The following is a 46,629-nucleotide window of genomic DNA, read 5'->3' on the forward strand; positions in this document are numbered from 1 at the left end:
TTGATGTTACTGCAACTGTTACGAGAACAAGTAAAAACAGGAAAAACCCATCAATTATAAATTTTCGAGGCAATTTAAAAGAAACAATATCAAATACTCCCATCACTCTAGCAACCCTAAATAACTTCTAAACTTCCTCTTTCTCTATTCCTTCGCGCCCTTTGCGCCTTCGCGGTTCGTTAACTTATCTTAAAACAGTACCTTGCAAAAAACCTTCTAACTTTTCTGCATATTGCCGATTCGCGATCGCACTTGGATGAAGGTCATGAGGTAAATTATTATTTGCAGGTATTTTCAAATCAACCGAAATATCCGCCGTAACAATTCCCTCCTGACTTAACTCCTGCAGCATTTTAGCAGAACCGGCATTAATTCCCGCCACAACTAACTTAACACCATTAGCCTCAGCCACACGGTTAAACTCTTCAATAATTGCCTTAGAAACCTCGTGACTTTTGTACAATCCCTCTTCAAATTGATTGTAATTAACCTCTAAAAAATGGCTGAATGCAGAAACCCGCATCAGCGGGAACTCCTGATATTCAAGTTTTGCCATTTTGTAGGTAAAATTATTTTCTCCATTCAGCCTAGCATCGGGCTGGAATAAAATACCCAGTTTATTCCAAGCAGCCATTTGCTTTCTTCTCGCCCTTAACAAAGTATTGCGGCGGTCGTGAAATCCCGCATAAGCAATCACCGCAATTTTTGGTTTATTTCCTTGTTTGAGTGCTTCTTTGAATTGAATCAACGAGTGCAGCGTGCCGTAGCCGTTAACGCCAAAATTTACTATTTCATACTTGGGTAATTTCTCTTGCAGCAACCAAGAATAAGTTTCGCTATCATTCAATGACCAACCGTAGGTAAAAGAACAGCCAAATATCCAAATTTCTGGCTTTTTTGAAGATAAATTGTAAGTATTGAGGGGATGAGTTATTCTTAAACTATTATTGAGATGAGTTGCATTAAATGAGTAATTGCCGTTAAGTATCACCTTGAATTTTCCCGGCAAATGTTTGTAGCCGAGTTCCGAGTCTTTGGTAAAAAAGTTACCTTTTGGTTCGACGGCAACATCAACATTTTCTATTTGCCAGGGTTTGTATCCCGCAACTCGCAAGACAATTTCCGCCGTGGTGGTAGATAAAAAAATTGGAAAAATTAGATAGGTTATTAATCTGAAAGCAACATTTTTAGCAATTTTTTTTTCGCTCATTAACATAATATGAAACGTCAGCCAAAGTATAGTAAACTGCCATGCCAGTATTATCTACTTCATGGATCTAATTTAATTAGATTGAGCGCCTTCACTGCATCCCCCAACCTACCCCACTAGATTGTTTACCAGAATTAAATATTATTCGTAAAACCCGTGCCTACAAAATATTAGTTTAAACTCACATCTTGCACCAATATCAGCAACGGGCTAGAAGCCCGTTCCACAAAAAATAAACTTGATTGTGGAACGGGCATCTTGCCCGTTCTTAAGAAGAGTGCAAAATATTGGTTTGAGCTAATTGATTAATTTCTAATAACCAGGCTCCTCCTCGTACTCAGGAGTCTTAGTTTTCTCAGGGATATTCACGCGAGGAGCCTGGTAAGGCTTCGGTGCCTCATCGTCAGCCCAAGCATCAGCCTCCACATCATCCTCGTACTCCACCACCGGCTGCTTCGGGCGAGAAATCTCAGCGCGAGTGTACTGCGGCTTCTCCTCGTACTCCTCCTCGTAATCGTCCTCCTCACCGCCCCAATTATCCTCTTCGTAATCCTCGTAATCGTCGATTATTGGCTCAGGCTGCTGTGCCTGCACCGCGCGCATGGGCGGCTGGCGAACCGCAGGCCGATTCCACTCTAAATCCTCATCCCAAGGAACTTCCTCCACCGCAGGCGCAGCTACGCGGCTCCGCATTTCCGGTGCAGGTATCCGCACGCCCGGGCCCAATTGATTTCCCGTAGCCACGGGTTTCGGATAATAACCTGCCTCGTCCTCTTCTCGTTCCCAAGGTGCTTGACCCAAACCAACGCGCTCCAGCAAACCCACACTAAGCTGCCTGAGCCTTTCCTCGGAACCTTCAAACACAATCAAGCGATTCGGGCCACTGCTAACAATTTCCTCAATCCCCAACTCGTAAGTGCTGAGAACTTGGTCGGGGATTTGGGGGATGCCCAGGGAAGCGATAATTATAGAAACTAACTTACCGTCTTCGGGGTCGAACCTAAAGCCTCGCACCCTACCTAAAAGTTCGCCGGTTTCGGTAATAACTTCGCTGTTAATCAAAATGCTGTAGACTTCAACATCAACATCATCTTCGATCGCGCTCTCATCTTCCACCAACAGCACGTCGCCGATTTCGCTGACATTGCTGAGGAACATAAACTTCGGCATTCCAGCGACCGCAAATATATTATCACGCAGACCGATCGCCACAACTTCCCGTCTGTCAATGTCCACCCACAATTGACTAACCACCCCCAAGCGTTTACCTCTGTCGCGGGTGATGACTTGAGTGCCGAGAAGGTCGGAGCGTTGGCAAATTTGTTCGGATGTCATTCTAACTTTAATCCTGATTTATTAAGTACATATATCACTCAACACGAGCGTTAACATAAACTCCGGGACTACAACTTCAGTCCTATGACTTGAGTATAAGCTCCCCGCGCTTGAGTAACGCCAATTGTACGCTCAGCCGATTGAATCATAGGTCGCCGCAAACTCACAACAATAAACTGGGCTTGTTCCGACTGTCGTTTTATCATTCTAGCCAATCGCTCCACATTTGCCCCATCCAGAAACATATCCACTTCATCAAAAGCGTAAAACGTAGATGGGCGGTAGCGTTGCAGCGCAAAAATAAAACTCAGCGCCGTCAGCGACTTTTCGCCTCCAGACATGGAAGCCAGCCGCTGTACGGGTTTGCCCTTCGGGTGAGCAACCAAATTCAAGCCGCTGCTGAAGGGGTCTTCCTGGTCATCTAGCTGGAGATAGCCATCGCCTTCGGAAAGTTCCGCAAAAATAGTCTGGAAGTTCTCGTTAACCGCGTCGAAAGCTTCTTTAAAAGCGCGTCGCCTGAGTGTGGTAAAATTTTCGATTCTCAACAGCAGTTCTGTACGTTCTCCTTCCAATGTCGTCAATTTTTGACTCAATTCTTGAAGGCGTTCTTGAGTGCGGTTGTACTCTTCCAAGGCTAGCATATTGACTGGTTCTAAAGCTTGAATGCGTTTGGCGATCGCCTTTACTTCCTGCTGCAATTCCGTCAAATTGGCTTTCTCGACATTTTCAGGAATCGACGGCACGGGGTCGGGCATTTCCGCCCGCTGCGCTTCCAATAGAGTGCGGATTGCGCTCAATTGTTCCCGGCGTTCTTGCTGGGTTTCGTGGAGTTTTTGCAACTGCCATTGTAACTGCTGTTTGGCTAAATGCTTCTCTCGCAGTTGAGATTCCGCCCGATCGCGCTCTCCCTTCTGCACGCCCAATTTTTCCTCAATTTCCCCCAAAGCCGCCTTAGCTTCCGCAATTTGCCGATCTAGTTCTAACTGCTGCGAAACAATGCGATCGAGTGCATCCGCCCCCGCGTTTTGCTGCACTTGCCATTCCTGCAATTTCTCGCTGCCTTCCTTAATTTTGTCTTCCAAACGCCCGAATTGATTTTCCAAGTCTACAAGGCGCTGCTGGACGTTTCTCAGAGCCAATTCTCGCTCTTGGAGCTGCGCTTCTAGAGCGCGCAAACTCGATTGCATTTGCTGCCATTCGCTGTGACTGTTGGACTCTTCCAACTGCGCCAAAGTTTGGCGGTATTGCTGCAATTGAGTTTCCTGTGCGGGCAATTCTCGTTCCAGCAACTGCAATCTCGATCGCGAATTAGTTAATTCCTGTGTATTTTTGGCAATTTGCGATCGCACTTGTTCCTGTTGCGCTTGCAAATTCTTAATTTCTGAATCCAACTGTTCCAAGCGCAACTGATGTTCGCGCAAATTTTGTTTCGCTTCCATCAATTCTTGGCTGCGAGTTTTGACTGCAACAGCAGCGCGATCGATCGCCATTTTGCACCGTTCCAAAATCCGCTCAATTTCCTCCAACCTTTCTTGCAGAGATGCGATCGTCCGCGCTTCACTAGCAGCCTCACTAGCCTCAACCGTGCCAAAATGCAAGGTAGATCTGTTAGTAGAACTTCCCCCAGTCATCGCCCCGCTAGTTTCCAAAATTTCCCCGTCCAAAGTGACAATCCGGTACTGTCCCAAATAGCGGCGGGCATCGCTGAGGTTGCTAAACACAACCGTACTGCCAAAAACGTAAGCAAAAATTTCCTGATACCGCGAATCGCAATCAATTAAATTCACAGCCGCATCCACAAATCCAGCCGCGCGCCGCAAATTTTCATTCACCGAATACCTGCCGCCCCTAATCTTATTCAAAGGCAAAAACGTCATCCTTCCCGCCCGTTTTTGTTTCAGCAATTCGATCGCAGCAGCAGCCACGCTGTCATCTTCCACCACCATATTTCCCATGCGCCCGCCTGCGGCAATTTCCAGCGCCAATTGATAGCGCGGTTCTACCCTGCCGAGTTGAGCCACCAAGCCGCAAACTCCGCCAATTCCGCTTTGCGCGACAATTTTTGCAGTAAACGTTCCCGTCGCTTCTTGCAGTGCTTGAAACTGCACTTCTAGTTTGTCTAATTTGCGCTGTCTTTCGCGCTGTTCTTCCAACAAACGAGTTTGAGTTTCCTGTTGCAGTTGCAATTCTTGTTCGGCTTCGACTAAAATCTGAGTCAGCGATTCTACTTGCAAAGATGCAACGCCTTTGGTTTCCACAAGGCGAGATTGCTGCTCTTTTTTCGCGGCAATTTCCTGATCCAATACTTGCAGCGATTGGTTTTGTTCTTGAATTTGACTTTGCAGGCGATCGGCTCTTTCACCAATGGTAGCTTGTTCTGTACGCTGCGGTTCCAAAGTTTGTTGAATTGTTTCGATTTGGCGGTGCAATTCTGTTTGCTGCTGTACCCACACTTCTGCCGTCGAGGCTATCGCATTTGCAACTTCCCGACTTTCATCTAAACTTTGCTGGGCTGCATCCCGCTGTTCCTGCAAAGTTCCTATTTGAGACTTAACATAAGATATTTCAATCTCAATTTGCTCCAAACTTTGCCGGAATTGCCGAACTTCTTCCTCAGTTTGTGCTATATTAGCGGCCATTTGCCCAGCAGTTGTTTCCAAATCCTGTTTGCGGTTTTGCAGTTGCCGCCGTTCCGCTTCCTGAGTTGCAATCGTCGCTTGCAAAGCCAACAGTTCCGACTCTCCCAAAGCTTTAACGCGGGCATTCAGCGCGTCAAGTTCGGCGGTTGCTTCTTGAATTTGGGTGTTAATTGCTTGCAGTTGTTCTGTGAGAGATGCCGAAGTGCGATCGCCCGTTTCGATTTGTTCTCGCAGCTTCCATTCTTGCTGCTGCAATTGGCGGAATTTCAGCACAATTTCCCACTGCGATTTTTCTTGAAATTCAGCCCGCAATTTTTGATATTTTTCCGCTTTTGTGCGATCGGAAGCCAGCCTATCGCGTTGAGAAATCAGCTCTTTTTCTACAATGCGGCTGCGTTCTTCCACCTCCTTAACTTCATCCAACTTCTGCCTAGCTAAAGAGATTTTGCGATCGAACTGAGCCACACCAGCTAATTCGTCAATGATTTCTCTGCGTTCCTTAGAATTCATCGAAATAATGCTCGTAACGTCTCCTTGCAGCACGACGTTATAGCCTTCGGGATAAATTCGCAAGCGGTTGAGTTGTTCGTGAAGTTGAGTCAGGGTGCAAGGTTGGCCGTTAATGTAATAAGTTGAAGTGTAAGTACCTTGACGAGTTACCCGAAGTTTCCGCGTCACACTCCACTCATCCGATTTTGGATTTTCGATTTTGGATTTTCGATTGGTAGCGAGTAGTTGTCCGTTGTTGTCTTGAGTTGCTGCAATTTCTATCTCTTCTACGTCTTCAACAGATAACTCTTCCGATTTTGGATTTTGGATTTTGGATTTTCGATTGGCAGGTGATTGGCCGTTGTTGTCTTGAGTTTCGGCAATATCTATCTCTTCGACTTCCTCTGCTTCAACAGATAACTCATCTGCTGCATTTTCCTCCTCATCTTCATCCCGGGCGAACCATTCCTCCCCCACATCTTCCAGCGCAAAAGTCGCAGTCACGCTAGCTTCGATCGTACCGCGTTTGTTTTGGGCGCTGTTCACCAAATCCGGCAAACGTTCAGCCCGCATTCCCTTAGAACTCGAAAGGCCGAGACAAAACAGCAAAGCGTCGAGGATGTTGGACTTCCCAGAACCGTTGGGCCCGGAAACCACAGTAAAACCGGGCAGCACGGGAATGGCCGTCGTGCCGCCAAAAGATTTAAAGTTCGTCAGTTCGATCCGTTTAATGTGAACCATATGCTAGGAGTAGCTTTGGCTCTAGGTTGTTGTCACAGGGTAGCACAGGCAATGGGGCGATCGACAATGTGTTAACTTTCTGGCATTGTCGATCGAACCGATATCTTACACCTTTGTCAACAACCGAGCCTGCTTTTACTTAAAAAGATCGTTGACAAAGGTACAACTTCTGCGATCCGAGCGAGCGCTACAAATTAACGTAAATTTTGATACAGATAACTTCATGAGACTCGATCGACATTATTTGTGTGATTAAACATGAAAGCCTTGTCCCGAGGGAATTCCAGCAAATATAATTCCCGGAATTCCTCATGTTACCCCTAGACATATAAAAACTTTCCGGTAAAATCGAACCAAAATTAATAATGTATAAAGTAACGAAGCGAATTATGGAGGGCAAACCCATTACACCAGCTCAGAACTCATCTAACCTGCCAGCTTCACCTGAAAGCGACCAACAAGTATTGCAAATTTGGGGTCGCCAGCCCCTTAAAGGACACGTTAAAATTAGCGGCGCCAAAAACTCGGCCTTAGTCGTCATGGCAGGAGCCTTGCTCTGCCCAGAGGATTGCCGTCTCCGCAACGTTCCCGGTCTAGTCGATGTCGCCCGCATGGGACAAATTCTCTCGGCTGTAGGAGTCAAATTACAGCAGAACGGCGACGTTTTAGACATCAACGCCAGCAACCTCATAGACGCTCAAGCCCCCTACGAATTAGTCAGCCAACTGCGGGCGAGCTTCTTCATCATCGGTCCACTGCTAGCGCGTTTGGGATTTGCCAAAGTGCCCTTGCCCGGTGGGTGCGCCATCGGCGCCCGACCCGTTGAACTCCACGTTCGCGGTCTGCAAGCCCTCGGTGCCGAAGTCCACATCGACCACGGTACGGTTCACGCTTACGTCAAAGGGCCGAACCGCCGCCTGAAAGGAGCCAAAATTTATTTGGACTACCCCAGCGTCGGCGCAACTGAAACTTTGATGATGGCGGCGACTCTCGCGGAAGGAGAAACCATAATTGAAAATGCGGCTCAAGAGCCGGAAGTCGCAGATTTGGCGAATTTCTGCCGCGCTATGGGAGCAAAAATTCAAGGCGCCGGCACGAATACGATCGTCATTTCGGGAGTTCCCAAGCTGCACGCGGTAGACTATTCAATTATTCCCGATCGCATTGAAGCCGGAACATTTTTAGTAGCCGGAGCCATCACTCACTCGGAAATCAGTTTGTCGCCGGTAATTCCCGACCACCTGACCGCAGTCATTGCCAAATTGCAGACAATTGGGGCAAAAATTATTGCCGAATCCCCCGACATTTTGCGGATAGTTCCCGGCCAAACTCACTCGGCCACAGACATCGAAACTCTGCCTTATCCCGGTTTCCCCACAGATATGCAAGCTCAGTTTATGGCCTTGCTGACGCTGAGCGAAGGCGACAGCTTGATCAAAGAAACCGTGTTTGAGAATCGCTTGCGCCACGTAGCAGAACTCAACCGCATGGGCGCCGACATTCGCCTTAAAGGCAATGTAGCGATTGTGCGCGGAGTGTCGCGGCTGTCGGGTGCGCCTGTCGTGGCAACAGATTTGCGGGCTTCGGCGGCGTTAGTGTTAGCGGGACTTGCAGCCGATGGTGTCACCACCATCAGCAGCTTGCAGCACTTAGACCGCGGCTATGAGCAGTTAGAGGTGAAACTGCAAAAATTAGGAGCTAAGTTGCGGCGCGTCAAAGAGGGTACAGACCCGGCGACTGCTGAGGCTCCTGTCAATCCCGTGCGATCGGGTTTAAAGTAGTCAGAAGGAAGAAGGAAGAAGGAAGAAGGAAGAAGGAAGAGGAAAAAAGGAAGAAGCAAAATACTTCCCCATGCCCAATTCCCCATGCCCCATGCCCAATTCCCAATTCCCAATTCCCCATTCCCAACTGACTAAAATGTCGAACATACCGCTCATCGGTTTAAAAGCAGACCAGTTTCGCCACCCGCTAGACTTGGAAGCTACCAGCACTCTCAAACAACTGCCCGGCCTGGATTTGATCGTGCGGCAGTTGCTGGGACAACTTGGCGAACAGTTTTTTATGCTGGAAAATCTGGCTTCCAGCGTCCAAGTCGGGGAAAATCAATTGCCCCACCTGCATCAATTGCTTTTGGATGCCTGCAAAACTCTTGATTTGGAACCGCCGCAGCTTTATGTCCGCCAGCATCCGATGCCAAATGCTTACACCTTTGCGATGCGGGGAAAACAGCCTTTTGTGGTGATGCACACTTCTCTGATTGATTTGCTCACAGACGAGGAAGTTAAGGCAGTAATTGCTCACGAGTTGGGGCATTTGAAGTGCGAGCACGGAGTTTACCTGACTCTGGCTAATTTAATTGTGTTGGCCGCCGGCCAAATTTCCCCTGTGGGAACCGTGCTCGCTCAGGGTTTGCAGGCGCAAATGTTGGAATGGTTGCGGTGTGCGGAATTTACGTGCGATCGCGCCGCCTTGCTCGCGACTCAAGACCCAAGAGTGGTAGCATCACTGTTGATGAAACTGGCCGGAGGTTCGCCGACTTTAGCTCCCAAACTGAATGTCGATGCGTTTTTGGCGCAGGCGCGCTCCTACGACGACCTCAGCAGCACTCAACTGGGAGAAATGCTCAAACAAGCTCAGACAGCTCAGTTGTCCCATCCTGTACCAGTATTGCGTGCCAGAGAGATCGATCGGTGGGCAAGTTCAAAAGATTATGAATCTCTTGTGCAAAATCGATCGGTGTATTATGATGCTGAAACCAACAAAAAGGGCGGGTGGCGAAATTGGTAGACGCATCAGACTCAAAATCTGACACCGAAAGGTATGAGAGTTCGATTCTCTCCCCGCCCATTACTAGAAAAGATGGTGATGTATTAATAAAGAAGTCTGTGAGCACCACTCAACTGGGAGAAATGCTCAAACAAGCTCAGACGGCTCAGTTGTCCCATCCTGTACCAGTATTGCGGGCCAGAGAGATCGATCGCTGGGCAAGTTCAAAAGATTATGAATCTCTTGTGCAAAATCGATCGGTGTGTTATGATGGTGAAACCCAAAAGGGCGGGTGGCGAAATTGGTAGACGCATCAGACTCAAAATCTGACACCGAAAGGTATGAGAGTTCGATTCTCTCCCCGCCCACTGCTAGAAAAGCTTAATAAATCTAGGGTTCCAGATGATTAGTCTGGAACCCTAATTTATATGGCATGGGGAATTGGGCATCGGGCATCGGGGATGGCCAATTGCCAATTGCGAATTAGTAACTAATGACAACAGTCAACAGTCAACAGTCAACAAATTTTATGGGTGAATTAGCCGCTTTAGGGGCTGCATTTGTCTGGGCTCTATCTTCCACAATCTGGCAGCGAGTGGGACAGCAAATCCCCGCAGTGGTGCTCAACTTGCTCAAAGGCGTGATCGCCCTTTTCATGCTCCTTGCCACTGTACTAATTTTAGGAAAATCCTTACCCGCAATCAACCCTAATATTTTAGCAATGCTGCTGATTAGCGGCGGCCTAGGAATTGGCATCGGAGACACCGCTTTCTTTATCGTATTAAAATATTTAGGCGCGAGGCGAACGCTGCTTTTAGAAACCCTATCTCCCCCTTTAACAGCTTTATTGGGCTTAATCTTTTTGCAAGAAAAGTTATCGCCCATTGCTTGTACTGGCATTCTTTTAACAATCTGCGGGGTAGCGTGGGTAATTGCAGAACGAACAGCCGAAACAACCTTATCATCAAAACATATTTGGCAGGGATTAGGTATTAGTTTATTAGGACAAACAAGCCACGCCGCTGGAGCAATTTTATCCCGCGCCGCCTTCACTCAAATAGATATCGATCCCCTGTGGACGGCGGCATTGCGTTTGAGCGGTGGTATGGCAGTCATGCTGTGCTTTTTAAAGCCAACAAACCTTGACAGTTTCAAACAATTAAAATCCTCAAAAACATTAGGTGCCATAATTGTGGCAGCTTTTTTAGGAACCTATCTCGGAATTTCCCTGCAACAGACTTCGCTGAAATATGCACCCGCAGCAATCGCTCAAACACTCAGTTCTACCAGTCCCCTATTTATACTGCCTTTAGCGGTGCTGGCGGGCGAAAAAGTGAGCATTCGGGCTGTTTTGGGGGTAGTTGGTGCGATCGGCGGAATCGCCTTATTATTGGGTTTGAAGTGATTAGATTTGATATCAATTCCGGTGGCACCGAAATGATTGTTGACTGTTGACTGTTGACGGGCGGGTCGAAAAACTGAATGGTAGAGTGTTAACTGTTGACTCTATTAGGCGCGGCGCCGTGTCCTGGCAGTGGGTAATATTAATTCCGATGCTACTGGATTTGATATCACAACTCCGACGAGTGGAAACAAAACTCTACGGAGAGATTGAGAAGCAAATTGCAACCGCTCGCCAGAAGGAAGAGGAAGTTATTTATGCTTCTCATACTTGGGTAAAATAATTGGCAGAAGTACATTGCCGAATGTCCAGAAGTCCCCACAGTTGACCAAGGCGAAACCATAGAAGAAGCGATCGCCAATCTTAAACAAGCTACAAAACTCTATCTCGAAGAATGTCCATTATTAGAGCCCCGACTTCTTTAAGAAGTCGGGGCTCTAGCTACTCTTACAAATTGCAACTCATATCCCCAGATAATTGACTGAAACGCGCATTTTCCCGATAATCTACCGGACAATCAATCACGCAAGGGACATCTTGAGCCAGGGCTTCTTTGAGGATGGGAATAAAATCGGTTGCAGATTCCACACGATAGCCTTTTAAACCCATACTTTCCGCAAATTTCACAAAATCGGGATTGCCAAATTTGACGAAATCGGAATGACCAAAATAATCTTGCTGCTTCCATTCAATTAACCCGTAACCGCCATCATTAAAGATCAGCGTCACAAAATTAGTACCGACTCGCAAAGCAGTTTCTAACTCTTGGCAATTCATCATAAAACCGCCGTCGCCGGTGGCTGCTATTACTTTGCGATCGGGATAAACGAGTTTTGCAGCCACCGCACCCGGAATCGCAATTCCCATCGCCGCAAAGCCGTTGGAAATCAAACAGGTATTCGGGCGATCGCAATGATAGTGCCGCGCGATCCACATTTTGTGAGCTCCCACATCAGATATAAGAATATCTTCCGGGCCCAGGACTTGCCGCAAATCGTAAATGAGTTTTTGTGGCTTGATCGGGAAACCGTCGTCGGCTGCATATTGTTCGTACCCAGCGCGAATATCCGCCCGCAATTGCTTAGCAAAAGGGTCTACTTTCTCCATGCGATCGGCACGCTGCAAAATTTCATTGAGGGAATCAGAAATATCTCCCACAACTTCTATAAGAGGAATATAACTGCTGTCAATTTCTGCTGGCAAAGATCCAATGTGAATAATCGGAATTGTTCCTTCTGGATTCCACTTTTTCGGGGAATATTCAATCAAATCGTAGCCAACAGCAATCACTAAATCCGTTTCTTCAAAAGCACAGCTAATATAATCCCGTTTTTGCAATCCCGTCGTCCAAAGTGCCAAAGGATGAGTGTAAGGGATTACACCTTTGCCCATGAAAGTATTAGCTACAGGAATATTCAATCGAGTAGCAAATTGTGTCAAAGCATCGCTGGCGTTAGCGCGGATCGCGCCGTTTCCTACTAAAAGCAGAGGACTTTTTGCCTTGGAAATTGCCACAGCGGCTTTATTCAAGCTTTGGTAAGCGCCAAAAGTTTTTTCGCGGTTGTCTTTGGTAAGCGGATTTCCTTCAGCAGGCATTGCTGCGATGTTTTCAGGTAAGTCAATGTGAACTGCTCCCGGCTTTTCACTTTGAGCTACTTTAAAGGCTTTGCGGACAATTTCTGCCGTCGTGCTGGGGCGAACAATTTGAGCATTCCACTTAGTAACTGGCTCAAACATGGCAACCAAATCTAAATATTGGTGCGATTCTATGTGCATCCTGTCTGTGCCGACTTGTCCGGTAATTGCTATTAAAGGAGCGCCGTCTAAGTTGGCGTCAGCAACTCCTGTCATTAAGTTAGTTGCGCCTGGACCCAAGGTTGACAAGCAAACGCCAGCTTTGCCGGTGAGACGACCGTAAACGTCAGCCATGAAAGCCGCGCCTTGTTCGTGGCGAGTAGTAATAAATTTAATTGAAGAGTTTCTCAGGGCTTCTAAAATTTCTAAATTTTCTTCTCCAGGAAGTCCGAAGACGTATTCGACGCCTTCATTTTCTAAACATTTTACCAATAGTTGAGCTGTGTTCATTTCCGTTTCTCTCCTCGGTTAATGTGGGTTTTTGGTCTTTTTATACCGATCGCAAAAATACTAAATGGGAATTTTTAACCGCAGGTAAACGCAGATAAACGCAGACTTCTGTAGATTTGTGCGATCGGTTGATAGAGTGGGAGCTTATTTCACCCACACTGTTTTTATGTTAACAAATTCGTGCATTCCTTGGATGCTCAATTCGCGTCCGTAACCGGAGCGTTTGATGCCGCCGAAGGGCAATCTCGGGTCGGATTTTACTAAACCGTTGATGAATACCGCGCCGGCCTCTAGTTCGGAAATAAAGCGATCGCTCTCTGAGTTTACTGTAGTCCAAGCTGACGCACCCAAGCCAAAAGATGTGCTGTTTGCGAGGGCGATCGCCTCATCCATGTCTGCAACTCGGAATACTAAAGCTACGGGCCCGAAAAATTCTTCTTGACGGGCAGAGGCATTCGGCGGAATGTCTGCGAGAATAGTTGGCAAGTAGAAATTGCCGGCCTTCTCTGACAATGGGCCGCCACCTGTCAGAAGTTTTGCTCCCGATTGGACGCAACTTTGCACTTGATTGTCCAAGTCTTTGAGGATTGCGGGAGTAGCTAAAGGGCCGATATCGGTTTCGGGCAACATCGGATCGCCTACTTTTAATTGCTCGAATTTTTCGACAAATCCTGTGATGAATTCGTCGGCAATCTCTTCTGCTAAAATAAAGCGTTTGGCTGCGATGCAAGATTGACCGTTATTGAGCACCCGCGACGTTACAGCCGTTGATAAAGCTGCTGCTAAATCGGCGCTGGGCATCACAATAAACGGGTCGCTTCCTCCCAATTCCAGCACTACTTTTTTCAAATTTTTGCCCGCATTTGCTGCCAAACTTTCACCCGCTGGTTCGCTACCGGTGAGAGTTGCTGCTTTTATACGATCGTCCGCAACGATATCGGCTACTTTGTCGGCGCCGACTAACAAAGTTTGAAAAACTCCTTCGGGAAAGCCAGCAAGCGTAAAAATTTCTTCGATTTTCAAAGCGCACTGAGGCACGTTGGAAGCGTGTTTGAGCAAGCCGACATTGCCCGCCATCAGTGCTGGCGCCGCAAACCGAAAAACTTGCCAAAATGGGAAATTCCAGGGCATGACGGCTAAAATAGGGCCCAGCGGTTGGTAGCGGACAAAGCTGCTGCTAGCGTCAGTGGTTGCCGGTACGTCTGCCATAAATTGAGCGGCATTTTTGGCGTAATACCGACAAACTAAGGCGCATTTTTCCACTTCGGCGATCGCAGATTTGAGCGTTTTGCCCATTTCCAGGGTCATCATTTCAGCGTAAATTTCGCGATCGCGCTCCAAGATGTCTGCAGCTTTCTGCATCCACAGGGCTCTCTGCTCAAACGGCAGTTGGCGGTATTTTTTAAAAGCTTGCTGTGCTAATTCCAGCTTAGCTTCTATTACCTCATCCGCGATCGGCTCGAAAGTTTTCAGCGTTTCTCCCGTTGCCGGGTTGATAGTAGCAATAGCCATGGTTTTATCTCCTGTGTGAAAAACACAAAACTCCCTGCTAGTTTTCAGCCTAGGCAGGGAGTTGTATTAAGGTATTAGAAAATAGGAATTTACCAGCCACGTTTTCTTTCAGGTCTTGCCAATTTGCAAGTGCCGCGATTTGTTTAAATTTCTCCTACTTTTAATTATAGTTCAGAGTCTCGATCGCAAATCTTAAGAAAATTTGTCTTTCTGAAATCACGCACAAATCTCAAGAACAGGCTTTCCGGCCTGTTCCATAAAAGTTAAATGTTTTTGTAGGGCGTCCCGCCCGCCCCTGACAGCTTTATTCACAATTAATGGTGCAAGATGGATGAAATATCGGGTCGGGTGTCCCTCCGCCTTGCATTCTCAAGAACAGGCCCGACGGCCTGTTCCACTACACATTTCTCAATTCCTCTCCCTCAAACAGACTGTTCCTGGACGTAATCCTGCACGTAAGACTGATAGTAATACCTGCTACCTTTATCGTTATTTGCCACCATTCCCAACAGGGGAATTCCCGCCATTTTCAAATCTTCAAAAGCCAACAACAGGGCTTCCCGCTCAGTTTGATGCAGCCCCACTACCAGCATCAATCCGTTAGTGTGAGCCGCCAACAAATTCGCATCTGCCAAACCCAAAAGCGGTGGAGTATCGTAAATAACTAAGTCAAAATGACTTGACAAAGCTGCCATTAAATGAGTCATTTTTCGGGAAGAAAGCACCTTTGTGGGATCGTGAGGAACAGGGCCGGAAGTTAACACAAACAAATTTTCATCACGGGGCGATCGCACAATCACCTGTTGCACATCCACATCATCAGCAATCACATTGTGCAAGCCTTGCCAATTCGGTAAACCCAGCATTTCGTGTACCTGCGGCCGCCGCAAATCGGCATCAACTAACAGCACTTGCTGGCCCATTGCGGCAGCCGCCCGCGCCAGATTGACTGCTACAGTAGACTTGCCGTCAGCTACTTGACAAGAAGTAATTACACAAGAATTGATTGGACTTTCAAGGTTGAGTAAGCGAATATTCGCATTGAGCGATCGAAAAGCTTCTTGAAAAGCATCCGTCGGCATCGGCGAAATTGCCACATCCAGCGGGCTTGTCTCAGCAGGAGGAAGTCTCAAAATTTTATCGCTAGCAGGAATTACCCCCAACAAAGGCAGGCGAATGGACTGTTTGACATCCTCTGGAGTTTGGAACACCGTTTTATTTTTAAACCGTTCCGCCAACTGCGCCGCCAGCATACCGAACAGCAAACCAGCCAATCCCCCCAAAGCCAAATTCAAAGGCATAATCGGAGCAACAGCCCTCAACTCGCCATTTTTGTAACGTGGAATTTCCGGCTTAGCAATAACTTCCCAAGCCACCTCTTTTTTGCCCACAGCTTCAAGCTGCAAAGCTTGCTGTTTTGCCAGCAAACTATTCAGCGTATTGTTAGTCAAATCCAACTCGCGCTGCAAATCGGAATAGCGCCGCAAAATCACCGGGAATTTTTGAGAGTATTGATTCAACTGCTTAGCAGCTTGTTCCAAAACTTGATTCCGCACGCCCAGCACCTGAATTAAATTAGCAGTACCGATAAACTGCTCGATTAACTTAATCCGCACCGGATCTTGAAAAGTCAGCACTTGCGAATTTACCTTAGCCAAATCAGTTCCCAGAACCTGTTGGGCTTCTTTCTTCAACAAAGGAATCAGGTTCTTGCGCTGTTCTCGCAACAATTGCATTTGCGGAGTTTGGTCTGTAAACGTAGCCGAGTTAATCGCAATTTGCCCTTCTAATTGCTGCAATTGAGTCAGCATCGCTTGATAGCGGGGAGCTTGACTCAGAGCCGAGGCCATCAGCGCTTGCTGCTGGTTCAGTCCGAGCTGATTTTGTAGATTGGAATAGAGCAATCTCTGCTGATTGAGCTGCGTTTGCGCGTCCAATCTTTGTGCTTGAAGTTGGGTGATTTGCTGCGAAAGCTGTTGGGTTTGAATTTGCGGGTCGATGAAATTGTACTGCTGCCGCAATTTTTGAATTTCTGTTTGCAGAGCTTGTTGGCGCTTTTGCTGGTTGGGAATTTGCGATTTCACAAAATCCAAAGTCTGACTAATTTGAGTTGTGGTATCTTGCACGCTGTAGTTGCGGTAGCCTAGCGCAACTTTTTCCAAAACAAACTGAATTTTTTTCGGATCATAATCCCGATATCTAACTTCGATAATCTTGGTATTTTTGAATCGATTAATCGACAACCTAGTTTCCTGAGAAAAAGGCACATTATCTGCTTTTTGGTTCAAGAGGTAGTTGTAATTTATTTCAGGATACTTAGCCTGCAACTGTTTAATAATCGGCGACATTACTTGCGGGCTTTGCAAAACTTGAATTTGGGATTCGTAGTCAAAACCGGCATTTTCCGTCGTTGCGGGGCCCGCTGGTTGCAGTTTCAGCTCACCGGAGTATATTTTTGCTAAAGTATTTTGCGTAACTGCTGGTTCTACTAATAATTGAAAGCGCCCTTCGTACTCGCTTTTTTGATTCAGTGTCCAGGCGAAAACTCCGGTAGTCACTGCCGCTGCTACGCCGATGACTAAGATGGAGCGACTGCGACAAACTTCCCAAAAACTTAACTCTTCTGCCTCGGTTTTGTTTCTGCCTAAAAACTGATCTTCTTCATAAAGCCCAGAAGACATTTTTTGCAGATCAGCGTTTTTTTTATGATTAAACAGTGCTACGTGAGATTGTTTCCCTGGTTTCATTTGAGTTCTACAACTTATTAGTTTAAACGTCTGTATTGGTGGCTGAGTTTCAGGAAATCGGTTGATTCCTAGATATTTCATTACCAAACCGCAATTTTTTTATAAAGCGGGTTTCTGAGGTCTTAATGCCAGTCAATTCAACTCACCGAAAAATATCGAACAACCGGAATATTCCTAACAGCGGGCTGAGAGGAGCGAGAGTCCCGCCTACATTATCCGAGAACGTCGCGCGACCCGATCGCCTTACCATAATTACATCATTATTTTGCAGTTTGGGATTAGTTTCTTCATTGGCAGTTGCGGAAAAATCAACCTTAACACTTAGCTGCGAAACAGTGCCGTTAGGATTGAGGCGAATTAAATTCACCGAATCCATTTCTGCCCGCGCTTTATTAAAACCTCCCGCTGCTACCAGCGCTTGATTTAAAGTAGTGTTGGGCAGCACCGCCATCGCTCCGGGTTTCACGACTTCTCCTACAATGTTCACCCTAATCGTATCCGGTGAAAAATTAGAATTAGCAACTTGTTCGTCTTGGGTTTCATCGAGGTTTTCGGCTTTGGGAACGATTACCGTATCTCCCTGTTGCAGCGCTAAATCTTGGGATACATCTCCCCCTTCCAAAAGTTGCCACAAATTCACATTAATAATTTGTTCTGTACCCGCGCGTGTCAGGCGCCGAACTTGTATTTGTCTGATATCAGCTACCGGCGTAATGCCGCCCGCCATTTTAATTGCCCTCGTTACAGTTTGCTGCAAAACAGTTTCCCCGCCGTTGGTTTCCCTGGCAGCAAACAAACCAGAATTTTCACCCATTTCCTTCTCTTGTACCCTACTTTGAGCCTCTTTTGCCAAAGTATAAGTACCGGGGCGAGTTACTTCGCCCACCACAGCAATATTAATTGGTTGAGTGCTTTGTCCGGTAATATTAGCTACTGCTAAAGTCGGTGCTTCTTGGCGGTTGAGGCTAGTTACAGTGGGAATAAATATAGTATCGCCGTCCCGCAAAGTCATATCGGCCCGCAAATCGCCGTTTTGCAATAATTCCCACAAATCCACACTAATAATTTGTTCCGGTGCGTTGCGCTGGGGGCGGCGAATTTTGATTTGCCGCACGTCTGCTGACTGCGTAATTCCGCCGGCCATTCGCAGAGCCCGCGATATCGTTGGCATTTGAGTTCCCATTTGCTCTGCTGTGCCTCCGGGGCCTGCTGCTGAGGATATTGTATAGGCTCCGGGGCGGTTGATTTCGCCCGCGATCGCAATTTGCAAAGGACGCGGCGCCAGCAGTTTCAGGGTAATCCAGGGACGTTTAAGGTATTTGCCATATTTGTCTTTAACAGCATTAGAAGCTTGTTCTAGGGTCATCCCGTACACCGAAACGCTGCCAACTAACGGCAAATTCAGGGAACCGTCTGCCTGTACTTGGTGTTGACCGTTAGGGCCGCTGTATTCCGGGACGTTGAAGATGTCCATTTGAATACGATCGCCCGCTCCCAAAGTGTAAACTTCCGATCGTACACTTGAAGGTGCACTTGCCGGAAACCCCTGAAATCCCGGCGCTAGAGGTACCGGTACAGGAACAGGAGAACCCGCATCAGCAGGAGGAGGAGGAGGAGGCATAAACTGGGCAGCCGCAGGAGATGAACCCACCGCCGCCACCACGGACACTGTTAAACTTTGAATCATTAAACTTTTGACAGCATTGCTTGCCCAATAACTTAGCTTGCAGCTTTTGCTGGAAACCTCTGCCTCAGCCCCTTTCCTTGCCGGAAAGGAGAGAAATTCTTCCCTTTCCCTCTCCGCGAAGGGGGCACAAGGGTGAGATTTTTTCTCAAGTTGCACCTTGCGCGAATAACTTTTCACCACCATCGCTTTTTGCCCCTATCCTCATCCAACCCCGCCAACATCAAATGTAACCCAACTCTTCTAACTTGCTGAGAACTTTTTTAGCACTCTCTTCCACACTTTCTCGCTCTGTGTAACAAATAATCTCAGGATTGAGCGGTTCTTCATAAGGATCGTCAATTCCCGTAAAACCCTTAATTTCTCCTGCTCTCGCCTTAGCGTATAGCCCCTTGACATCGCGACCTTCGCACACTTCTAACGGCGCTGTGATATATACTTCAACAAAATTGGGTTCCATTGCTCTAATTTCGTCGCGAATTGCTCTGTAGGGGCTAATAGCTGCGGTCATTACGGCTACTCCATTGCGGCTCAGCAGGTGAGCTACAAATCCAATCCGCCGAATATTAGTATCTCTGTCTTCTTGGCTAAATCCCAAACCTTTTGACAAGTTGGTGCGAACGACATCTCCATCCAATATTTCAACTTTGCAACCTCTTGCCTTCAATTCGGGTTCGAGAGCTTTGGTGATAGTTGTCTTGCCGGAACCGCTCAGCCCGGTAAACCACAAAATAAAACCTTTTTCCATTTTCAGCCGTTAATTAGTAACTGGGAAATTATTAAGACGTAAAACTTTATAGATGCTGTTCCCTTTTTTCTATTATCGTTATTCGCGGTGTCATCTTGCCAATATTGGCGCGCCAAAAATGAGAAATCAAAAGTTGCGATCGCTCCTGCGGTCATTTAGTAACAAAATTGTGTGAGCGCTGCATAATTCCCGATTTATTATTTGTCAAGTCTTTAGACAGTAAAATTCAATTCGCGATCGCCAACGCCGAATATCTATCCGTAGCGCACTCATCACCTTACTGAGCCTTTCGCCATCTAAAATCTAAAATGGTATTGCCTATGTCTTCGGTCTTAAAAGCAGATGTTTTGGTAGTCGGTGGCGGCACCGGCGGCACTGCAGCAGCCGTGCAAGCAGCCCGCCGAGGTGCCAAAACTATTTTAGTAAGCGAATTCCCCTGGCTGGGAGGAATGCTGACTTCCGCTGGCGTTTCGGCCCCTGATGGCAATGAATTAGCAGCTTTTCAAACCGGTTTGTGGGGCGCGTTTTTGCGGGAACTTCAGCAGCGACAGCCGGGAGGTTTGGATTGGGGCTGGGTAAGTTTTTTTACTTACGATCCCCGCACCGGTGCTGAAATTTTTGCTGATTGGGTTAAATGTTTGCCGAACTTACAGTGGATTTGTGGACAAACAGCTCAAGATGTGCTAAAAGAAGGCTCTCGCATTTCTGGCGTCCGGTTTGCAGATTTTACGGTTTCGGCCAAAATCACTTTGGATGCCACGGAATTGGGAGATGTGCTGGCTTTAGCCGAAGTTGGGCACCGCTGGGGTTGGGAATTCCAAGCCGAGTGGGGCGAACCCAGCGCGCCGATCGCCTCTAATGATCTCACAGAGAGCTATTCGGTGCAAGCTCCGACTTGGGCGGCAATCATGCAGGATTTTGGTAAAGGTGCGGCCGGGCCAGAAATTCCCGCGCCGCCTGTTGAAAATCCCGATCGATTTATCGGTGCTTGGGACGGTTACACTCCCGAACAATTTCTCAATTACGGCAGGCTGCCAGGGGGATTGTTGATGATTAATTGGCCGATTCGAGGTAATGATTATGGGGAAGGGGTCGATCGACTAATTGCATCTGAAGCATCTCGACAAGAATTCCTGCAAGAAAGTCTCTGGCATACTCAAAGTTTCGCCCGCTTCATTCAAACGCAACTCGGCCACCGCTACGGCCTAGCACAGAATATTTTCCCGATTTCAACGATCGACAATCAACAAAATTCTTCCCTTCTTTCTTCGTTTGCCTTACATCCTTACTACCGAGAAAGTCGGCGCTTGCGAGGGATAAGTACAGTCAGAGAACAAGATATTTTGCCTATTGTCGGTGGAAGAGTCGCGAAGTTGCCGATAAATTCTGAGGGCATTTGTGAAACAATTGCGATCGGCAACTATGCCAATGATCACCACTACACCAGTGGCGACATTCCCTTGCAGCCCAAATCGATCCGGTGGGGCGGCCGCTGGACGGGAACTCCGTTTACCATTCCTTACAGCGCGCTAATTCCTGCGAGTACAGACGGTTTGCTAGTGTGCGAAAAAAATATTTCCGTCTCTCACATCGCCAACGGTGCAACTCGCTTGCAACCGACGGTAATGAATATTGGACAGGCTGCGGGGATGGCGGCGGCTTTGTGCGCGGAATCTGGATGTCAGCCGCGGGATTTGCCGGTGAGAGTTTTGCAGGAAGCTTTGCTGCAAGATTCGGAGGCGAGTGCGGCGGTTATTCCTTTATTTAATTTGACACGGGGGCGATCGGACTGGCTGGATTGGCAACGCTATTATCTCGATCGACCTGAAGCATATCCCGCGAGCGGCGAATGTCAGGAGTCAGGAGAGAAACAAAGCAGTCAAACAGCAAATACCCACAGCCAATTTTCTGGCATTTTCCGTCGCCTCGGCGAACAAGACTGGACACTAACGCTGACAAGCCCCGCATCCTTAACCGGTCAAACTTGGCAACTCGTGACTTTGGACTCGGAAACCGACAGATTTTTACAGAATTGCGAAACCGAAAAGCCTCTGACAGTATGGGGTAGGCTGAATTCGGCAGGTGCTTGGCTGCTGGCGGAATCAGTAGAATTGAAGAGGTAAGGTTTTTTGCAGAGATCCGAAAATTTCACAGAAATTTATCCTGATCGATCGGGGAGAGTCCGTATCAGTTAATAGACAATGACACGGATACTAACCCCATGCAAACTTACACACCAATTGCTTTACACAGTCTTTTGGGCGTTACTTTGAGCGCCACTGTCGTTCGAGCCTTTGAATCCCTCGTCGGACTGCTCGAAGTTGCCACCGCTTCATACATTTTATCCGCCCAAACCGAACAAAGGGGCGATCGTTCTCCAGAAAGAGGCAGCGGACGCCGAGAGTTCATTGAGTCTAATCTTTACACTCATCAACTACAAGCATTTTAATGACATTGGACGAAAGCGATTTCCGTTATTGAGTTAGTTTCAGCAGCCCGTGTCGAGCGCTCAATCAGATTTCCGGGGATGCTAGTTTTTCAGGTTTCCAAGGCAACTGCATTTCTTGTTTACAGTCATTAGGCTCTTCTTTTATGTGAGTGATGATAGCATATAAACCTTAAACCGCCATCTATCGAGAGATTGAATCTCGTATGTGGCGGTTTTGTATATTATTGCAACCGTCTGGGTAGTGCAATTAGGAATTTTTTTATGAGTGAAGCCAGAGATTTTATTTATTCCCTTTTACATCGACTTCTGACTGCTCTCATAGATTAGATGCTACGCATCTAAAGTGTCTGTTGCTTCGGGAGGGGGAGAGGGTTAAAAAGGGAGAGGGAAAGATAATTATCCGCTTTTTCTACAAGGATTTTAGGATACAATTTAAAGGCGCGATAGCTTAACTAAAGCCTGATTCCTTCTTCTTTTTTCCTTCTGATTAGTGATTCCTGATTGCTGATTCTAGAGTTTGATAATTTCAGGGAAATTCATCCTGATCAGCCTGGGTAATGTCGTATCTCTAAATAGATACTGACACGACGAATACTACCCATGAAAACCTACACTGCAATTGCTTTACTGAGCCTGTTGGGCATTACCTTGAGTGCCAGCGCCGCTCAAGCTTTTGAATCTTCACTCCCCATGCTCGAAACTGCCACCGCCCAATATATGTTGTCAGCCCAAACTCAACATAAGGGCAATCGCCCTCCTCAGAGGGGCGGCGGACGCAGGAATTTTACTGAGTCTAATGTTTACACTCATCCGCTACAAGATTTCTAATGGCACTGGACGCAAGTGATGACCACAACTGAGTTGCTTCGGGCAGTTCATTCGATCGCTCGATCGGATTTTCTGGGATTCTAGTTTTTCAGGTTAAGCGACAACTGCACTTTTTGTGGACAGTTTTGAGGAGATTATTTTTTGTGTAAAAAATGTTAGCATATAAACGGGGAACCGCCATCTACCTAGAGATAGATTCTAGTATGTGGCGGTTTTGTATTGAAAACGCTTCAATTAAACAGGAATTACCCACAGGCCTGGGATAATCTGGGTTTTTCAACCGATATCCCCCGCCCTCCACGCCTTATTTTGGTCTTGCACAATTTGACGAGGATTTTTGTGGGGTGTCCGGCCTGCTGTGAAAATACAGCGGACGGGCTACGAGATCCCATCCCACAAAACCATCAAAATCTTCCCGCAATTATGCAACAGCCTTATTTTAGTTGATCAAACCGGGTTTCGGCATCCATGACTCTTCAAGAATTAGGGGCTCGGAGTCGCCTCAAATTCCTGGGAGCGCAACAGTTATTTACGTTCTCCCCCCCACAGGTAGGGTTTAATTTTCAACCGCTGCACTATAATTAACTTGCGATAACTAACTTATATATAGGTAAACTGTCAGCGCAGAGGGTGCAGCAATCTACTTAAATTGGCCACCAATAAGAACCACTTATGCGGTGTGGATAGCCTTTAAGCCCCTGCCCCTGTTACCTCAGGGAAATTAACTAACCTGAATATTAGGGTAGCTGGCAAGCTTTCCGGCGACAGTCGGCTATGCTTGATTCGGCGCTCTCGCAATAATTTAATGGAGGATGACAAAATGCCTCCTAATTTGGCTATTTCGGGGATAGTGATGAAAAATGACTCTTTGGATCTGGTCAAAAGCCTCAGCCCTAGTGCAATGGATCAGATCATGCTATATCTGGCGTTTAGCGCCATGAGAACCAGTGGGCACAGGCACGGGGCGTTTCTAGACGCGGCCGCAACGGCGGCTAAGTGTGCCATTTATATGACTTATATGGAGCAGGATAACAACCTGCGGATGACCGGGCACTTGCATCACATTGAGCCTAAACGGGTGAAGGTGATTGTTGAAGAAGTCCGGGAAGCTCTGACTCAGGGAAAATTGCTGAAAATGTTGGGTTCCCAAGAACCTAGATATTTGATTCAGTTTCCTTATGTCTGGCTGGAACAGTATGGTTGGATGCCGGGACGCCCTCGCATTCCGGGAAACAATTTGACTGTAGATGAAAAAAAATATCTCGAAGGCAAGATTCCTCCGAATCCGCCAGACGCTCAACTGATCAATTCTTTTCAGTTTATGGAGTTGATCGAGTTTCTGCACAGGCGATCGCAAGAAGATATGTCTCCAGAAAGGCGAATGCCTTTGAGCGAAGCTCTAGCAGAACACATTAAGCGGCGCTTGATCTATTCTGGGACAGTAACTCGCATTGATTCTCCTTGGGGAATGCCGTTTTATGCCCTCACCCGCGCTACTTACTCTCCCGCAGAGCAGGAAGAGCGGACATTTACTATGGTTGAGGATACGGCTAGATATTTCCGGCTGATGAAGGATTGGGCGGAAAAACAACCGAAGGTGATGCGAATTATGGAGACTTTGGATATTCCGCCGGAACGCCTCGACCAAGCCCTTGAAGAATTAGATGAAATTATTCGCAATTGGGCCGATCGCTATCACAAGCGGGGCGAACCGACGATGATTTTACAAATGGTTTTTGGGCCGCAAGACGACGCTTAGTTTGATTAACTATTAATCATTAGTCATGAGTTGATTGCTTGAGACTAATGACTAATGATTAATAGCTAATAGCCCTGGACGGCGCCACCGGCTTTTTTCCCAAAAATACTGCGTTAATCGTTTGAATTATCGTAACAAACCAGGTTGATTGGGTCGAGAATGCGTCCAGGATTAACTAAACTAAAAAAGCTCTCCAGGTCGCCGCTAAAATAATCGCTGCGATCGCTCCTATGAATGTATTAAAAAAATTTACCACCTCGTTCGTGAGCCACTCAAACTTTGATTGCACCGTCGCCCCAATGACGCTCTCGATGTTCGTGGCAATAAAAGCTGCAATAATACAAAAAACAATTCCTGTCAAGTCAATTAAACCGACGGCCCAACTCAAAAGCGCAATCAGAATAGAGCCGAAAATACCCGCGATTGTTCCTTCCAAACTTACGGCCCCTTCCGTACCCCTAGGTACAGCCTGCAAGCTGGTAATCAAAAAAGTCCGCTTGCCGTAAGCTTTGCCGATTTCGCTGGCGCAGGTATCGGAAAGTTTGGTGCAAAAACTCGCCGCGTAACCCAGCAATAACAGGGAAATAGCATCTTGTGACACAGCCATCTGGCCTGTATCTCCTAAAATAGATAATGCCAAAACTCCCACAGCACAAAGAGTCGCGGTTAAAGCCGAACCCCAGACATTTTCTGGGCCTCGGGCGCCTGAACGCTTTTCGGCTATGCCTTCTGCTTCTTTTTGGGCTTTGCCTATGCGGGTAACTCCCGATCCGACAAGAAAGTAAAACATCACCACAGCATAGCCTTGCCATCCCAAACAGCCCCAAATAAGCACGCCCAATACCCAGCCGTGAAATTGACCAGCGGGAGTGAGCAATTTTTTAGGAGCAATGGTGGCGATCGCGAGTAAAACTGTATTTAGGGCGATCGCCATCAACCAAGGATTAGACCAAGATAAATAATTAAAGAACAATTCTGAATTCTGCATTTAGTACCTCCATGAGCCAAGTCTTATTTCATCTTGCCTTCCCCGTGACCGATATTGCCCAAACAAAAGCGTTCTATGTAGACGGGCTCGGCTGCGAACTAGGTCGCGAATCGCCTAATTCTGCGATTATGGGTCTGTGTGGTCATCAAATAGTCGCCCACGTCAGCCGCGAACCTTTGACGCCTCAGCGAGGCATTTATCCCCGGCATTTTGGGTTAATTTTTACTTCCGAAGCTGACTGGGAAGCGTTGCTAGAAAAAGCCCAGCAAAACAAGTTAAATTTCTATCAAGAACCGAGACGGCGATTTGTCGGTTTGCCTACAGAACACCGTACTTTTTTCTTAGAAGACCCTTTCCACAATATACTTGAGTTCAAGTATTATTGTGAAGCTGAAGCAATTTTTGGTCGCAGCGAATACGCTGAAGTTGGCGATGCTGTTTGATATTTAGTCCGGTAGCGATTTGCCGCCTGTGGGGGCGGGTTTAGGAAATTGTTGGTTTTAGGCAATTACTGTAGGTGAAACCTGCCCCTACAAAATTTGACATTATACAAGAATGAATCAAACGGTTAATCATGAACTTTCAATGGTTCGGAAAGTGCTTCAGCCACAGCTTTTAAACTGCTGGAATGCCTCGCCATCATGGCATGGGCGAAAACAGACAATTTTACTTCTTTGGCAGCAGATATTTGGGAACTAGAAGCGGGTACGATGATGAAATCCCAATCTGTCCAAATCGAAGTAAAATTGAGCTTTTCCAACAAGGCAGCATCTCGATTTAAATCTTCCAGAAAAGCACTGCCAGGACGCATTTGGATGCAGCCTTTTCCCCAGAGAGTGTAAGCCATCCAAGTACCGCTGTGAGGAGAAGATATGGCAATAAAGCGCTGCACTCGGTTAATGCCGCCTAACCTTTGCAGGTAGTAGCGAGTTACTAAACCGCCCATGCTCAATCCTACTATATCTAGATGCTGCTCTGGCGCAAAGGTTTTGTCTATATAATCTGCTATTTGTTGGGCTAATTCATCTATGCTGGCGTTGCCCCAATGGGGTGAGAGATTGAGGGTGTAGACTGACCATCCCAGTTGGGTCAGGTAGGCAGACATTTTGTGAAAAATTCCCGATTTTCTGAAGATTCCGTGAATCAGCAAGACTGGGTTGGGGCTGAAATTGCTATTCATTTTTAAGTGGGAATTTTATTTTCAATAGGTGCTTTGAGTTCTTCAACTATTGCGTTAATACTTAGGGGTTCGGTCACCATTTGGCGGTGCAGCAAAACGTTCACTTTAACTTCTTTACCTACTGGCATTTGGGAGCTGTTGGCCGGTACAATCATTATGTCAAATGGCGTCCACATTGATGTAAAGTTTATGCGTTTGAGCATTGTCACATCTTGATTTAAATCGCGCAGCAAGCCACTATCGGGGCGCATATCCAGGTATCCTGGTAGGCGTAGGGAATAGGCGGTGAGGGTGCCGTGGTGAGGGGAAGATAGGGTGATGAAACGCTGTACTCGGTTGATTCCTCCGAGTCGCTGGACGTAGTAGCGACTGACGATGCCGCCCATGCTGTAGCCTACTATGTCTAAAGGCTGTTCTGGGTCGAAGGTTTCAGAGATGTAGTCTGCGAGTTGCTTGGCCAGTAAGTCGAGGCTGAGGCTGCCGTCGTTGGGGGTGAGGTTGAGGCTGTGGACTGACCATCCAAGTTGGGTGAGGCGGGCGGACATTTTGCTGAAAATAATCTTTGTGTCCCAGATGCCGTGTATGAGGATGACGGGATTGCGATCGAGCGAACTGTTCATTTGAAAAGAAAATTGCTTGGTGATTACAGCATAAATCACTCCCCTAGGGAGTTTTACCCGTACTAGGACAGCTATGGAATCGGATCGAGGTACGATCGGCAATTAGTGGGAATCGGTAAAAAATTCTGAGATACTTGTAAATAAGTGCAAAGCAGCCTGGTATTTATACCTAAAAGTTGCTTTGATGAGCTAGCTTAGATACAGCAAAATGTAAATTTTGATTAAGAAATGTAGACTAAAGTTGCCTTACCTCGTAATCTAACTTTGTTGACAAGCTTGTACAAATTTCTCTAAAAGAACAAAAGGAGTAAGTCTAATGTTTGGTTTTATCAAAAATTTCTTCGGCGGTATTTTCGGCTTTTTCGGCAGACTGTTGGGCTTGAAAAAGTCTGAATATTTCCTAGATTTGGGCGAATCGGGAGCAAAGGAACCAGCAAAAGTTGCCCCTGCGAAGGCTGAGCCTGTTGCGATCGCACCGGCAAAAGTTGAGTCTGAAAAGTCTGTTAAGTCTGAGAAGTCTGAACCAGCTAAAAAGGCTAAGGTAGAGAAAAAGTCTCAGAAAGAAAAGGAACCAGTTGCTAGCGTTCCTGCTAATACTGCGGAACCCGCAAAAGTACCTGCAGTTGCAGCAACTAACGGCAAAGTGCCGAGTCAAGCTGAACCGAATCGGACTTTTGCTCCTAATAATTTAATGCCGACATCAAATGCAACTCGTCGTGGCCCTGGCCCCAGCATGAACAATTTCCGGGAAATGGCTCGTCAGGTGAAAACGAAGTAGGAAATTGGGAATTGATAATAGGGAATTGGGCATTGGATAATTCCCAATGCTGACGTTAACAAATTAAAAATGGGATTCCTCATTTTTAATTTTAACTATTTGTTCTATTCCCTATTTTCTTGGTTTCTGAGGAAAGCTAATCCGCTGTATAGCTGAAAAGCTGAGTCCCAAGGAGTTTCGGATTTGCGCTCGACTTCTATATGAGATTCGATCTTGCTCAACATATTAGTGTAATCGAGCACTGTCTCGGCAAAGGGCGTAAATTCTGACCAAACTGTAACGTCAATCTGGCGATCGAATATTTCCAATAAGTGATTCCAGTTAATTCTGGTGGTACTTTGAGGAATTTGTTGAGAGTTTTTGACTCTCGATGTTTTGTTTTTATGATTCGGTGAAGTGGGGATTTGGGCTGAAGCTTTGGTGAAGTCAACTCCTTGTTGAAATTCGTAACTTTGGTCGCAAATTCGCAGAATGCAGTTTCTGCTGGGAATGTGCAAGTCACAGATTTGAGCGTAATCTTGCCTGATTTCTCTGTGGCGAAATTGCTCCTTTCTTCGGTTGGGGGAGTAGTCCATGACTTCGATGAACATCGGCAACAGGCCTTCTACTCTTTGGGTAACTTCTGACCAGCTAAATTCGATCGCACCGAGTCGATCGAGTTTATCTTTGCAAACAACGGCTGGGGAAGAAAGAGACTGGAAGTGTTGCACTCGGAAGAGTTGGATTTTTTGAATATCGCTTAGGCTTGCCCAAAATACGGGAATGCCGGCGTTGAGGAGTTCTTGACCGTAAATTCGGAGTTCGGCGATGGGGCCAGTTTTGTAGAGTCTCCAGCCGCGGCTTTGGATTTGCATCCGGGTTGTGTAGGCGTCGATTTTAAAGATTCTGCTGATATTTTGTACGGCTGTGGCTTTGTTTTCGGGACTCACGGGTTCGAGGATGAGGAGTCCGGGTTCGAGGTTACTGGGGTCGTTTTTGGCGGTTTCTATGGCCTGTTGGCGGAGGTTTTGTTGGGCGGTTTCAATCCGTTGAATAGCTTGGCGGGTCTGGGAGAGGATTTTGGGGTTGGTGATGTCGCGGAGTATTTGTTTGTAGCTTGTTTGGGCTTTTTCGAGATTGTTGGTGAGTTCGTAGTAGCGGGCAATATAGTATTGTACCCACGGATTTTCGGGAGATTCTTTTTGTAGTTGTTTGATGAGTTGGGCAGCTTGTTTGTAGTCTTTACCCTCTAGGGCGGCGGCTATTTGGTTGATGTCTGTCATGGCGGTTGCGGAAATGGCGTTGTTTCTATATTGGCTGATGTGTGGTTGGTTCCGCCACTGGTTAACAATTTTTGCTTTTGTGTTAACTTATAGATACGATATGAAACTATGACAATCATTAAAAAAATACGTGTCAAAATTGTCAAAAATGATTTTGAGCTTTCACAACACGCCGTAAACCAAAGCATACTTCGCCGTATCAGGGTGCAATAACTCCGGGAAGCAATAATGGCTGGTGAAGTTATCGAAGAGTATCCCGATGACAAATATAGCCCAAGCTGTTTGATTTTCGGTTTGACCATTGCCAATAGACCTTTGCACGTTCAGTGCAGTTATTGATCTCCTCCTTTGGTAAAAAGCATTACTTTATACGAACCAAATACGAAAATTTTGATTTATTTTAAGTTAAAGAACAATCAAAATGAACAATGATTTTTGGCAAGAAACAATGGTGGAAGAAAAAGTAAGTTATACCCGGGAAATCAATGGTAAGTTTATTATCATTGAAAATCTTCCTGCTAGAGCGTGTGTGGAAACGGGAGAGCGTTTTTTTTCACCTGAAACGGTGGAACGTTTGCCGAAGATGATTTGGGAAGATAGAAAACCTATTAGGGTGATGGAAACACCTGTTTTTGAGTTTGCTTAGCGCTTGGTTTAAATTGAGTTAAAGCTGATTGGAATTTATGCTTAATGTGTAAGTACCTTTGCTTGTGCGATCGCCTCCTTTAACAACTATTTTATAAGTGCCGTTACTAGGTAATTTTACGATGATTTGAGACTCTCGGAGATTCTGGGAGTTGCCTGGTGTTTGGGCAATATTTTTGCCGCTGGTGTCCAACAGTGCTATGTTGTGGTCGAATGCTCTGCTTTTGAGGTCGATCGTAATAGATTGACCGGCCCGTCCTTGAAATGTGTGTTCACTGGGTTCGCCGTCTTGGAGGGTTCCCCGCTGCTGTAGGATGGAAAGGGAGGTGAGTTTTGGTCGATCGACATTGCTCAATTCTAAGCCGTAATTTGTCACGGGTGTCTCGGGTCCATTTCCTTCTCTGACTGCGATAACAAAGGCTGTTTTGTTGTTGGGATCTCGGAGTATTTTGTCAATAAATTGGGATTGTATTTGTTTTGCAGTTAGAGGTTTAGGTTGGTGGAAGTTGGGTTTTGAGGTACAGAAAAGCACGGCTCCGTCTAGATAGCGGGCGGCGTAGAACCAGTAGTTTTGACCGTTAGTTGTAAATTCGTTTCTGCTAAAAATAGTGAATCTTTCAAGTTGCGGTAGTTGCTGATTGCGCTGGCAATTTTTATCGATGTATATTTCGTTGGCTGATGGCTGTCGCTGGGCGAAAACTGCTGGGACGATGGTGGTTACAATTGCTGAGATGATGGTGAGGGTGAGGGTGAAGGGCGATCGGCTTTTCATAAATACTTGTTTATCTTTATTATTGTCAGGTGTTGTACGGTGTACTTACTATTTTATCTTTGTTTTAAATAGTTTTCTAATTCCGCAGTGCGCTGTTTAGTCATGCGATCCAAACATTCACTGAGGAAACCTCCATAACCCGTACCGCCCCGATTTTTATAAACTTCAAATTCACAGGTTTTATCTCTTAACTTAATCCACCCTAATTGTGCTTCGGAAAGTAGCGATCGCTCTTCGCCACTCAATTGGGAAATTAGTTGTTTGTAAACCTCGTTTAGTCGTTTATCCGAGGCTTCGTAATTCAACCGAATACAAGTTCTGACTTGTGCATCTCCTTGCGGGCGATCGCAATTAATCGGTTGAGCAATGGGAAAAATCGGAGATTGTGCAGAAACTGATGTTGTACCGAAAATTGCCAAAAGCGCGTGAAGCGAAGCTATCCCGTAGGGAATCGACCAAAAGAGCGATCGACCTTTCCTCAACTCTATTTTCATTGCCCGTCAACCCACCTATCTGATGAATTCTTTGTTATTTGTTGATATTAGCACTTCTCAAATGCCGCACCCACTAAAGATAAAGCCACAATCGGAGCTGTCACCGCTCTTAAAATTCTACTCCCCAAAGAAACAGCTTCAAAACCAAATTCGATCGCCCTTTCCACCTCACCCTCAGTCCATCCACCCTCCGGGCCAATAGCTATGACAATCGATAATTCTCCCCCATCTTGCTCCCCCCTTATTAAGGGGGACTGGGGGGGAGCCAAAGCGGCTAAACAATCCCACAAATGGCGATTGTCCCCGCGAGCCACACAAATAAATCGATATTTTTGACCGCAATCTTTCACAGCAAATTCAAACGAAATAGGCTCTAAAATCGTCGGCACAATTTGACGTTCCGACTGTTCCGCCGCCTCCGCAGCAATTCTTCTCCACCGCTCAACTTTTTGATCGCTTGGTTTGAGCAAAGTTCGATCGCTCGTTACCGGCACAATACTTGCCACACCCAACTCCGTCGCTTGTCTCACAACCTCGTCAAAGCCGTTTCCTTTGGGCAATGCCGCCATCAAAGTCACTTCCATGGGTAGCTCCCTGTTCACAGCAATCTCCTCTGTTATGGAGGCAAATAACCCGGTTTCCCGTACTTCTAGGACTGCTAACCACCAATGTCCCCGTCCGTCCATCGCAATAAATCGATCGCCCGCTTGCAAACGTAGCACTCGATTTAAATAATGTTGCTGTTCTCTAGTTAAGTCGATTTGGCTCTCGCAAATTTGAGCGGCAGTAATTGCTAATCTTTGTAATTGAGGCATTGAATTTGGGATTGTTCGTTTTCTATTAGAGATTTTTTTATTTAACCGCAGAGAACGCAGAGAACGCAGAGGAAGAGAGAATGAGAGGAGATAGGCAGGCGGGGTTTCAACTGTTCAAAAAACAATAAAGGCAAAGCATCTACAACCGGAATTATTTTACAAATTCAAGTTTTTTTCTGCAAATGCTCTGCCTTTATATTACTTTTGCCAGAAGTCTATTGAATACAATCGAAAATCACAAAGCGAAAATCGAAAATCGGCTTATCCTTCCTCCTTAATCTTTTTTAAATAAGTGGAAATCGCTTCTGTAGCTAGCTGCGTGATTGGCTTGCCCTGACGGGCTGCTTCTTCCTTGAGCTCGTTGTAAATTTCATCGCGGACGCTAATTCGACGGCGGACTTTACCACCGCCAGCAGTGGCAGTCTCATTTGCATCGTCGTTACTAGACGTAACTTCTAATTCATTAATCTCAGTTGTCATCGAGTCAGCAGATTGGTAGTTGGTTACAAATTGACGGATAGATTCTAACCCGACGCGATCGCAAAAATTGCCAAAACTCTCGTTCAGTTGCCGTTTTTGCTTGAAATAAACAAAAATCGGCTCCAGAAAAGCTTCAAAATCCTTGACGTGCAGCTTTTCCTCAATGGGTTTTGCCAGCCGCGTTTGGTCGGGAGAACCGCCCAGCCAAATCTGGTAGGATTCCGGGGAACTCCCGACAAACCCCAATTCTGCCATATAAGGACGGGCGCATCCATTTGGGCAACCAGTCATCCGCACCACCAAATGCTCGTCTGCCAAGCCAACTTTGGTCAAAAGTGCGCGAATCCGCTCTAAAATGCTCGGCATCACGCGCTCAGATTCGGTAATCGCTAACCCGCAAGTCGGCATTGCTGGACACGCCATCCCATAGCGCACCAAGGGGTCGATCGCAGTTTCCCGCTGAATGCCGCATCGATCGAGTATTCCCTGAATTTCCTGTTTGATATCCGGCGAAACATCGTAAATCAGCACGTTTTGGTGCGGCGTCGCCAGTATCGGCAAGTTGTACTTCTGCACAATTTCCCGCAAAGCTGTTTTTAGCTGAAACGACCCTTCATCCTTGATCCGGCCATTATCCACAGAAATGCCGACAAACAGCTTGCCGTCTCCTTGTTCGTGCCAGCCCAAGAAATCAAAATACTTCCATTCAGGCAGCGGTTTAAAGGCTTCTAGCGGCTTGCCAAAATATTCGGCTACTTTTTCGCGGAACCACTGTACACCTTTGTCGTTAATCAGGTACTTCAGCCGCGCGTGCCGTCTGTCTGTGCGATCTCCGTAATCTCTTTGGGTTGCTACAATTGCCTTGACCAAATCGTAAACATCATCCTTGGCAACATAGCAAATCTCGTCAGCAACCCGCGCAAAAGTTTCTTCTTTATTGTGAGTACGGCCCAAACCGCCGCCAGCAAACACGTCAAAACCTTGCAATTCGCCAGCTTCATTGGTAATTACCACCAAGCTCAAATCCTGAGAGTACAAGTCAATTGAATTGTCTCCCGGCACGGTGACGGAACACTTGAACTTGCGCGGCATATAATGGCTGCCGTAAATCGGTTCTTCTTTGTCGTCGCTAAAGATTGTGCCGTTGCCGTTTTTCTGTCTCGCGGCCTTGACTGCGGGGTCTTCCTCAGCCGAAACAGCTTTTTCGCCATCCAACCAAATTTCGTAATAAGCACCGGTTTGCGGCGTTAGCAAATCGGCGACCTTGTTGGCGTATTCCAGTGCATACTTGTATTCTGGGCGATTTTTGTAGGGTGCAGGCGGTGCCATGACGTTGCGGTTCAAGTCGCCGCAAGCTCCCAAGGTTGACCCCATATTTTTAATAATTGAGGAAAACACTGCTTTAAGATTTTTTTTCAACACCCCGTGCAGTTGGAAACCTTGGCGCGTTGTAACGCGGATCGTGTGGTTGCCGTATTCTTCAGATAGCTTGTCTAAGGCTAAGTATAATTGCGGCGGAGTGAACCCGCCGGGATTGCGGGTGCGGAGCATGAACTGATAGTCTTTTTCTTGTCCTTTAACTCGATTGTCGCGGTTGTCTTGCTGGTACGAGCCGTGAAATTTGAGAATCTGAATCCCGTCTTCGGTGAAGTGGGTAGTTTCTTGTAACAGTTCAGTCGCAACGGGTTCTCGTAAATAGTTGCTGCGTTCTTTAAGACCTTCTGATTTAGATGGTTTGCGCGCAACAGGGGTTGAAGTGGAAGATGTGATCATGGGAATGTATAGTGCCAGTTATAATTAGATACAGCCGATCGAATATTTCTTGACAATTTGACACTTGACAAATTTGCACTTGACAAATCTCCTCAGAAATGCTGTGTCGGATCTGTTGACAACTCGGTTAACAACTAAGTTAATAACGGTAATCCGCTAGGAATTCTGATGGTGCTTAATTGTAACACGATCGACCCGGGGCTGAAAAATTGTAATTAAGAGTTTATACTTTCGATCGCTTAAGTGTACGAAACTTTAGAAATAATTAACCTCAACCATTGAAACTATGTCACTGTATGACGAAGACACCTTTGTGGTATTAGAAACAAACCAGTCAGAGCAGTTTTTGACTGCGGCGGAACTGTTAGAAAAGCTGAAAGCCGTGTTAACAGAGGAACACGAAGATTTGCCGCAGGACGTTGATAAAATATCGGGCGTGGAAGCTCAAGCCAAGTATTTGATTGATACTTATTGTGAATTAGATGTCGGGGCTGGAAAATTTTTACAGTGGTATGCTGTGCGCTTGGAAAAGTAATTTTGGAAATAGGGCATCGCGCATTGGGCATTGGTTATTAGAACCAACAAGTAACAAGTAACAAATAAAAAATAACAAGTAACAAGTAACAAATAACCAATAACAACCAACTAATGCCTAATGCCCAACGCCCAATGCCCAATGCCCTATTCTTTCTAATTAATCTTCTAACTGTTGAACCGATGATACTTCAACGGCGGTAACATCGATCGTACCGGGCGGTGTCAAGCGACTAAAATGACCTTCCTCTATTTTCAGAGGTTCGCCACAGTTGGCACACTGAAACTGAGTTTGATTTAAAGCTGTAAATTCGTATTGACAAACGGGACAATTGTCCTCAATTAAATTGCGTTTCAGCCACCACTGAAGCGCGAAAAATGCGACCACAGGCGTCAACAATAAAAAAGCTACTAAAATCAACACTGATTTAACTATCCACCCCAAACCAATAGACACCAACAAATACGCGATGCCCAGCAGTATCAACCAATTGCTAATACGGGGTAGCTTGAAAGATATTTTGGGGGTGCCTTGGTTCACTGTGGTCTCCTTTGGTGTCTTTGCAGGTAGGCATAACTCTATCCTACTCAGAAATTCAGGCGGTCGATCGAGTTAATTTTCCCATTGTACACCCATAAACCGCTCTCTACGGCATAAGTTTATCTGAGCCAGAGGGTTGAAAAATTCCTTGTAAGGATTGACAAAGGGATTCAAAACTAAATATCGCCAGAGTTTGTTCTCTCAACCAGTGGCGATCGCACCTTTTATCCTCTCCTCGCAGCATTTCCACACAAGCAAGCGCTACTGCTGCTGAATCTCGGTGAGGAACTCGCCACCCCAGTTTACCATCTTGCAGCGGATCGGCTGACCCGTCCGCGTCCCCCGCCAGTACAGGTACTCCGCAAGCCAGCGCTTCCAAATAAACTATACCGAAGCCTTCCTGGGAGGGCATTACATAAGCATCGGCCAACTGGTAATGTTCTGCTAAATTTTCTGTCGGTACAAAACCCGCAAATATTACTCTTTCGGCAATTCCCAAATCTTCAGCGAGTTTGGCTAATCTAGGTCGATCGTCTCCTCTGCCAATAACTAAGTATTTCACATTCGGAAAAGTTTTGGCTATTTGTGGCAAAGCTTGAATTGTGACATCGACGCCTTTGTAAATATCCGTCGATCGCAATCTGGCTACAGTCATCAATATTTTAGCACCAACCAAATTGTACTGCTCTAATAAATCCTGTGGCTTCGGCCCAGTCGTAAATATATTTTCATCTACAGTACAAGGCACTATGTGGAAATTTTCAGGATTTAATTGGTTAATTTCGCAAGTTCGATCGCGCGTGTACCTGCTAATAGTCCAAATACTGTCAGCTTGTCTCATTGCTGTTTGATATTTGGGCGGAAGCGGTTCCCACACTTCCTTGCCATAAGTTAAAATTGTGTAGGGAATTCCCAGTGGCAGGCATAAAGTTTGAATCAGCGGTGCGAGTTTGATATGACCGCAAAAAACCCGTTTCGGTCGTTTTTGCAGCAATCGAGTTAGTAATATTGTAGCAAATTTAAGACGACCAAACCAGGGATTCTCGGTTTGGATGTAATAAAATTTCAGATTTTTTGACTCGTAAGGATTGTTGCAGTCTGGGGAATCTCGCAACAGCAAAACTTCAGCTTGTGGGGGCGAGTTTGACCCTGCGGTTATTGACAGGTAAGCTTTGAGAATGTCTTGAACGTAGGATTGAATGCCGCCTTCGCTGGCAAATATTTCTAGGAAACAGAACACGTAATTTGTCGATCGCATTTCTGATTTACCCATTAACAGCGCAGACAATTATTCCTGTATAGTAATGACTTTGCAAAAAAGGGCGATCGTCGCCATTATCCAGAGCTTTTAAACCAGGTCAAGATGACTGTAGTTGCAGGTTTTACAGGCAAATATTTGACTCGCCTACTTTCACCGTTGGTTTTGAGCGACTATCTGCTTTTTTACTAGGGCTTTTTAACAGGCTGCATCGGTGAGTGCGAGGCTTGGCTTTCAGTTTACTATAGTCTACCGTAATTGACTGTAAACTTAATGATTTTTTACAATATCCTACCCCAACCAAAATTTAAGATTTATTGAGTTGACGCAGCGCGTCTGAGCAGACTGAAGATTAGCCAAGGGGTACTTATCGAGGGTCTCGCCTCTTTAGTCTTTGGTAAAAGTATTGTCTATCCAAAGATAGATATAGAGGCAGTTTTTAATTGTTATCATCAGGAAGATAGAGAGTTAAATTTAATATGACTCGGCCAGGTTTTAAAAGCCCTTTCTGAAAGATTTTGTCGAAAATATTCTCCTAAAATTTTGTCACGACTTGCAAAAAATTTAATGCTCATAAAGCATTAAAAAAAACAATATCGTTGATTATTTTGGCATCGAGGAGATAGTTTGACTATTCATATCTTTTCGGTTTACAAAAGTAGTCGAGCGAGCCGAGTGAGAAAGTTTTACGAGCAGAAAATAAACACGATCTCGTACAATCATGTACAAAGAAAAGCCGCTCACCTAAAACATTAGGTATTCGAGCTTAAACCTAACAAAGCTAATGTTAGGTTGGCAACGTCATATTTACGAGCGACTCTCTCCAAATGAGCCTTCATTGGAGTTTGAGGTGAAACGAGTAACGATCGCACTCAGTCTTTTTAGTCTACTCAGCAGCACTCTGGCAAGTTGCACAGCAGCTTCCCGGAACGCTCAAAACAGCACGCAAAAAAGCAACTCCGAACTTTCATCAGTTGCTGTAGCAGTCCGTGACCTCGGCAATCCATTCTTCGTACAAGTTGGCAAGGGCGCTGAGGCCGCAGCCAAGAAAATCGGCGGTGCAAATGTGAGGACAACTCTCGTTTCCAGCGGCGACGATTTAAATCAGCAATTTAATCAAATCGAAAACTTTATTGCCTCTAATGTCAGCATGATTGTACTCAATGCTGCTGACACCAAAGGCATTGCCCCGGCTGTCGAAAAAGCCAAGCAAGCCGGAATTCCGATAATTGCAGTTGATACCGCCGCCGAGGGAGGCGTTGATGCCACAGTTACTTCAAATAACGTGCAAGCTGGCGAAGTAAGTTGTCAATATATAGCCGATCGCTTGAAAGGAAAAGGCAGCGTTGTGATTATCAACGGGCCTCCCGTCGCTTCAGTGGTCGAGCGAGTTCAGGGTTGCCAGAGTGTGCTCTCCAAATATCCCGATCTCAAAGTTCTTTCCAAAGATCAGAACGCAGAAGGTAGTCGCGATGGCGGGTTAAGAGTGATGAGCGATTTGCTTACTTCCTTCCCAAAAATTGATGCTGTTTTTGCAATTAATGACCCCTGTGCCATTGGTGCAGAATTAGCAGCCAAGCAAGCACAAAGGAGCGAGTTCTTTATTGTGGGAGTCGATGGTGCACCTGAAGCTTTAGATGCGCTCAAGCAGAACAACAGTTTATTTGTGGCTACAGCAGCTCAAGATCCATTTCGCATGGCAGCCAAAGCCGTTGAAGTCGGGAACGACATTCTGAAAGGAAAAAAGCCAGCCAATCCAAACATTCTGATTCCAGTCGCGCTGATTACTCGCGAAAACGTCAATCAACATAAAGGCTGGACAAGTGAATAAACCAGGACTTACTGGCAACCGACTGGTTTGTGAAATTACTTCTTTTTGGTAGTCATTCTGCTATTGACAGGAGTAAAGTGGGCAACGCGTACCCTACAGATATACCTGCAATTAATTCCCCAAATTGATTTAGCAAACCTCGAATTGTAATTCGCCTAAAATTACGGTAGTTGCGATGGTAAATAGCACTCAAAATTCAATTAAAACTCAGCCCGTCCTCGAAATGCAAGGTATTACAAAAACCTTTCATGGTTTTACAGCCTTGCACGATGTAAATATCACCGTTTACCCAGGCGAAGTCCACGCCCTCATGGGGGAAAACGGTGCGGGCAAAAGTACGCTGATGAAAATTCTGGCGGGAGCCTACATAGCTGATGCAGGCGAAATCAAAATTGACGGTCAAGCTGTTAAGATGACAGACCCCGGTCAAGCCAGAAATTTAGGGATAGCGATTATTTATCAAGAACTCAATCTCGCCCCCAATCTGACAGTTGCTGAAAACATTTTTATGGGCAGCGAGCTGAAGAAAGGAGGTACATTTCTAGACCAAGATGAAATGCGACGTAGGGCCGCTGAGGTATTAACAAACCTCGACGCAAGTTTTGATGCTGGAGACCTGGTTTCCACACTTTCAATTGCCGAACAGCAGCAAGTGGAAATAGCTAGGGCACTCAAAGATAAAAGCCGAATTTTAGTGATGGACGAGCCGACAGCGGCACTTTCAGATCGCGAAACAGATAAGCTTTTTGAAGTGGTTCGCCGTTTGCGGAATGAGGGCATTGCTATTATTTATATCAGCCACCGGATGGAAGAGATTTATGCCCTTGCCGATCGCGTGAGCGTGATCCGTGATGGCGGATATATTGGCTCTCTTGAAAAGCACGAAATTTCTGCCAATCGCCTGGTGGAAATGATGGTGGGTCGTTCTTTACAGGATTTGTACGAAAACAAGCATCAAATAACACTAGGTGCTGTTGTTCTTGAGGTAACAAATTTAAGCGACGGCCGCAAAGTAAAGCCTGCCACTTTTCAACTTCATGCGGGCGAAATTCTGGGTTTAGCTGGTTTAGTTGGCGCCGGCAGAACAGAACTTGCCCGCCTAATTTTTGGGGCAGATCGAAAGACAAGCGGTGAAATAAAACTCGAAAATCATCCTCTCAATGTCTCAACACCCAATGAAGCAATGGCCGCCGGAATTGCTTACGTGCCCGAAGATCGCAAGGCTCTCGGACTATTTTTGGAGGCAAGTTCGGGTGAAAATATCACCATGAATGTCCTCGATAGAGAAGCAAAAGCTGGCATTATTAACTCAAATTTTCTGTTAAAAATTGTCAATGATGCTATTAATAATTTGCAGATTCGCCTTGCAAGTCCGAGCATCAGGGCAATGGATCTTTCTGGGGGGAACCAGCAGAAGTTGCTGTTAGCGCGTTGGTTGGCTATCAACCCAAAGGTGCTTTTGCTAGATGAACCGACGCGGGGTGTGGACATTGGCGCCAAAAGCGAAATTTATCGAATTATTAGCGATTTGGCAGCCAAGGGTGTAGGTATTTTAATGATTTCCAGCGAACTGCCGGAAATTGTGGGAATGAGCGATCGCGTCTTAGTGATGCGAGCAGGAAGCCTTGTCGGTGAAGTAGGCGGATCGACTGGGGAAAAGATTACGCAAGAAAACATTATGGCTTATGCCACTGGTGCAAAAGAGGTAGTAAAATCATGAGTCAAACGCAAACAAAAACCAGCAGAAGTTCAGGGAGCGAGCGCCAAAAAGCCAGTAAAGCTCAAGCTTGGAGAAATTTTATCCAAGTGGCCGGCATCCTGCCGATTTTGATTGGCATCTGTATCATTTTTTCCCTGGTAACGCCCAACTTTCTTTCAGTAGGAAATTTGATCAATGTCATCCGGCAAGCATCGATCAATATTGTCCTAGCTACCGGCATGACTTTTGTGATTTTGACGGGCGGGATTGACCTTTCAGTCGGCTCAATTTTGGGCGTGACGGCAGTTGTCGGGGTGCTGGTTTCCTTAGTTCCAGGTCTGGGTTGGTTTGCCGTACCTGCTGCGTTAATAGCCGGAGTATTTTTAGGATTACTTAACGGCTCGCTAATTGCCTATTTAGGTTTGCCTCCGTTCATCGTCACCCTGGGTTCTTACACAGCTTTGCGGGGAGTTGCTTATTTAGTAGCTAACGGCACTACAGTTATCAATAGAAATTTGAATTTTGCTTGGGTAGGCAACAATTATGTCGGGCCAATTCCCTGGTTAGTTATTATCGCTTTTCTCGCAGTTTTAGCGAGTTGGTTTGTCTTGCGACGGACTGTTCTAGGGAGGCATATTTATGCCGTGGGAGGTAACATCCGGGCAGCACGATTGACAGGTATTAAGGTGAGTCGGGTGCTGCTATTTGTCTATGGCGTGAGTGGGTTGCTTTCTGGTTTAGGTGGAATTATGAGCGCCTCGCGCCTCTACAGTGCGACGGGGATGTTGGGGCAAGGCTACGAATTAGACGCGATCGCTGCTGTAATTTTGGGAGGAACCAGTTTCACAGGTGGAATTGGCACTATTTGGGGTACTTTGCTGGGGGCTTTAATTATTGCCCTGCTCAACAATGGACTAACTCTCATGAACGTGTCTTTCTTCTGGCAGTTAGTTGTCAAAGGTCTGGTGATAATTATCGCAGTGACAATTGACAAAGTTCGCACCGGTTCAAGCGCAGCGTAGGGGAAGCCAACCCCCCCTGCCCCCCCAAGGGGGAAAAGGAAGAAGGAAGTTCGGCAAAGGATTTTGTAACGAATTTAACGGATGTAACTGAGATATTGCACCTTTCTCAATTACTTGTTTAGGAACGGGCAAGATGCCCGTTCCACAAAGAGTGAATTTTTTTGTGGAACGGGCATCTTGCCCGTTCTTGAGAATGATGCAATATCGGTTTTTATGTGGAGTTTTTTCCTATGCAAATCCCGCATTTTTATCACCTGATTACTGCTTTTATCCTGGGTTCACCTGCGGTATTTCTACTAACATCATCCCCAAGTTGTGCTGCACCAATTGATAGATTAGTTGCTCCTGAACCGTTAAATACCTTGGCAGAAAACCCCTTCGGGCAGGTGAATTCTGTCTCTCAACTCTCTGATGTAAAACCAACTGACTGGGCGTTTCAGGCGCTGCAATCTCTCGTAGAACGCTACGGCTGTATTGCCGGTTATCCCGACGGCACCTACAGAGGAAACCGCGCGCTGACGCGGTACGAATTTGCAGCAGGATTGAATAGCTGTCTCGATCGAGTCAGCGAACTAATTGCCGCAGGAACAACCAACCTGATTACTCGGGAAGATTTAGCGATCGTCCAAAAGCTGCAAGCAGAATTTGCAACAGAATTATCGGTGTTGCGGGGTCGAGTCGATGCTCTCGATGCACGCACAGCAGAACTAGAAGCGAATCAGTTCTCGACTACTACGAAGCTGAATGCGGAAATTATCGTGGTGGTAACAGATACCTCGGGTAACAGTGTTGGGGATTCGCGCGATCGCACCAACACTATTGTTGCCAACCGGGGGCGATTAAATTTTGAAACCAGCTTCACCGGTCGCGATATGCTGAGAACCCGTTTGGAATTCGGCAACTTGGGCAGGAGCATTGCCGATGAGACGGGTACAAATATGACGGCCTTGAACTTTGATGGCAATGTCGATAACACAATCACCGTCCCTCACGTATTGTATGTAACGCCGCTGACCTCTAATCTGGCGCTGACCGTCGGCCCGACAGGTGTTGGGTATCCCGATATTACGGATTTGCTGACTCCTCCCACGATCGCCAGCGACAGTGAGGGAATTCCCTCGAAGTTCGGACAATACAATCCCCTCTACCGCCGGGGAGGTGGCGGTGCTGCTGTCAACTGGACGATCGTCAAAAACCTCACCCTGACTGTGGGCTATGTAGGCGGAAATCCCAATCTCTCGCAGCAAAGTAACGGTTTATTCAACGGTTCGTACAACGCTCTGGTTCAGCTTGCCTACCGAGGCGATCGCGGAGCAATTGGCGTAGCCTATTCTCGTACCTTTGCGCCAAGCGGTAAAGCCGACCTTACAGGCGGTACGGGCAGTTTTCTGGCTGCGCGACCGTTTGGGGACAATATTGCTACATCTAGTGATTCTGTAGGCGTACAGGGATTCTACCGCCTTGCTCCCCGGTTGCAAGTTCACGGTTGGGGCGTTTATACTCGCGCCAATGCAGAAAATTCCGGTGTTAGCAGCGTTTCTGATGGTAGAGGTGGCGTGGTTTTGCTAAATGTTGACGGCGGCGATCGCGCCGATATTGTGTATGCAGCGATCGGGATAAGTTTCCCAGATGTGGGAGGTGAAGGCAACCTACCCGGGATTTTGGTGGGTTTGCCAGGTCGCGTGACGAGCAGTAATGTGCGCCGCGAGCGAGATACTTCCTATCACATTGAAGCTTTCTATCGCTTTCAGGTCAACGACAACATTTCCATCACCCCTGGTGTTTGGGCCGTTGTTAATCCTGAGAATGACAGCCGCAACGACACTCAATGGGTTTGGTTGCTTCGCACTGGCTTTAACTTTTAAGCGGAAAGATATTTTAGTAACCTAGTCCAGGACGCAAAAACCCAGTTTCTTGACGTAATTGCCTCATTTGAGACGATAATCGCGAGAAACCGGGTTTTTTAGACTGATAGTGCATCCAGGGCTTCAATTCCATGCCACACAACAAAAAACCCCTACCATCGCTGGCTGGGGTAGAAAATTATCAGGGTGCATCTACTAATATTTGCAACTATAACATACATTTGTGGGGTGTCACCCTTCATGGGTGACACCCAACGAAAATTTTGAGTCAGAATAAATTATGATTCAATATGCCAATGATTAACAAAGCTGCTATATCATCTCGTTCTGTCCCAGCCGATCTAAAATTTAAGATTTAGAATAAATCTGTGCTAGACCTCAAATTAATCCGAGAAAACCCGCAAGCCGTGCAAGAAAGCCTCAACCTGCGCGGAGGTAACTATGAAATCGAGCCGATTTTGCAATTAGACAAACAGCAGCGGGAGTTGGAAGGCAAGCGATCGCAACTGCAAGCCCGCAGCAACGAAATTGCCAAACTCATCGGTCAAAAAAGAAAATCGGGTTTAACCCTCGAATCTCCCGAAGTTCAGGAACTGCAAGCAGAAGGCAACGCAGTCGGCACCGAATCGAACCAACTGCAAGCACAGGAAAAAGACCTAAAAGCTCAAATAGAAGCTTTATTGCTACCGCTGCCAAACTTGCCGAGCCCGTCAACGCCGATCGGCAAAAATGAAGAGGAAAACGTCGAAATCCGGCGCTGGGGAGACGAATACATACCCCAAAATCCCGGTATTTTACCGCACTGGGAAATCGGCGAAAAATTAGGAATCATTAACTTTGAACGGGCAGTAAAAATCGCTCAGCCCCGCTTTGTCAGCTTAATGGGAGCCGGGGCAGCCCTGGAAAGAGCGATTATTCAATTCATGCTCGATCGCCACACAAAAGCCGGTTATGTAGAAGTAATTCCCCCATTTTTAGTTAACACCGAATCCCTCACTGCTACGGGTCAACTGCCCAAATTTGCTGAAGAAAGTTTCAAGTGCGACCAAGACGATTTGTGGCTGATTCCTACTTCCGAAGTTCCGGTGGTCAATTTGTACAGAGGTGAAATTTTGACAGCAGAACAGTTGCCAATTTATCACTGTTCTTATACTCCTTGTTTTCGGCGCGAAGCTGGCAGTTACGGCAAAGATACGAGGGGATTAATTCGATTGCATCAATTTAATAAAGTTGAATTGGTAAAACTCGTGCATCCGAGTACCTCCGAGGCAGAGCACGAAAAGTTAGTGCAGGATGCCGAGGGAGTTTTGCAGGCGCTGAAATTGCCTTATCGGGCGATCGCACTGTGTACCGGCGACTTAGGTTTCGCGGCGGCAAAAACCTACGATTTAGAGGTGTGGCTACCATCTGCGGGCAAATACCGCGAGATTTCCAGTTGTTCCAACGTCGCAGATTTTCAGGCGCGGCGGGCAAATATTCGCTTTAAAGAAGCGGGTAAAAAAGGCACTCAATTCGTTCACGCCCTCAACGGTTCCGGTTTAGCTGTGGGCCGCACAATGGCGGCAATTTTGGAGAATTACCAGCAGCCAGACGGAACTGTAAAAGTGCCGGAAGCCTTACAACCCTATTTGGGACGGGAAGTTTTATAAACAAGATGATTCGGCGATTAACTGCTTGCCCAGGCTCTGCCTGGGAACCGATGTACAGAGGCTCTGCCTCGCTTGCTTGCGAAAATTCGAGGCAGAGCCTGTGGATCTCCGTTACCAGGCAGAGCCTGGTAACGAGTAACGAGTAAAACTCTTGTGGTGTAGGCATCCTGCCTGCCCTTGGCTGGCTATTTACCAGATATTTATTACAGTTTGAGCAATGCTTCCTTAATGTCCAGGGCTAAAAATCTATCCAATGCTAGATACATCCAATAAACAGATAACTGACTATCACTGCTAGTCTTCTGAAATCCCAAGGCCAGGCACAGTTTTTCGTACATGGGGTGAATCATCAGGGTGTACAAGTCGCAAAGATTGGGAAAATCTGTTTGCATTTCGCCTAAAACTTTTTGTGCGTCTTCGAGAAAAGCAATGCGGTATTCTGACAAATACTGCGGATCGATCATCCAACTGCGGACAAATACTGACTGGCAATTTAGATCTCCTGGTAGCGCCATTTTGAAAGGATCTATATCGGAAATAGAACTTAAATGAAGCCCTTTACTAGCAGCATTAAAAAAATTTACTTCAGATTCGCTAGCTGTGGGATAAAGTAAGTAAAATCCGACGGGATTGAGATTATCTGAGCGGCGCAAAACTCGCATTCCCTTTGAGTATTGACTGGCAAAAAACCGGAGTATTTTAGCAATTTTGTGGGGAACTGCGTTAGTGTTTCGGTTCATCCAGTTGTAATTGGTGGCTAATAAATTGGCAACCGGAATCGCGTCGCACCGGGGGTCAAAATTATCTAATTGGAGTTGTACAGGCTTTTGAGGTTCGGCGGCCTCTAAAATTTCTGAAACAGGTTGAATTTGAATTGCCGTAGCGTTACCATCAAAGTGTTTTGCGATTAATCCGAGTGCTGCTAATTTATCTAACATCATTCCGGCGGCGCGATCGCTCCCGCGATCGGAATCGCAGTAAAATAGTTCGGCGGCTTCCCGGTGAGTGCACTGCACTTCTGTTGCTGGCACTTCCAGTTTCGCCAGCGGTGGTTTGAGACGGGGCTGGCTTTCCTGAAGCTGTTTCACCGATAAGTACACCCAAAGCCTGATAAAGCATTCAGCCCTAGTGCGAGTTACGCCTACTCGTTTCATCAACAGCGAAACAGCCGTGCGGCGTTGAGAAGGAGAATACCAAGTATCTAGTTTTGCAATATCCATTTCAGTCGGGAAGCTGCGAAGGAACTCTAGTTACATATTGGCTCAATTACAATAAACTTCACCCCGCTTCAGATTACTTGTTGCCGCTGTTGCTCAACTTGCCTGATTTCCGGCGACTCTACAAGATAGCTGCTTGCTCCTTGCAAGTTCACTGCTTCACAAAGCATTATCAATTTTAGATATTTTCTGGCTTGATTTAACAAACGAACGAACCCGAGTAAATTAGCAACTTTAGAGGTGTACGCCATGTACAGTGCTTATATCAATCGGATGGGAAAGTTTTTGCCGGGAGAACCGATTAATAACGATGAGATGGAAGAGTATCTCGGCAAAATTGCCTCGCGCCCTTCAAGAGTCAGGCAGCGAATTCTCAACAGCAACGGCATTCAACAGCGCTACTACGCGATCGACAAACAGCAGCAAACACTATATTCTAACAGCCAAATGGCAGCGTTTGCCGTCCGTGACGCGATTTCTCAGTCAAATCTGGAACCGGGGGCGATCGACTTATTGGCCTGCGCTACCACTTTACCAGACTTATTAGTACCGGGATTTGCCAGCACAGTACACGGGGAACTTTCCGAATTATCTCCCCTAGAAATAGTGTCAACTCAAGGAGTTTGCTGTGCCGGAGTTAGTGCTTTAAATTACGCCGCCTCTCAAATCGAACTCGGCAAAAAACAAACCGCCATTGCCGTCGCTTCCGAATTTCCCTCGCGCCTGTTTAAAAACCAATACGGTTCAGTTAAGGCTCAAACCCTGGTAAATTAGGTATTGTTTCCAAAAATGGAGAGTAAGTTAGCGTGCAT

40 protein-coding genes and 2 tRNA genes (1 of these 42 cut by a window edge) are annotated in these 46,629 nt (G+C 46.4%); 22 read left to right on the forward strand and 20 right to left on the reverse strand.

The annotated features are described in order from the left end of the window. The 4 genes from QUA57_RS01530 to smc form a co-directional block, all read right to left on the reverse strand. On the reverse strand, positions 1-103 hold the 5' portion of the coding sequence (locus tag QUA57_RS01530) for a hypothetical protein (RefSeq protein ID WP_333058998.1). 2,078 nt of this gene lie to the left of the window's left edge; 103 of the gene's 2,181 nt are visible here — the first part of the coding sequence; the start codon lies at positions 101-103; its stop codon lies off the left edge, out of view. An 81-nt stretch (positions 104-184) separates the two neighbouring features. Beyond that, on the reverse strand, positions 185-1,210 hold the full coding sequence (locus QUA57_RS01535) for an SGNH/GDSL hydrolase family protein (protein WP_333058997.1): 1,026 nt from the start codon (positions 1,208-1,210) through the stop codon (positions 185-187). 312 nt (positions 1,211-1,522) lie between these two features. Next, positions 1,523-2,545 (reverse strand): PRC-barrel domain-containing protein, encoded by a 1,023-nt coding sequence (locus QUA57_RS01540; RefSeq protein WP_333058996.1) that lies wholly within the window; start codon positions 2,543-2,545, stop codon positions 1,523-1,525. Positions 2,546-2,613: 68 nt separating this feature from the next. After that, a complete protein-coding gene (gene smc, locus QUA57_RS01545; RefSeq protein WP_333058995.1) occupies positions 2,614-6,414 on the reverse strand; it encodes a chromosome segregation protein SMC in 3,801 nt (1,266 codons plus the stop codon). Between the two features lie 365 nt (positions 6,415-6,779). Here smc and murA point away from each other — a divergent pair, with 365 nt between their 5' ends. The 7 genes from murA to QUA57_RS01580 all read left to right on the forward strand — a co-directional run bounded on the left by murA (position 6,780) and on the right by QUA57_RS01580 (position 10,865). Next, on the forward strand, positions 6,780-8,195 hold the full coding sequence (gene murA / locus QUA57_RS01550; protein WP_333058994.1) for a UDP-N-acetylglucosamine 1-carboxyvinyltransferase: 1,416 nt from the start codon (positions 6,780-6,782) through the stop codon (positions 8,193-8,195). Between the two features lie 136 nt (positions 8,196-8,331). After that, complete coding sequence (locus QUA57_RS01555; protein ID WP_333059083.1) at positions 8,332-9,201, forward strand: M48 family metallopeptidase; 870 nt, start codon at positions 8,332-8,334, stop codon at positions 9,199-9,201. Continuing rightward, positions 9,180-9,261 (forward strand) — tRNA-Leu (locus QUA57_RS01560). Before QUA57_RS01555 ends, QUA57_RS01560 begins: the two co-directional genes overlap by 22 nt. 38 nt (positions 9,262-9,299) lie before the next feature. Continuing rightward, positions 9,300-9,488 carry a hypothetical protein gene (locus QUA57_RS01565; protein WP_333058992.1) on the forward strand — a complete coding sequence of 63 codons (189 nt, stop codon included), beginning with the start codon at positions 9,300-9,302 and terminating at the stop codon, positions 9,486-9,488. Continuing rightward, positions 9,467-9,548, forward strand: a tRNA-Leu gene (locus QUA57_RS01570). Before QUA57_RS01565 ends, QUA57_RS01570 begins: the two co-directional genes overlap by 22 nt. A gap of 161 nt (positions 9,549-9,709) precedes the next feature. Beyond that, positions 9,710-10,585 (forward strand): DMT family transporter, encoded by an 876-nt coding sequence (locus QUA57_RS01575; RefSeq protein WP_333059082.1) that lies wholly within the window; start codon positions 9,710-9,712, stop codon positions 10,583-10,585. Between the two features lie 118 nt (positions 10,586-10,703). After that, positions 10,704-10,865: a hypothetical protein gene (locus tag QUA57_RS01580; protein ID WP_333250909.1), complete on the forward strand. Its 162-nt coding sequence runs from the start codon at positions 10,704-10,706 to the stop codon at positions 10,863-10,865. Positions 10,866-11,029: 164 nt separating this feature from the next. Here QUA57_RS01580 and QUA57_RS01585 read toward each other — a convergent pair whose 3' ends face one another. From QUA57_RS01585 to cysC, 5 genes are all read right to left on the reverse strand, one after another. Then, a complete protein-coding gene (locus QUA57_RS01585; protein ID WP_333034870.1) occupies positions 11,030-12,667 on the reverse strand; it encodes an acetolactate synthase large subunit in 1,638 nt (545 codons plus the stop codon). Between the two features lie 144 nt (positions 12,668-12,811). Further along, on the reverse strand, positions 12,812-14,179 hold the full coding sequence (locus QUA57_RS01590) for an NAD-dependent succinate-semialdehyde dehydrogenase (protein ID WP_333058988.1): 1,368 nt from the start codon (positions 14,177-14,179) through the stop codon (positions 12,812-12,814). Positions 14,180-14,601: 422 nt separating this feature from the next. Next, positions 14,602-16,926, reverse strand: a complete 2,325-nt coding sequence (locus QUA57_RS01595) for a polysaccharide biosynthesis tyrosine autokinase (protein WP_333058987.1) — start codon at positions 16,924-16,926, stop codon at positions 14,602-14,604. A 142-nt stretch (positions 16,927-17,068) separates the two neighbouring features. Next, on the reverse strand, positions 17,069-18,796 hold the full coding sequence (locus QUA57_RS01600; RefSeq protein ID WP_333250912.1) for an SLBB domain-containing protein: 1,728 nt from the start codon (positions 18,794-18,796) through the stop codon (positions 17,069-17,071). Between the two features lie 37 nt (positions 18,797-18,833). Then, the gene (gene cysC / locus QUA57_RS01605; RefSeq protein WP_333034878.1) at positions 18,834-19,358 is read right to left on the reverse strand and encodes an adenylyl-sulfate kinase; all 525 of its coding nucleotides are present in this window, start codon (positions 19,356-19,358) and stop codon (positions 18,834-18,836) included. Positions 19,359-19,678: 320 nt separating this feature from the next. Here cysC and QUA57_RS01610 point away from each other — a divergent pair, with 320 nt between their 5' ends. From QUA57_RS01610 to hetR, 4 genes are all read left to right on the forward strand, one after another. Then, positions 19,679-21,481 (forward strand): FAD-dependent oxidoreductase, encoded by a 1,803-nt coding sequence (locus QUA57_RS01610; RefSeq protein ID WP_333058985.1) that lies wholly within the window; start codon positions 19,679-19,681, stop codon positions 21,479-21,481. A gap of 98 nt (positions 21,482-21,579) precedes the next feature. Beyond that, a complete protein-coding gene (gene patX, locus QUA57_RS01615; protein ID WP_242724514.1) occupies positions 21,580-21,807 on the forward strand; it encodes a heterocyst-inhibiting protein PatX in 228 nt (75 codons plus the stop codon). 600 nt (positions 21,808-22,407) lie between these two features. Beyond that, positions 22,408-22,635 (forward strand): heterocyst-inhibiting protein PatX, encoded by a 228-nt coding sequence (patX, locus tag QUA57_RS01620; protein WP_333058984.1) that lies wholly within the window; start codon positions 22,408-22,410, stop codon positions 22,633-22,635. 853 nt (positions 22,636-23,488) lie between these two features. Then, on the forward strand, positions 23,489-24,394 hold the full coding sequence (gene hetR, locus QUA57_RS01625) for a heterocyst differentiation master regulator HetR (RefSeq protein ID WP_333034952.1): 906 nt from the start codon (positions 23,489-23,491) through the stop codon (positions 24,392-24,394). Positions 24,395-24,569: 175 nt separating this feature from the next. Here the strand turns inward: hetR and QUA57_RS01630 are convergent, their stop codons facing one another. Next, positions 24,570-25,382, reverse strand: coding sequence for a TIGR00297 family protein (locus QUA57_RS01630; protein WP_333058982.1), 813 nt, complete (start codon positions 25,380-25,382; stop codon positions 24,570-24,572). A gap of 11 nt (positions 25,383-25,393) precedes the next feature. Between QUA57_RS01630 and QUA57_RS01635 the strand changes: the two genes are divergently transcribed. Further along, positions 25,394-25,825: a VOC family protein gene (locus QUA57_RS01635; RefSeq protein WP_333058980.1), complete on the forward strand. Its 432-nt coding sequence runs from the start codon at positions 25,394-25,396 to the stop codon at positions 25,823-25,825. A 125-nt stretch (positions 25,826-25,950) separates the two neighbouring features. Here the strand turns inward: QUA57_RS01635 and QUA57_RS01640 are convergent, their stop codons facing one another. Together QUA57_RS01640 and QUA57_RS01645 are read right to left on the reverse strand one after the other, a co-directional pair. Then, positions 25,951-26,562, reverse strand: a complete 612-nt coding sequence (locus tag QUA57_RS01640; protein WP_333058979.1) for an alpha/beta fold hydrolase — start codon at positions 26,560-26,562, stop codon at positions 25,951-25,953. 2 nt (positions 26,563-26,564) lie between these two features. Next, on the reverse strand, positions 26,565-27,182 hold the full coding sequence (locus tag QUA57_RS01645) for a triacylglycerol lipase (RefSeq protein ID WP_333058978.1): 618 nt from the start codon (positions 27,180-27,182) through the stop codon (positions 26,565-26,567). A 316-nt stretch (positions 27,183-27,498) separates the two neighbouring features. On the opposite strand from QUA57_RS01645, the gene QUA57_RS01650 reads away from it, so the two are divergent. Beyond that, positions 27,499-27,960, forward strand: a complete 462-nt coding sequence (locus QUA57_RS01650; protein ID WP_333034888.1) for a hypothetical protein — start codon at positions 27,499-27,501, stop codon at positions 27,958-27,960. Between the two features lie 104 nt (positions 27,961-28,064). Here the strand turns inward: QUA57_RS01650 and QUA57_RS01655 are convergent, their stop codons facing one another. After that, positions 28,065-29,222, reverse strand: a complete 1,158-nt coding sequence (locus QUA57_RS01655) for a tetratricopeptide repeat protein (RefSeq protein ID WP_333058977.1) — start codon at positions 29,220-29,222, stop codon at positions 28,065-28,067. 228 nt (positions 29,223-29,450) lie between these two features. On the opposite strand from QUA57_RS01655, the gene QUA57_RS01660 reads away from it, so the two are divergent. Together QUA57_RS01660 and QUA57_RS01665 are read left to right on the forward strand one after the other, a co-directional pair. Beyond that, positions 29,451-29,561: a DUF4258 domain-containing protein gene (locus QUA57_RS01660; RefSeq protein WP_333058975.1), complete on the forward strand. Its 111-nt coding sequence runs from the start codon at positions 29,451-29,453 to the stop codon at positions 29,559-29,561. 82 nt (positions 29,562-29,643) lie between these two features. Next, entirely contained in the window at positions 29,644-29,868 is a 225-nt protein-coding gene (locus QUA57_RS01665; RefSeq protein ID WP_333058973.1) for a YgiT-type zinc finger protein, read from the forward strand. A gap of 18 nt (positions 29,869-29,886) precedes the next feature. Here QUA57_RS01665 and QUA57_RS01670 read toward each other — a convergent pair whose 3' ends face one another. The 4 genes from QUA57_RS01670 to sir form a co-directional block, all read right to left on the reverse strand. Next, positions 29,887-30,639, reverse strand: a complete 753-nt coding sequence (locus QUA57_RS01670) for a PPC domain-containing protein (protein ID WP_333058971.1) — start codon at positions 30,637-30,639, stop codon at positions 29,887-29,889. 53 nt (positions 30,640-30,692) lie between these two features. Then, positions 30,693-31,133, reverse strand: a complete 441-nt coding sequence (locus QUA57_RS01675) for a lysozyme inhibitor LprI family protein (protein ID WP_333058969.1) — start codon at positions 31,131-31,133, stop codon at positions 30,693-30,695. Between the two features lie 47 nt (positions 31,134-31,180). Continuing rightward, the gene (locus tag QUA57_RS01680) at positions 31,181-31,948 is read right to left on the reverse strand and encodes a 16S rRNA (uracil(1498)-N(3))-methyltransferase (protein WP_333058967.1); all 768 of its coding nucleotides are present in this window, start codon (positions 31,946-31,948) and stop codon (positions 31,181-31,183) included. A gap of 261 nt (positions 31,949-32,209) precedes the next feature. Beyond that, positions 32,210-34,201 carry a sulfite reductase, ferredoxin dependent gene (sir, locus tag QUA57_RS01685; protein ID WP_333058966.1) on the reverse strand — a complete coding sequence of 664 codons (1,992 nt, stop codon included), beginning with the start codon at positions 34,199-34,201 and terminating at the stop codon, positions 32,210-32,212. Positions 34,202-34,487: 286 nt separating this feature from the next. Here sir and QUA57_RS01690 point away from each other — a divergent pair, with 286 nt between their 5' ends. Then, entirely contained in the window at positions 34,488-34,736 is a 249-nt protein-coding gene (locus QUA57_RS01690) for a chlororespiratory reduction protein 7 (RefSeq protein WP_333034902.1), read from the forward strand. 159 nt (positions 34,737-34,895) lie between these two features. On the opposite strand, the gene QUA57_RS01695 is transcribed toward QUA57_RS01690, so the two are convergent. After that, positions 34,896-35,276: a hypothetical protein gene (locus tag QUA57_RS01695; protein WP_190737398.1), complete on the reverse strand. Its 381-nt coding sequence runs from the start codon at positions 35,274-35,276 to the stop codon at positions 34,896-34,898. A 106-nt stretch (positions 35,277-35,382) separates the two neighbouring features. Beyond that, entirely contained in the window at positions 35,383-36,549 is a 1,167-nt protein-coding gene (locus QUA57_RS01700; protein ID WP_333058964.1) for a glycosyltransferase family 4 protein, read from the reverse strand. Positions 36,550-37,318: 769 nt separating this feature from the next. Between QUA57_RS01700 and QUA57_RS01705 the strand changes: the two genes are divergently transcribed. The 5 genes from QUA57_RS01705 to serS all read left to right on the forward strand — a co-directional run bounded on the left by QUA57_RS01705 (position 37,319) and on the right by serS (position 44,600). Continuing rightward, the gene (locus QUA57_RS01705) at positions 37,319-38,365 is read left to right on the forward strand and encodes an ABC transporter substrate-binding protein (RefSeq protein WP_333058963.1); all 1,047 of its coding nucleotides are present in this window, start codon (positions 37,319-37,321) and stop codon (positions 38,363-38,365) included. 175 nt (positions 38,366-38,540) lie between these two features. Continuing rightward, a complete protein-coding gene (locus QUA57_RS01710; RefSeq protein WP_333058962.1) occupies positions 38,541-40,085 on the forward strand; it encodes a sugar ABC transporter ATP-binding protein in 1,545 nt (514 codons plus the stop codon). Further along, positions 40,082-41,086: an ABC transporter permease subunit gene (locus tag QUA57_RS01715; RefSeq protein ID WP_333058961.1), complete on the forward strand. Its 1,005-nt coding sequence runs from the start codon at positions 40,082-40,084 to the stop codon at positions 41,084-41,086. Before QUA57_RS01710 ends, QUA57_RS01715 begins: the two co-directional genes overlap by 4 nt. Before the next feature lie 230 nt (positions 41,087-41,316). Then, positions 41,317-42,951, forward strand: a complete 1,635-nt coding sequence (locus QUA57_RS01720) for an iron uptake porin (protein WP_333058959.1) — start codon at positions 41,317-41,319, stop codon at positions 42,949-42,951. Positions 42,952-43,319: 368 nt separating this feature from the next. Continuing rightward, positions 43,320-44,600, forward strand: coding sequence for a serine--tRNA ligase (gene serS / locus QUA57_RS01725; RefSeq protein ID WP_333058957.1), 1,281 nt, complete (start codon positions 43,320-43,322; stop codon positions 44,598-44,600). A 203-nt stretch (positions 44,601-44,803) separates the two neighbouring features. On the opposite strand, the gene QUA57_RS01730 is transcribed toward serS, so the two are convergent. Then, positions 44,804-45,820, reverse strand: a complete 1,017-nt coding sequence (locus tag QUA57_RS01730; RefSeq protein WP_333058955.1) for a hypothetical protein — start codon at positions 45,818-45,820, stop codon at positions 44,804-44,806. A gap of 246 nt (positions 45,821-46,066) precedes the next feature. On the opposite strand from QUA57_RS01730, the gene QUA57_RS01735 reads away from it, so the two are divergent. Beyond that, a complete protein-coding gene (locus tag QUA57_RS01735) occupies positions 46,067-46,591 on the forward strand; it encodes a hypothetical protein (protein WP_333058954.1) in 525 nt (174 codons plus the stop codon). The last annotated feature ends 38 nt before the right edge of the window (positions 46,592-46,629 follow it).

Source organism: Microcoleus sp. Pol7_B2 (assembly GCF_036701035.1).
Classification (GTDB): domain Bacteria; phylum Cyanobacteriota; class Cyanobacteriia; order Cyanobacteriales; family Microcoleaceae; genus Microcoleus.

Coding starts and splice junctions, on each gene's coding strand:
- QUA57_RS01660 (WP_333058975.1), top strand. CDS start 29,451: ATGGCTGGTGAAGTTATCGAAGAGTATCCCGATGACAAATATAGCCCA.
- patX (WP_333058984.1), top strand. CDS start 22,408: ATGAAAACCTACACTGCAATTGCTTTACTGAGCCTGTTGGGCATTACC.
- QUA57_RS01675 (WP_333058969.1), bottom strand. CDS start 31,133: ATGAAAATAGAGTTGAGGAAAGGTCGATCGCTCTTTTGGTCGATTCCC.
- QUA57_RS01670 (WP_333058971.1), bottom strand. CDS start 30,639: ATGAAAAGCCGATCGCCCTTCACCCTCACCCTCACCATCATCTCAGCA.
- QUA57_RS01705 (WP_333058963.1), top strand. CDS start 37,319: ATGTTAGGTTGGCAACGTCATATTTACGAGCGACTCTCTCCAAATGAG.
- QUA57_RS01655 (WP_333058977.1), bottom strand. CDS start 29,222: ATGACAGACATCAACCAAATAGCCGCCGCCCTAGAGGGTAAAGACTAC.
- QUA57_RS01680 (WP_333058967.1), bottom strand. CDS start 31,948: ATGCCTCAATTACAAAGATTAGCAATTACTGCCGCTCAAATTTGCGAG.
- QUA57_RS01650 (WP_333034888.1), top strand. CDS start 27,499: ATGTTTGGTTTTATCAAAAATTTCTTCGGCGGTATTTTCGGCTTTTTC.
- QUA57_RS01700 (WP_333058964.1), bottom strand. CDS start 36,549: ATGGGTAAATCAGAAATGCGATCGACAAATTACGTGTTCTGTTTCCTA.
- QUA57_RS01630 (WP_333058982.1), bottom strand. CDS start 25,382: ATGCAGAATTCAGAATTGTTCTTTAATTATTTATCTTGGTCTAATCCT.
- QUA57_RS01585 (WP_333034870.1), bottom strand. CDS start 12,667: ATGAACACAGCTCAACTATTGGTAAAATGTTTAGAAAATGAAGGCGTC.
- sir (WP_333058966.1), bottom strand. CDS start 34,201: ATGATCACATCTTCCACTTCAACCCCTGTTGCGCGCAAACCATCTAAA.
- hetR (WP_333034952.1), top strand. CDS start 23,489: ATGAAAAATGACTCTTTGGATCTGGTCAAAAGCCTCAGCCCTAGTGCA.
- QUA57_RS01665 (WP_333058973.1), top strand. CDS start 29,644: ATGAACAATGATTTTTGGCAAGAAACAATGGTGGAAGAAAAAGTAAGT.
- QUA57_RS01610 (WP_333058985.1), top strand. CDS start 19,679: ATGTCTTCGGTCTTAAAAGCAGATGTTTTGGTAGTCGGTGGCGGCACC.
- QUA57_RS01600 (WP_333250912.1), bottom strand. CDS start 18,796: ATGGTGGTGAAAAGTTATTCGCGCAAGGTGCAACTTGAGAAAAAATCT.
- QUA57_RS01730 (WP_333058955.1), bottom strand. CDS start 45,820: ATGGATATTGCAAAACTAGATACTTGGTATTCTCCTTCTCAACGCCGC.
- QUA57_RS01540 (WP_333058996.1), bottom strand. CDS start 2,545: ATGACATCCGAACAAATTTGCCAACGCTCCGACCTTCTCGGCACTCAA.
- QUA57_RS01640 (WP_333058979.1), bottom strand. CDS start 26,562: ATGAATAGCAATTTCAGCCCCAACCCAGTCTTGCTGATTCACGGAATC.
- QUA57_RS01735 (WP_333058954.1), top strand. CDS start 46,067: ATGTACAGTGCTTATATCAATCGGATGGGAAAGTTTTTGCCGGGAGAA.
- smc (WP_333058995.1), bottom strand. CDS start 6,414: ATGGTTCACATTAAACGGATCGAACTGACGAACTTTAAATCTTTTGGC.
- QUA57_RS01645 (WP_333058978.1), bottom strand. CDS start 27,182: ATGAACAGTTCGCTCGATCGCAATCCCGTCATCCTCATACACGGCATC.
- murA (WP_333058994.1), top strand. CDS start 6,780: ATGTATAAAGTAACGAAGCGAATTATGGAGGGCAAACCCATTACACCA.
- QUA57_RS01575 (WP_333059082.1), top strand. CDS start 9,710: ATGGGTGAATTAGCCGCTTTAGGGGCTGCATTTGTCTGGGCTCTATCT.
- QUA57_RS01715 (WP_333058961.1), top strand. CDS start 40,082: ATGAGTCAAACGCAAACAAAAACCAGCAGAAGTTCAGGGAGCGAGCGC.
- QUA57_RS01635 (WP_333058980.1), top strand. CDS start 25,394: ATGAGCCAAGTCTTATTTCATCTTGCCTTCCCCGTGACCGATATTGCC.
- QUA57_RS01720 (WP_333058959.1), top strand. CDS start 41,317: ATGCAAATCCCGCATTTTTATCACCTGATTACTGCTTTTATCCTGGGT.
- QUA57_RS01555 (WP_333059083.1), top strand. CDS start 8,332: ATGTCGAACATACCGCTCATCGGTTTAAAAGCAGACCAGTTTCGCCAC.
- patX (WP_242724514.1), top strand. CDS start 21,580: ATGCAAACTTACACACCAATTGCTTTACACAGTCTTTTGGGCGTTACT.
- QUA57_RS01535 (WP_333058997.1), bottom strand. CDS start 1,210: ATGAGCGAAAAAAAAATTGCTAAAAATGTTGCTTTCAGATTAATAACC.
- QUA57_RS01690 (WP_333034902.1), top strand. CDS start 34,488: ATGTCACTGTATGACGAAGACACCTTTGTGGTATTAGAAACAAACCAG.
- cysC (WP_333034878.1), bottom strand. CDS start 19,358: ATGGAAAAAGGTTTTATTTTGTGGTTTACCGGGCTGAGCGGTTCCGGC.
- QUA57_RS01590 (WP_333058988.1), bottom strand. CDS start 14,179: ATGGCTATTGCTACTATCAACCCGGCAACGGGAGAAACGCTGAAAACT.
- QUA57_RS01710 (WP_333058962.1), top strand. CDS start 38,541: ATGGTAAATAGCACTCAAAATTCAATTAAAACTCAGCCCGTCCTCGAA.
- QUA57_RS01595 (WP_333058987.1), bottom strand. CDS start 16,926: ATGAAACCAGGGAAACAATCTCACGTAGCACTGTTTAATCATAAAAAA.